General features: G+C 58.7%; 44 protein-coding genes, 5 tRNA genes and 1 pseudogene (1 of these 50 cut by a window edge). 18 read left to right on the top strand and 32 right to left on the bottom strand.

Annotated features, from left to right (window positions below):
- Nucleotides 1–217 precede the first annotated feature (217 nt).
- Both murA and ramA read right to left on the bottom strand, forming a co-directional pair.
- Nucleotides 218–1,486, bottom strand: a complete 1,269-nt coding sequence (gene murA / locus MHK05_RS06410; protein ID WP_023019848.1) for a UDP-N-acetylglucosamine 1-carboxyvinyltransferase — start codon at nt 1,484–1,486, stop codon at nt 218–220.
- A 21-nt stretch (nt 1,487–1,507) separates the two neighbouring features.
- Nucleotides 1,508–2,347: an acetate metabolism transcriptional regulator RamA gene (gene ramA / locus MHK05_RS06405; RefSeq protein WP_005325834.1), complete on the bottom strand. Its 840-nt coding sequence runs from the start codon at nt 2,345–2,347 to the stop codon at nt 1,508–1,510.
- A gap of 265 nt (nt 2,348–2,612) precedes the next feature.
- Between ramA and cysK the strand changes: the two genes are divergently transcribed.
- Complete coding sequence (gene cysK / locus MHK05_RS06400; protein ID WP_023019849.1) at nt 2,613–3,548, top strand: cysteine synthase A; 936 nt, start codon at nt 2,613–2,615, stop codon at nt 3,546–3,548.
- Between the two features lie 70 nt (nt 3,549–3,618).
- A complete protein-coding gene (epsC, locus tag MHK05_RS06395) occupies nt 3,619–4,182 on the top strand; it encodes a serine O-acetyltransferase EpsC (RefSeq protein WP_034655513.1) in 564 nt (187 codons plus the stop codon).
- A gap of 40 nt (nt 4,183–4,222) precedes the next feature.
- Here epsC and MHK05_RS06390 read toward each other — a convergent pair whose 3' ends face one another.
- The 6 genes from MHK05_RS06390 to MHK05_RS06365 form a co-directional block, all read right to left on the bottom strand.
- Nucleotides 4,223–4,513 carry a GNAT family N-acetyltransferase gene (locus MHK05_RS06390; protein WP_023019851.1) on the bottom strand — a complete coding sequence of 97 codons (291 nt, stop codon included), beginning with the start codon at nt 4,511–4,513 and terminating at the stop codon, nt 4,223–4,225.
- Between the two features lie 49 nt (nt 4,514–4,562).
- A tRNA-Phe gene (locus tag MHK05_RS06385) sits at nt 4,563–4,635 on the bottom strand.
- A gap of 19 nt (nt 4,636–4,654) precedes the next feature.
- A tRNA-Asp gene (locus MHK05_RS06380) sits at nt 4,655–4,728 on the bottom strand.
- An 83-nt stretch (nt 4,729–4,811) separates the two neighbouring features.
- Nucleotides 4,812–5,126 carry a DUF4288 domain-containing protein gene (locus MHK05_RS06375; RefSeq protein ID WP_023019852.1) on the bottom strand — a complete coding sequence of 105 codons (315 nt, stop codon included), beginning with the start codon at nt 5,124–5,126 and terminating at the stop codon, nt 4,812–4,814.
- 84 nt (nt 5,127–5,210) lie between these two features.
- Nucleotides 5,211–5,284 (bottom strand) — tRNA-Asp (locus MHK05_RS06370).
- 35 nt (nt 5,285–5,319) lie between these two features.
- Nucleotides 5,320–5,395 (bottom strand) — tRNA-Glu (locus MHK05_RS06365).
- A gap of 82 nt (nt 5,396–5,477) precedes the next feature.
- On the opposite strand from MHK05_RS06365, the gene MHK05_RS06360 reads away from it, so the two are divergent.
- Together MHK05_RS06360 and MHK05_RS06355 are read left to right on the top strand one after the other, a co-directional pair.
- Entirely contained in the window at nt 5,478–5,810 is a 333-nt protein-coding gene (locus MHK05_RS06360; protein ID WP_023019853.1) for a metal-sensitive transcriptional regulator, read from the top strand.
- 377 nt (nt 5,811–6,187) lie between these two features.
- Complete coding sequence (locus MHK05_RS06355; RefSeq protein ID WP_239205563.1) at nt 6,188–7,324, top strand: RNA helicase domain-containing protein; 1,137 nt, start codon at nt 6,188–6,190, stop codon at nt 7,322–7,324.
- A gap of 46 nt (nt 7,325–7,370) precedes the next feature.
- Here MHK05_RS06355 and MHK05_RS06350 read toward each other — a convergent pair whose 3' ends face one another.
- Complete coding sequence (locus MHK05_RS06350; protein ID WP_239205561.1) at nt 7,371–7,745, bottom strand: hypothetical protein; 375 nt, start codon at nt 7,743–7,745, stop codon at nt 7,371–7,373.
- Nucleotides 7,746–7,895: 150 nt separating this feature from the next.
- Between MHK05_RS06350 and MHK05_RS06345 the strand changes: the two genes are divergently transcribed.
- The 5 genes from MHK05_RS06345 to MHK05_RS06330 all read left to right on the top strand — a co-directional run bounded on the left by MHK05_RS06345 (nt 7,896) and on the right by MHK05_RS06330 (nt 11,068).
- Nucleotides 7,896–8,336, top strand: coding sequence for a hypothetical protein (locus tag MHK05_RS06345; RefSeq protein WP_239205559.1), 441 nt, complete (start codon nt 7,896–7,898; stop codon nt 8,334–8,336).
- On the top strand, nt 8,333–8,953 hold the full coding sequence (locus MHK05_RS06340) for a hypothetical protein (protein ID WP_239205557.1): 621 nt from the start codon (nt 8,333–8,335) through the stop codon (nt 8,951–8,953). The genes MHK05_RS06345 and MHK05_RS06340 overlap by 4 nt, the downstream gene beginning before the upstream one ends.
- Nucleotides 8,954–9,016: 63 nt before the next feature.
- The gene (locus MHK05_RS06335; RefSeq protein ID WP_239205555.1) at nt 9,017–9,859 is read left to right on the top strand and encodes an FtsK/SpoIIIE domain-containing protein; all 843 of its coding nucleotides are present in this window, start codon (nt 9,017–9,019) and stop codon (nt 9,857–9,859) included.
- Nucleotides 9,859–10,044 carry a helix-turn-helix transcriptional regulator gene (locus MHK05_RS11905; RefSeq protein WP_367403375.1) on the top strand — a complete coding sequence of 62 codons (186 nt, stop codon included), beginning with the start codon at nt 9,859–9,861 and terminating at the stop codon, nt 10,042–10,044. The genes MHK05_RS06335 and MHK05_RS11905 overlap by 1 nt, the downstream gene beginning before the upstream one ends.
- A gap of 115 nt (nt 10,045–10,159) precedes the next feature.
- Nucleotides 10,160–11,068 (top strand): tyrosine-type recombinase/integrase, encoded by a 909-nt coding sequence (locus MHK05_RS06330; RefSeq protein ID WP_239205553.1) that lies wholly within the window; start codon nt 10,160–10,162, stop codon nt 11,066–11,068.
- 41 nt (nt 11,069–11,109) lie between these two features.
- On the opposite strand, the gene MHK05_RS06325 is transcribed toward MHK05_RS06330, so the two are convergent.
- Both MHK05_RS06325 and scpC read right to left on the bottom strand, forming a co-directional pair.
- Nucleotides 11,110–11,182 (bottom strand) — tRNA-Lys (locus MHK05_RS06325).
- A gap of 108 nt (nt 11,183–11,290) precedes the next feature.
- Nucleotides 11,291–12,793 (bottom strand): succinyl-CoA:acetate CoA-transferase ScpC, encoded by a 1,503-nt coding sequence (gene scpC, locus MHK05_RS06320; protein WP_239205551.1) that lies wholly within the window; start codon nt 12,791–12,793, stop codon nt 11,291–11,293.
- A 191-nt stretch (nt 12,794–12,984) separates the two neighbouring features.
- Between scpC and dusB the strand changes: the two genes are divergently transcribed.
- The gene (gene dusB, locus MHK05_RS06315) at nt 12,985–14,130 is read left to right on the top strand and encodes a tRNA dihydrouridine synthase DusB (RefSeq protein ID WP_239205549.1); all 1,146 of its coding nucleotides are present in this window, start codon (nt 12,985–12,987) and stop codon (nt 14,128–14,130) included.
- 101 nt (nt 14,131–14,231) lie between these two features.
- Nucleotides 14,232–14,960 carry a phosphate signaling complex protein PhoU gene (gene phoU / locus MHK05_RS06310; protein WP_023019856.1) on the top strand — a complete coding sequence of 243 codons (729 nt, stop codon included), beginning with the start codon at nt 14,232–14,234 and terminating at the stop codon, nt 14,958–14,960.
- A gap of 69 nt (nt 14,961–15,029) precedes the next feature.
- Here the strand turns inward: phoU and pstB are convergent, their stop codons facing one another.
- The 5 genes from pstB to mshD form a co-directional block, all read right to left on the bottom strand.
- On the bottom strand, nt 15,030–15,803 hold the full coding sequence (gene pstB / locus MHK05_RS06305; RefSeq protein WP_023019857.1) for a phosphate ABC transporter ATP-binding protein PstB: 774 nt from the start codon (nt 15,801–15,803) through the stop codon (nt 15,030–15,032).
- A 52-nt stretch (nt 15,804–15,855) separates the two neighbouring features.
- Nucleotides 15,856–16,770 carry a phosphate ABC transporter permease PstA gene (pstA, locus tag MHK05_RS06300; RefSeq protein ID WP_005325819.1) on the bottom strand — a complete coding sequence of 305 codons (915 nt, stop codon included), beginning with the start codon at nt 16,768–16,770 and terminating at the stop codon, nt 15,856–15,858.
- Between the two features lie 14 nt (nt 16,771–16,784).
- Nucleotides 16,785–17,831: a phosphate ABC transporter permease subunit PstC gene (gene pstC, locus MHK05_RS06295; protein ID WP_023019858.1), complete on the bottom strand. Its 1,047-nt coding sequence runs from the start codon at nt 17,829–17,831 to the stop codon at nt 16,785–16,787.
- Between the two features lie 121 nt (nt 17,832–17,952).
- On the bottom strand, nt 17,953–19,056 hold the full coding sequence (pstS, locus tag MHK05_RS06290) for a phosphate ABC transporter substrate-binding protein PstS (RefSeq protein ID WP_179386949.1): 1,104 nt from the start codon (nt 19,054–19,056) through the stop codon (nt 17,953–17,955).
- A gap of 214 nt (nt 19,057–19,270) precedes the next feature.
- Nucleotides 19,271–20,188, bottom strand: coding sequence for a mycothiol synthase (gene mshD, locus MHK05_RS06285; RefSeq protein ID WP_239205547.1), 918 nt, complete (start codon nt 20,186–20,188; stop codon nt 19,271–19,273).
- Nucleotides 20,189–20,221: 33 nt separating this feature from the next.
- On the opposite strand from mshD, the gene MHK05_RS06280 reads away from it, so the two are divergent.
- Complete coding sequence (locus MHK05_RS06280) at nt 20,222–21,049, top strand: LmeA family phospholipid-binding protein (RefSeq protein WP_200288673.1); 828 nt, start codon at nt 20,222–20,224, stop codon at nt 21,047–21,049.
- Here the strand turns inward: MHK05_RS06280 and MHK05_RS06275 are convergent.
- A complete protein-coding gene (locus tag MHK05_RS06275; RefSeq protein ID WP_234288162.1) occupies nt 21,033–22,070 on the bottom strand; it encodes a diacylglycerol/lipid kinase family protein in 1,038 nt (345 codons plus the stop codon). The two genes, MHK05_RS06280 and MHK05_RS06275, sit on opposite strands and share 17 nt — an antisense overlap.
- Before the next feature lie 53 nt (nt 22,071–22,123).
- Here MHK05_RS06275 and MHK05_RS06270 point away from each other — a divergent pair, with 53 nt between their 5' ends.
- Complete coding sequence (locus MHK05_RS06270; protein ID WP_023019863.1) at nt 22,124–22,819, top strand: heme-binding beta-barrel domain-containing protein; 696 nt, start codon at nt 22,124–22,126, stop codon at nt 22,817–22,819.
- Here the strand turns inward: MHK05_RS06270 and MHK05_RS06265 are convergent.
- Nucleotides 22,816–23,679, bottom strand: a complete 864-nt coding sequence (locus MHK05_RS06265; protein ID WP_239205545.1) for an aminodeoxychorismate lyase — start codon at nt 23,677–23,679, stop codon at nt 22,816–22,818. The two genes, MHK05_RS06270 and MHK05_RS06265, sit on opposite strands and share 4 nt — an antisense overlap.
- Nucleotides 23,680–23,709: 30 nt before the next feature.
- On the opposite strand from MHK05_RS06265, the gene ygfZ reads away from it, so the two are divergent.
- Together ygfZ and MHK05_RS06255 are read left to right on the top strand one after the other, a co-directional pair.
- Nucleotides 23,710–24,774 (top strand): CAF17-like 4Fe-4S cluster assembly/insertion protein YgfZ, encoded by a 1,065-nt coding sequence (gene ygfZ / locus MHK05_RS06260; protein WP_239205543.1) that lies wholly within the window; start codon nt 23,710–23,712, stop codon nt 24,772–24,774.
- 140 nt (nt 24,775–24,914) lie between these two features.
- Complete coding sequence (locus MHK05_RS06255) at nt 24,915–25,109, top strand: DUF3073 domain-containing protein (protein WP_023019866.1); 195 nt, start codon at nt 24,915–24,917, stop codon at nt 25,107–25,109.
- An 86-nt stretch (nt 25,110–25,195) separates the two neighbouring features.
- Here MHK05_RS06255 and purM read toward each other — a convergent pair whose 3' ends face one another.
- The 3 genes from purM to MHK05_RS06240 are packed head-to-tail and all read right to left on the bottom strand — an operon-like array spanning nt 25,196 to nt 28,178.
- Nucleotides 25,196–26,248 carry a phosphoribosylformylglycinamidine cyclo-ligase gene (purM, locus tag MHK05_RS06250; RefSeq protein WP_023019867.1) on the bottom strand — a complete coding sequence of 351 codons (1,053 nt, stop codon included), beginning with the start codon at nt 26,246–26,248 and terminating at the stop codon, nt 25,196–25,198.
- Nucleotides 26,249–26,266: 18 nt separating this feature from the next.
- Nucleotides 26,267–27,763 (bottom strand): amidophosphoribosyltransferase, encoded by a 1,497-nt coding sequence (gene purF / locus MHK05_RS06245; protein WP_239205541.1) that lies wholly within the window; start codon nt 27,761–27,763, stop codon nt 26,267–26,269.
- Nucleotides 27,764–27,773: 10 nt separating this feature from the next.
- Entirely contained in the window at nt 27,774–28,178 is a 405-nt protein-coding gene (locus MHK05_RS06240; protein WP_239205539.1) for a sterol carrier family protein, read from the bottom strand.
- Between the two features lie 33 nt (nt 28,179–28,211).
- On the opposite strand from MHK05_RS06240, the gene MHK05_RS06235 reads away from it, so the two are divergent.
- Together MHK05_RS06235 and MHK05_RS06230 are read left to right on the top strand one after the other, a co-directional pair.
- A complete protein-coding gene (locus tag MHK05_RS06235) occupies nt 28,212–29,222 on the top strand; it encodes an acyl-CoA thioesterase (RefSeq protein ID WP_239205537.1) in 1,011 nt (336 codons plus the stop codon).
- A gap of 134 nt (nt 29,223–29,356) precedes the next feature.
- Nucleotides 29,357–30,517: an asparaginase gene (locus MHK05_RS06230; protein WP_239205535.1), complete on the top strand. Its 1,161-nt coding sequence runs from the start codon at nt 29,357–29,359 to the stop codon at nt 30,515–30,517.
- Here MHK05_RS06230 and trhA read toward each other — a convergent pair.
- The 7 genes and pseudogenes from trhA to purS form a co-directional block, all read right to left on the bottom strand.
- Nucleotides 30,514–31,227 (bottom strand): PAQR family membrane homeostasis protein TrhA, encoded by a 714-nt coding sequence (gene trhA, locus MHK05_RS06225; RefSeq protein ID WP_200289011.1) that lies wholly within the window; start codon nt 31,225–31,227, stop codon nt 30,514–30,516. The two genes, MHK05_RS06230 and trhA, sit on opposite strands and share 4 nt — an antisense overlap.
- Before the next feature lie 118 nt (nt 31,228–31,345).
- Nucleotides 31,346–34,971, bottom strand: a pseudogene (locus MHK05_RS06220) (type ISP restriction/modification enzyme).
- A 119-nt stretch (nt 34,972–35,090) separates the two neighbouring features.
- Nucleotides 35,091–36,299 carry an alpha/beta hydrolase gene (locus MHK05_RS06215; RefSeq protein WP_200288664.1) on the bottom strand — a complete coding sequence of 403 codons (1,209 nt, stop codon included), beginning with the start codon at nt 36,297–36,299 and terminating at the stop codon, nt 35,091–35,093.
- Between the two features lie 247 nt (nt 36,300–36,546).
- Nucleotides 36,547–38,181, bottom strand: coding sequence for a histidine phosphatase family protein (locus MHK05_RS06210; protein WP_239205533.1), 1,635 nt, complete (start codon nt 38,179–38,181; stop codon nt 36,547–36,549).
- Nucleotides 38,182–38,412: 231 nt separating this feature from the next.
- The gene (gene purL, locus MHK05_RS06205) at nt 38,413–40,722 is read right to left on the bottom strand and encodes a phosphoribosylformylglycinamidine synthase subunit PurL (protein ID WP_239205531.1); all 2,310 of its coding nucleotides are present in this window, start codon (nt 40,720–40,722) and stop codon (nt 38,413–38,415) included.
- A gap of 13 nt (nt 40,723–40,735) precedes the next feature.
- Nucleotides 40,736–41,419 (bottom strand): phosphoribosylformylglycinamidine synthase subunit PurQ, encoded by a 684-nt coding sequence (gene purQ, locus MHK05_RS06200; RefSeq protein ID WP_005325791.1) that lies wholly within the window; start codon nt 41,417–41,419, stop codon nt 40,736–40,738.
- Nucleotides 41,420–41,662, bottom strand: coding sequence for a phosphoribosylformylglycinamidine synthase subunit PurS (gene purS / locus MHK05_RS06195; protein WP_150850979.1), 243 nt, complete (start codon nt 41,660–41,662; stop codon nt 41,420–41,422).
- A gap of 232 nt (nt 41,663–41,894) precedes the next feature.
- On the opposite strand from purS, the gene MHK05_RS06190 reads away from it, so the two are divergent.
- The gene (locus MHK05_RS06190) at nt 41,895–44,672 is read left to right on the top strand and encodes an ExeM/NucH family extracellular endonuclease (RefSeq protein ID WP_239205529.1); all 2,778 of its coding nucleotides are present in this window, start codon (nt 41,895–41,897) and stop codon (nt 44,670–44,672) included.
- A 213-nt stretch (nt 44,673–44,885) separates the two neighbouring features.
- Here MHK05_RS06190 and MHK05_RS06185 read toward each other — a convergent pair whose 3' ends face one another.
- The 4 genes from MHK05_RS06185 to purB all read right to left on the bottom strand — a co-directional run.
- On the bottom strand, nt 44,886–45,569 hold the full coding sequence (locus MHK05_RS06185; protein ID WP_023019880.1) for a DUF2334 domain-containing protein: 684 nt from the start codon (nt 45,567–45,569) through the stop codon (nt 44,886–44,888).
- Between the two features lie 56 nt (nt 45,570–45,625).
- Complete coding sequence (locus MHK05_RS06180; RefSeq protein WP_239205527.1) at nt 45,626–47,749, bottom strand: S9 family peptidase; 2,124 nt, start codon at nt 47,747–47,749, stop codon at nt 45,626–45,628.
- A 52-nt stretch (nt 47,750–47,801) separates the two neighbouring features.
- On the bottom strand, nt 47,802–48,695 hold the full coding sequence (locus MHK05_RS06175; RefSeq protein ID WP_239205525.1) for a phosphoribosylaminoimidazolesuccinocarboxamide synthase: 894 nt from the start codon (nt 48,693–48,695) through the stop codon (nt 47,802–47,804).
- Nucleotides 48,696–48,811: 116 nt separating this feature from the next.
- Nucleotides 48,812–49,740: the 3' portion of an adenylosuccinate lyase gene (gene purB, locus MHK05_RS06170; protein ID WP_023019883.1), read on the bottom strand. It continues 502 nt past the right edge of the window; only the last 929 of its 1,431 coding nucleotides appear in the window; the start codon falls outside the window, past its right edge — the gene reads right to left on this strand; it ends in the stop codon at nt 48,812–48,814.

Genomic DNA, 49,740 nt, shown 5'->3' with positions numbered 1-49,740 from the left:
AACAGAAAATTAACTTCCCGTTAACCTCTCATCGGCAGCCCGTACAAACTTACTCAACTCAAAGAACAAAGTCAAATCATCGAACCAAGTCCGTACAAAATGTCACCATCAAGTAACCTCCAGGCTACCTCCCAGCGACTTGAATTAATCTAGCCCACCACAACCAAACAACACAAATCCCCAGCACACAACGGAAAACTGTGTACTGGGGACGTCGTTAAAAGAGCTCTTCTTCCTGAGTTCTTTCGATCGTGGCGCCGAGACGCTGCAGGTTTTCTACAAAATTCGGATAACCGCGGTCGATGTGGAAAACATCGTGAACCGTAGTGGTCTCATCCGCACACAACGCAGAAAGCACCAAGCCCGCACCTGCGCGGATATCGGAGCTCCATACGTGAGTAGAAGACAGCCGCTCTTTGCCGCGGACTACTACATGGTGTCCATCAACCTGGGCATCGGCACCCAGGCGCAGCATTTCATCTACAAAGCGGAAGCGGGATTCAAAGACATTCTCTGTAATGACCGTCGTTCCGTCCGCAATGGCGGAGATGCCAATGGCCATAGGCTGCAAATCAGTAGGGAACCCCGGAAATGGCAGGGTCTGATAGTCCACCGACTGCGGGCGCTGATCCATGCGTACGCGGAAGCCGTTCTCATAGGTTTCCAGTTCGGCACCGGCGGACTTCAGCTTTTCCAGTGGCAGGTGCAGGTGGCGCGGCGAGATACCGCCCACCGTGATGTCCCCCTGAGTCATGGCGGCGGCATATGCCCATGTACCTGCCACGATGCGGTCACCGATAACCTCGTGCTGGGTGGGCTGCAGCTTATCGACGCCCCGGATAGTCACCACCGAGCTTCCTTCACCTTCGATATCGGCACCCATGGATTTGAGCATGGTGCACAGATCGACGATTTCGGGCTCACGAGCCGCATTATGCAGAACGGTTTCCCCCTCAGCGAGAACCGCGGCGGTGAGGATGTTTTCGGTTGCACCCACTGACGGGAAATCAAGGCGAATATTCGCGCCACGTAGGTGGGTGGCTTCTGCCACGACGGCACCGTGCTCAATACGAGTGGTAGCGCCCAGCTTTTCCAGGCCCGTCTGGTGCATGTCTAGCGGGCGGGAACCAATCGCGTCGCCGCCGGGCAGCGCTACCTTGGCATGACCACAGCGGGAGGTCAGGGGTCCGAGCACACAAACTGAGGCGCGGAACTGGCGGACTGCATCAAAGTCCGCATTAGATTGTGGCTGCGCAGGAGTAGTAATCCGGACTTCAGAGCCCTCGATAACTACCTCGCAACCGAGCCCCTCGAGGACCTTCTTCATCAGGGGGACGTCCAGAATTTCTGGGCAGTTGGTCAGCGTCGTAGTGCCCTCCGCCAGCAAGGATGCGGCCATGAGCTTTAAGACGCTATTTTTTGCGCCATCTACTTTGACGGTGCCCTCTAAGCGGGCACCGCCGGAAACAATAAACTGATCTTTCACAACTGCCTACGCTACCGGTTCTTAAGGCAACGCGCCGATGCGACGGGCGGCATTGACCGCCTCGTAGCGGGTGTGCGCACCGAGTTTACGCATTACCGAGCGCAGATAAGACTTCACAGTTTCTGCGCCGATTCCCATTTCCTCAGCCGCTTCCACGTTGGTGTGGCCCAGGGCCACACAAGAGAGAACGTCGAGCTCGCGGGCGGAGAGCTTGGTGGATTGCTTCACGCGCACCGGAGAAACCATCTGGTCACATAGCGTCTCCAGTTCCTTGCGCAGCTCCTCGTCTTCCACGCGGTTAGCCAGCATGCGCAGCTTGGAGTGGGTGGAGCGTACCTGTTCCCACTCAGCACCGTTCATAACGTGGCCGCGGGCGGCTCCGCCTTTAGACCCATCGGCGCGGCGCATCGCGGAATTTACAGCTAGGTCCTGCTCAAGAGTGCGCGCGGTCATCGTCACTTCTTCAATGACCTTGTCGCCCAGGCGAACTGGTGAATGCACTCCCACGTAGAGGACGCCGCGGATTTCGCGCTGGACCGTAACGGGCACAGCCACGATGGAGTGCAGGCCCTCGTCTTGGATTACGCGATCATTCTCGTGCGAAATGGTAGTAGCACGGGTGTAATCGGAGACGCCTACCGCGCGGCGAGTGCTCACCACTCGCCCACCCACACCAACGCCTGAGTCAATGATCAGATTCTGCAGCGCTGGGGTACGTAGGCCCACCCACTGCGTAATCTGCAAGCGATTGTCTGGCAGCAGCGTGGCATACATCGTCACCGGAATACCTGTAGCGGTTTTCAGGGACGATAACGCCGCGCGTACGGATTCTTCATCATCTTTGAGGCGATGCGACTCCATGAGACTCTTTCCTCGTCGGGGGTAACCAAGCAGGTGTACCCGTCTTCCCCCCGGGAATTTGGGGGCCAGCGGGCAACTGAGTGGAAGTATAGACAGCATGTGGGGGTAATTCGAAATCGCCCCTGGCTTATCCGGTGTTGTAATCCCACATGGAATGCCCGAATGCCCGGTCTAGAATTTATATACTGACCGGTCTACTTGTGTAGTGTACCCTTGCGTTGTACACGATTTGAATCCAAATCCGATTCCCAAAGGAGTCAATACAATGGCTGTCTACAACAACATTATGGAAACCATCGGCGGCACCCCGCTGGTCCGCCTAAACCGTCTTACCGAGGGCAAGGGTGCAACCGTGCTTGCCAAGGTTGAATCTTTTAACCCCGCTAACTCCGTGAAAGACCGCATCGGCAAGGCCATCGTTGAGGCCGCTGAGAAGTCTGGTCAGCTCAAGCCGGGCGGCACCATCGTGGAAGCCACGTCCGGCAATACCGGCATTGCCCTAGCTCTGGCCGGCGCCACTTTGGGCTACAAGGTCATCTTGACCATGCCGGAGACCATGTCCAACGAGCGCAAGGTGCTGCTGCGCGCCTATGGCGCAGAGATTGTACTGACCCCAGGCGCGGCGGGCATGCAGGGCGCCGTCGACAAGGCGAATGAAATCGTCGCCGAGAACGACAACGCAATCCTGGCTGCACAGTTCGCCAACGAAGCAAACCCGAAGATGCACGAGGAGACCACCGGCCCGGAGATCTGGGAGGACGCCGAGGGCAAGGTTGATGCCTTCGTTGCTGGTGTAGGCACCGGCGGCACCGTTACCGGTGTAGGTCGCTTCCTGAAGTCCAAGAACCCGGACCTGCACTTGGCCGCCGTCGAGCCGTCCGACTCCCCTGTCCTGTCTGAAGGCCACGCTGGCCCGCACAAGATCCAGGGCATCGGCGCCAACTTCGTTCCTGAGGTACTTGACCGCGAGCTTCTCGACGAAGTCTTTACCGCCACCACCGAGGAGTCCATTAAGGCCTCCCGCGACCTGGCCACCCAGGAAGGCCTGCTGGTGGGCATTTCCGCCGGCGCTAACGTCTCTGCAGCTTTGAAGCTGGCAGAGCGCCCAGAGTTCGAGGGCAAGACCATCGTGGTTGTCCTGCCGGACTTCGGTGAGCGCTACGTCTCCACCATCCTCTTCGAGGACATCCGCGAGGCTTAAATCACTTCGGATGAATAAAAGCACCCGCCAACCTTGGCGGGTGCCTTTTTTATGCCAGTACTATGTGAGCATGAACATTATGAGCTACATCCGTGAAGACTTAGCGAATGCAAGAGATCACGATCCAGCCGCTCGCGGCGACGTCGAAAATGCAATAGTGTACTCCGGCCTCCACGCGGTGTGGTCTCATCGCATTTCGCACTGGATGTGGAAGCGCGGCCTACGCGGGCCCGCGCGCATATTAGCGCAAATTAACCGCTTCTTTACCGGCGTGGAAATCCACCCGGGCGCCACTATCGGTCGCCGCTTCTTTATTGACCACGGCATGGGCATCGTCATCGGTGAAACCGCCGAGATTGGCGATGGCGTCATGCTTTACCACGGTGTCACCCTCGGTGGCCAGGTACTCACTCAGACTAAGCGCCACCCCACCATCGAGGACAATGTAGTCATCGGCGCAGGCGCTAAGGTACTCGGCCCCATTACGATCGGTGAGGGATCGGCCATTGGCGCCAATGCCGTAGTGACGAAGGACGTGCCCGCCGAACATATCGCGGTGGGCATCCCAGCCAAGAACCGCCCACGCAATCCAAATGAGCGCATTAAACTGGTCGACCCCGATTACTACATCTAAGTTCTCTCCCAGCGGCCCACAGGCAACTGTGGGCCGCTTTTTATATGCCTTCTGGGCGCAGCAGGTCGCGGTATTCGGGGTTCTTTTCTATAAAGTGTGCCACGGCGGAGCAGGAAGCGATGACTTGCTTGCCGACGCCCCGGGCATCATCAAGCGCAGCCTTAATCAACGGCGCAGACAGTCCTTGGCCGCGAAAAGCGTCCTTGATGACCGTGTGGTTGAACTCGCGGGTATCGCCCGCGTCTACGTAGTAGCAAGCACCCGCCTCAGTACCGTCCACGGTGAGGACGTAACGGGATTTATCGGTCTGGTGTGCAATAGCGTGTTCCATGCACCCATACTAAAGCAAAAATGGCCCCTCTTAAGAGGAGCCATTATTGTGGCCAGAGCCAGGATCGAACTGGCGACCCCACACTTTTCAGGCGTGTGCTCTACCGACTGAGCTATCTGGCCAGAAACCCGAAGGTTTCCGCGACCTTGACGGGACTTGAACCCGCGACCTCCGCCGTGACAGGGCGGCGCGCTAACCAACTGCGCCACAAGGCCATTTTAAATTATGCGTGCTCTCTGGCACGGATAGTTACTTTACAGAAGACTCCCAACACTCACCAAATCAGCACGTCATAACACTATTCGGGAGCCTGAAGAGGATCGCTTCCTCCTAATTTCATCTCAAAGCGCTCATAGTCTTCCAGTGCGGCAAAGTGTCGCGAGTAAAGGTCGCAATCTCGGTCCACATAGCCATACAGGGCCGGAGCAACATCTACAATGTGGCGCAACTTCAGCTCTTCATACTCTTGCTCGTGAGCTCGGTTAGCAACTTTGTGGTGCGCCTCCTCCTCAGAATCTGCGTAGACGAGGAAGAAGTCTTCCCGGTAGAAATTCCTAAGCTCCGAATCCTGCGACACGAGCTCAAAGACGACAATCCCTACGTATGGTTCCACAGTGCTGACTCTCCTAATTCCTTAGTTGGCGCCAGCGTACCAAAACAAAAAGCAGCAATCGTAGAAACGATTGCTGCTTTTCTGCGACCTTGACGGGACTTGAACCCGCGACCTCCGCCGTGACAGGGCGGCGCGCTAACCAACTGCGCCACAAGGCCAATCGAATATTTAATTCGTACCAACACTTTCATGTTGGTACCCCCAACGGGATTCGAACCCGTGCCGCTGCCGTGAAAGGGCAGTGTCCTAGGCCGCTAGACGATGGGGGCCCGTCGCGCTATGGCGACCTCTAGAAATATACTGGAGACCTCACCTAGTTACAAAATCGCTCCCCCAGAAAGATTAGGAACCATGTCTGACCAGCATCAAACGTGCTCCTGTCACGAGCCACACGTGCACGGATATAACGCAGATTCACAAAGTAAAGATCGCTACCTCGCACGGCTCAAACGTATTGAGGGCCAAACACGCGGCATCCATCGCATGATCGAGGAAGACCAGTATTGCATTGACATTATTACCCAGATTTCGGCCGTGAAGTCAGCGCTAGAAAATGTCTCACTCGCGCTCCTAGAAGACCATATCGAGCACTGCGTGGCCGGTGCTGCCGCCGAGGACGGCGAAGTGGCCACGGAGAAGCTAGAAGAGGCGATGCGCGCCATCAAGAAGATGGTGAAAAACTAAAAGGAGCCACCCTACCGGGTGGCTCCAGTTGTGGGCCCTGTGGGGATCGAACCCACGACCTGCGGATTAAAAGAAAAGACGTCGCTCTTTCCCTTCACACACCCCCAGGCGGCACGACGGTGCCAAGCGGGAGGGGCGCGCGAGAACTGCGCCAAGGGCGCAGCACGCGCAGCGCGCCGCAGGGAACCCCGGGAGCGAAGTGCACAGGAGTGCCCCGGGAGCGAAGCGAGCGGGGCACAAAATCCAGCGCGAAGCGCAGCGAGCGCTAGTATTACGGTTTTGTGTACCAACTGTGCCATTGCCTGGTCACAGGGTAAAAACATGACACACTTTCCCACCTGCCGGTGTCAAAAATTTGTGCCGATGGGGGTGGCAGCATGAACCACGAAGAACTCATCTCCCTCCTCGGGAAGAACTTGGTGGAACAACTCCAAGGCGCAGAAGACAAGCAACCCGAGAAACCCACTGAAGAAACCCCCTCGATAGGTACTAAGGTCACGGTGCCGTCTGGGGTGCGCAGACTAGGTCGGTCTCGAAGCTGGATGCTCACAATCCCAGCGAAGGTAGACGATCCCGCAATCCCCGCAGAGGTACGCGAGGGAGCAAAGCCAATGAAGGAAGGGGCGCGGTATTTCTCTCGCGAGGACCTCATGCGCAACTTGCAGGGAGAGTATTCCGTAGGCCGGTTCCAGCTGGAAAAAGGTAGCGAGAATGGTTATCTGCACTGGCAGGGCTACATCTACCATGATGCAGCGGTACATGGTTCGGCGGTGTGGAAGCGTGTCCCTGGCTCTCATCTTGATAAAACGCGCAACGTGGATGCAGCAAGGGAGTACGCGCGAAAGACTGAGACCGCCGTGGCGGGTGTGGAGCCTGTGGAGTGGGGTGATGATTCTAAGTTGGCCCAGAGGGCTAAAAGTGCTGTTCGTCGTCGTGATGTGGATGTGCTCCATGAAGCGATTTGGGAGAAAGGGCTTAGCGAAAGGGAAATTATTGAGCGATACCCCGAAGCTTTGAAAGCTATCGCAAACATTCGTACAGAGATTCGTTACCGGGATGCGAAAAAGGCTCAAGTGTTGCGTGATATCGAGGTGATATGGCTGTGGGGTGAGAGCCGTTCCGGGAAGTCGAGTTTTGCTTATGAGGGATGGCCCCGGGAGGAGGTGTATTGGGTTGGATCGTATCGTAATCCTTGGGATGATTACGCTTCTCAGCCGGTGATTGTGTTGGATGATTTTTCCGGGAGGATCGACTGGGAAGACTTCCTCCACCTGGCCGATAGTTATCCTATGCGACTTCCTGCCCGGTACTCCGATACGTGGGCTTTGCATACGACGCTGGTGGTAATTTCCAATGATCCACCGTGGTTGTTTTATCGAGGTCAATCACTTGATACCAGGCTGTCACTGGTACGACGGATCACATCGTGCCTCCAGTTTTCCCGGTCCACTATCCCGCAAGCGTGGGATCAGGAGGACCTAGAGAAGATGCTTGCAAAAACCACAGCCCGATAAAAGTATAATCCCCGGAAGGATGAGTTCAGCCACCCTTCCGGGTGGCCTACTCCTCCGGCTCGAATATCAACCTTTCCCACCGTCGCGGTGTATGTGGCGCAAGCGCCAGCGATTTAGCAACAAGGCGTCCACTAAATCTGAGGTCATGAATAGCGACTACAGCTAGTGCTTTAACCAGCTCGGCTAGCTGAGAAGACAGTTTTCCAGTCATCTCCAGAATTTCAAGCCAAGCGCTTTCATTCATGGCTTCGGGACCATTGCGGATTTTATGCGCGCGCGCTGTGAGACGTTTCAGATTTTGTTCGAGGACATGTCCGTCAGCATCGATGCGCGCCAAGGCATAGTCAATCCTTTCGAGGCGATCCATAGGGTCATCCGCCTCGGGATTGAAGAGTCGTTTATGCAGTTCAAAGGCAACCATGGGTGGATCATACCATCCAATCTAAATCGATAACCGAAAGCTTCCACATTTTACCGTGGACCATTTTATCCACCTTGGATTAAATGTGCTATTATGGCAACCATGGGAGGCGCCCGGCCTCCCGTGAAGATTTAAGAAAGGAGCTTAAGTATGAGCCTGAACACATTGACTCTGTCGGCTTCCGATTTGGACATCAGGGCGGTGGTGATGGCGGACTCCACACCGTCGCCTGTTTATGAGTACGAGGGCGGCAAGCGCACCGACGCGCAGCGAGTTCACTCCCAAGGATGGGCTGTCTTTGCCCTTCGGGACGTGGCCGCGTCGATCGCGGGAGAGGCTGCAACGATCCGGCTGGAGACGGGCAGCGATAAGAAAATACCGGCCGGGGCGATCCTTGCGCCCGCTGGGCCTGTCGAACTAACCGTGCGGGCGCAGGCGGCCTCCAGCTCCTACGCGACGCTGGCCATCACGGTGTCCTGCGAGCACTGGGAGGTGCAGGGAAATGCCCTGGCTGCCCTAGGTGTGGCCACCGAGCAGCCATCCTCCCACAAGTCCAAGATCATCTCTAACACAGATAGGAGCAAGCAATGAGATATGACAATACTTCTACGGGGAACAACCCCGCGCTTGATTTAACTACCATCACCGAGCGGTTGAACCTGCTCAACGACCTGCTGCAGAACTACCTAGTTCACACTGTGCTGCCCTGGGCGGTAGCCATTCTCGTCGTGGCGCTCATCATCGCCTTTGGCTGGAGGCCCCTGCTCATGCTGTACTACCGCCGCGTTGCTCAGCGCCGGGGCTACCAGCGTGAGGAAGCCCGCCTCTGGGCGTACCTTCGCGGCTTTGGGATAGTGGCGCGCCGTCATAAAATCGGCTGCCCTGACCCTCACCACACCCCGGATCCCAGCCTCACCGGCGAGGACGCCCGCCGCGATCAGCCCGCCTTTAAATTCGCGCGGCGAGCAGGTGCCCCTGCGCGCCATCCCCGAGGCATCTCTCTTGCCATCACGCCCGCCTATGGCCAGTCAGTCCACGATCTGGCTACCCAGATCGAGGTCCTAGCAGCCCCCGAGATCCGGCAAAAATTCAGCTCACTCCTCCAGGGTGAGGAAGTAATCATCGAGGAAAAACCGGGGCGAGTGGTACTCATCGTGCAGACACAGATCCCCGGCCAGCAGCAGCCCGCCATCTCGCTACTCGACTGATACTGCCCAACTCAGTGCCGGAAGGCACTGGGGCGGGAGCCTTTCATGGAAGGGAAGTAAGCAATGATCCGAAAAAACAAACATGCCCGTAGGCATACAACTCCCCCATCAACACCTCGTCCCCAACCTCGCCGGTTGCATAGTGAGGCACCGGTGGTGGCCCAGATATGGGACGGTGGAAAGTTCCACTGGGATACCCCTGGTGCGCACACAGTTATTTCTGGGGCAACACGCTCTGGAAAGTCCGTGTTCACCTACTGCGTGCTCAGCCAACTCGCCGGAATGAAAACCGTGTGTATCTGTGGCGTCGATGTCTCTGGGATCACCTTGCAGCCGTTTTCTCAGGCTAATAAGGATTACGTGGCCTGTGGGTCTAGCCAGACTGATCTCGATGCGGCACTTGAGGTCTTGCACCGACTGGAAGCACTCATGGATCACCGGATCGAGCAGCTACGTCACCACAAGCTCGACAAGGTCACCCTCAGCGCGCAGTGCCCGGCCTATGTGGTGGTGCTCGAGGAATACGCAGGCGCACTCGCCGCGATGGAAGGCCGGAACAAAAAGGACAAGGCCGAAGTCATTCGCATTGTAGGCCGTCTACTGCGAGAAGGCGCGAAAGCCGGGGTGGTGGTTTACACGGTCATTCAGCGCCCCGAGGCCAACGTGCTTCATGATCGCGCCCAGTACGCCCGCCGAGTTACCCACCGTCTAGATAATCACGACTCAGTGAAGATGGTCGCCGGGGAAGTAGACGAAGACACAGAAACCCAAGTATTAAAACTGGCCCCTGGGCGGTGCTTAGTACTCGATGCCGGTCGCGATCCGGTGTTCGTGACCACCCCACACCTGTCGTATCAGGAGTTCATCACTCGAGTGGAACAGAAGCTGAAAGGAGCACAAAAGTGATGCAGGACTTCGAAAGCCCGTATCTTACCCCAAGGGAAGCAGCTGATTACCTCAAGGTGGGGCGTACCACCTTAGATCGGTGGGCAGAGACGGGGTGTGGGCCACGCCGGTATGGCCGTGGTCGAATCATCCGGTATCGCCGCGACGAGCTAGATCAGTGGCTCGTTAATGAGGTGAAGCCATGAGAGACAGATTCCGGTATGAAAAAAGCCGCGATTTCCCTGAACATTGTTGCTTGGTCGGCGCAGATGGCAGGGAAACCGTGGCGGGGCTGCCTAAACGGATGAAAGGAGCCAGGCTATGACGTTACCTGTCGCGCCTACAGTTGCGAAATACGCTGAGTTATACACCACCACACGCATGATCTCTCCTCGCACGGCGCAGGACTACCGTATCTTGCTTGACTCGGTGATTCTTCCTGATTGGGGTGAGGTCGAAGTTACCGACGTGAAACCCTCTGATTTGCGTGTGTGGCTTACTGACCTGTGGAAGCGGGCACCGCATCAAGCACGCCGATCACGGGTCATCCTGCGCGGCATTTTTGAACTCGCCGAGGACGATGGAGTTATTGACCGCTCCCCTGCCGCACGCCTTCGGCTGCGTACCGCACCACGAGCGAAACCCTATGCCCTTACCTCCCAAGAGGTTCATCGCCTCATCCAGGCAATGCCACAGCGGCGTGATCGTTTACTGACCTCGGTGATGGCTTATGGAGGGCTGCGCATCGGTGAGGCCATCGCCCTCACTCCGGGTGATGTGTCGCCCACAGGCTTGTATATCCATCGCAGTGTGCAACCTCGGCATGGTGGTGGCTGGCTGTGGGGCGATACCAAATCGCATCAAAAACGCATGGTGGTGCTCCCGCCAGGGTTATTGTCCGGGCTGGAAATCTGGGCGCATCATCGCCGGGGTAAGGAATTGTTGTTTGCCTCTGCCGCTGAAACCCCGATTCATCGGGGTAATTGGCATCGTCGGGTGCTGTTGCCTGCCTGTGATCGCGCGGCAGTCCCTCGTATTTCCCCTCATGATCTTCGGGCCACGTGTGCGAGCCTGCTTGCGGCCTCTCACGTGCCGTTAGCAGCCGCGAGCGCGCATCTGGGGCACTCGGATACCACCGTGACTTTACGGCACTATCTGGCGGCTGATTCGGCGGCTTCTCAGGTTGTTCAAACCGCCTTGGCATCAGCCTGGGATCAGGAAGGGGCGTGATCGCATGAATGTGGTCGGCTTATACCACAAAATTGGTGTAGTGGGCCCTCCGGGGCTCGAACCCGGGACCTGCGGATTAAAAGTCCGTAGCTCTACCAACTGAGCTAAAGGCCCAACGTCGTTACATCTTAGCTTGCGACATTTGCAAAGTCCTAATTAGGGGGCGTCGGCAAGCGAAAGGCGCCCAGCTCACCGCTGAGCGCCCGCCAGGACACAGTTAGATTAGCCGCGCATATCGCCCTTTTCCATGAAGTTCACCTGGAAGTCGAAGGCGGTCTTCAAATCGTGCGGGGTGTGCTGGAACTTGTTTTCCTTGGCACGCTTGAAGTAGTCCTCCAGCAGCGGACGGTAGTCCGGGTGAGCGACAGAGATAACCTTCTCCACGCGCTCCTTCGGAGCCAGTCCGCGCAGGTCAGCTACTCCATACTCGGTAATGATGACCATGGTGTCGTGCTCGGTGTGGTCTGTGTGAGACACGAAAGGAACCAGCGCGGAAATGGCGCCATCCTTGGCCACGGACGGCGAGACGAAGGTGGAGATATAGGCGTTGCGGGTGAAGTCACCCGAGCCACCGGTGCCGTTCATGATTCGGGAGCCGGAGACGTTGGTGGAGTTGATATTGCCGTAAATATCGGCCTCAATCATGCCATTGGAAGAAATCAGGCCAACGCGGCGAATGACCTCTGGGTGATTGGAGACCTGCTGTGGGCGAAGAATGATGTGCTTGCGGTAGCGCTCTGCCTCCGCGTTCATCTTCTCGGCATACTCCGGGGAAAGGGCAAAGGAGGTAGCAGAGGCCATGGTCATCTTGCCGGTGTCAATTAGATCAAGCATGCCATCCTGGATAACCTCGGTGTAGGCCTGGATATTTTCAAACTTGGAATCCAGGAGGCCAGCCATCACGGCATTTGGCACGTTGCCCACGCCGGACTGCATGATGAACTTGTCATACTCAAGGCGGCCGGCAGCCACCTCACCCTCAAGGAACTCGATGAAGTTTGCAGCGATCTTTTCCGAGATCTCGTCCGGCTCCTTAAACGGCGCGTTGCGGTCGGGGGCATCGGTCTTGACCACTGCGACCACCTTCTCCTCCGGCACCTCCATGTAGGTGGTACCGATGCGGTCACCCGGCTTGGTGATAGGGATCGGCTGACGGTTCGGCAGCTTTTCGATGCGGTAGATATCGTGCATGCCCTCGAGGTTGATGGACTGCCACTCATTAATCTCGATGATGATCTTATCCGCAGCCTCAATATATTCGAGGTTATTGCCCACGGCGGAGGACGGGACGACGTGGCCTTCCTCGGTGATGCGCACAGCCTCGATGATGGCTACCTGGAAATCACCGTAGAAGCCCTCCTCTACTTGCTGGCCAGAGTGAGACAGGTGAATGTCCTGGTAGAGCGCGGTTCCGTCATTGAACTGCTTACGCAAGGTGGGATCGGAGTTATAAGGAGAGCGGAAGCGAATCGCCTCAGCTTCCGCGAGGACGCCATCGCAATCCGGAGCAGTAGAGGCACCAGAGAAGACATCGATCTTAAATTCCTCGCCCTTTTCGTGCAGGGCCTTGGCCTTTTCTGCGATGGCGGTAGGCAGGCCCTTAGGGTAGCCAGCGCCGGTAAAGCCGGAAATGCCTACGCGATCACCGTGGTTTACGTGCTGAGCAGCCTCTTCTGCCGAAACTACGAGCTTCTGAAACGGGGCATACGCGATTCTTTCGGACAAGGGTAATCCTCCTTCATCGAGAGACTAGCCAAAATAACGGCCGTCCTAATTAGTTACACAGACCACATTAGCGAATCTTTGCAAGATTTCCACCACATTTGTGTGACCCCCACCCCATAAAACGGAAATAAGGAACGCCACCACTGTGGCCCTAGTTGCTATTTTGGCCCGTCAACTAGCACAATTGGGGCGTGAATTTGCGCATTGGACACTACGATCTCTCCTCCCCCGTCATCCTCGCCCCGATGGCGGGGGTAACCAACGTTGCTTTCCGCACGTTGTGCCGCGAGCAGGAATTGGCGCGCACTGGCACGGTTTCCGGCCTCTACGTCTGTGAGATGGTCACCGCCCGCGCGCTAGTAGAGCGCAATGAAAAGACGCTGCACATGACAACCTTTGCTCCGCAGGAGGATCCCCGATCACTGCAGATTTATGCGGTGGATCCGGAATATACTTACAAGGCAGCAAAGATGATCGTGGACGAGAACTTGGCGGACCACATTGATATGAACTTTGGCTGCCCGGTTCCCAAGGTGACCCGTCGCGGCGGTGGATCCGCTTTGCCTTATAAGCGACGCCTCTTTGGCAATATTGTCTCCGCCGCCGTCAAAGCTGCTGAGGGCACCGACATCCCAGTAACGGTAAAGATGCGCGTAGGCATTGACGATGAACACCATACGCATCTTGATGCGGGGCGCATCGCCGTCGAATCCGGCGCCGCCGCCGTTACCTTGCATGGCCGTACCGCCGCCCAGCGCTATTCCGGTGAAGCACGGTGGGACGAGATCGCCCGACTAAAAGAGCACCTAGCAGACACTGGAGTCCCGGTTTTGGGCAACGGCGATATCTTCCGCGCCGAGGATGCGCGCCGCATGATGGAACAGACCGGTTGCGACGGCGTGCAGGTCGGGCGCGGCTGCCTCGGCCGCCCGTGGCTCTTTGCGGAGCTCGGCGCTGCCCTTCGCGGCGAGTCCATCCCAGCTGAGCCCACCCTGGGTGAGGTTACCCAGGTTATTCTCCGCCACGCAGAGCTACTCGCAGAGCACGATGGCGAGGATAATGCTTCCCGCGACATTCGCAAACACATTGGCTGGTACCTGCGCGGCTTCCCAGTCGGCGGCCAAGTACGCGCGGGCTTGGCCAAGGTGGATTCCCTCGACGCACTGCGAGAGCTCCTAGCCCCATGGGCAGATTCCGACGCCTTGGCTGCCGACGCCGACGGTGCCCGAGGCCGCCAAGGTTCGCCTTCCAAGGTGGCATTGCCAGATGGCTGGCTCGACGATCCGGAGGATGAATGCGTTCCCGTCGCCGCAGATATTATGAATTCCGGCGGTTAACCTTATTAGGGCATCAGAGCACCCTGGGGTATATAGGTATCGTGCATTTATCTTCCACTTAAGTTGCGCGGGAATGGAAAGTTTTCGCTATTATTTCTGGCATGCGTGCTGCCTACAGGGAACACTTAGACAACTTCTCCCATGACCTCATCGTCATGTGCGATACCGTGCGCACCATCATGGATAAGGCCTCACAGGCGCTAATCCAGGGCGTTTTGGAATCTGCCGAAGAAGCTCTCACTATGACTGAGGAGCTCGATGAGATCCGCACTCGATGCTCGGAGCGCGCCGTAAAACTTTTAGCACTAGAAAACCCCATGGCGCAGGATCTCCGCCAAGTTGTCTCTTCCATCTATATCGTGGAAGACCTCTACCGAATGGGAAAGCTTGCCCAACACATCGCGGATTCCGCACGCCGCCGCCACCCCGATCCCGTGGTGCCTGCGAACTACATGGGCTACTTTGAGGAGCTGTACCGTCTCACTGAAGAGATGGGTTCTGTGCTGCACAATATTCTCGTTACTCCCGACGCGGATCTATCCGTGAACCTTCGCGCCGATGACGACGCCGTGGACGATATCAACTCTCATCTTTTGCGCCTCCTGACCCAGCGCGAGTGGGAAGGATCCGTCCGAGAGGCAGTGGAGACCTCGCAGATTACGCGCTATTACGAGCGCTATGCCGACCACTGCGTTTCGGTTGCCGGCCACATTATCTATTTGATCACTGGGCTGCTGCCCCACGACTATGCCAAGAAGCTAGAAGAGAGCAAGAAGGACGCGGAGTTCGAGGCCCGTATGGCCGAGCTGGAGCGTCAGTTCCGCCGCTAAGGAATAAAAACTAAGAAACGGGCCGGTTCGAATGAACCGGCCCGTTTTCTCGGACAATCTCTCTACTCTTTAGCCAAAGCGGCCAGAGATATAATCCTCGGTCTCCTTCTGGGAAGGATTCTCGAAGATCTTGGTGGTGTCATCGAACTCCACCAGGTGACCCGGCTTGCCGGTTGCTTCCAGGGAGAAGAAGCCGGTCTTATCGGACACACGGGCTGCCTGCTGCATATTGTGGGTCACGATGACGATGGTGAAGTTCTCCTTCAGCTCGTGGATAAGGTCCTCCACGGCGAGGGTGGAAATCGGGTCTAGGGCGGAACAAGGCTCGTCCATGAGCAGCACCTCTGGCTCCACGGCGATGGCGCGGGCGATGCACAGACGCTGCTGCTGACCACCGGAAAGGCCGCCGCCCGGCTTGTCCAGGCGGTCCTTGACCTCGTCCCACAGGTTGGCGCCGCGCAGGGACTTCTCCGCGACTTCCTTGAGCTTCTTCTTGTTCTTCTCACCGGAAAGCTTGAGGCCAGCCACGACATTGTCCTCAATGGACATCGTGGGGAACGGGTTAGCCTTCTGGAAGACCATGCCGATGGTGTTGCGTACGGATACTGGGTCAACCTTTGGTCCGTAGATATTGGTGCCATCGAGCAGGATTTCACCCTTTACCGAGGCGCCGGGAATGACCTCGTGCATACGGTTGATGGTGCGCAGCACGGTGGACTTACCGCAGCCGGAAGGGCCGATGAATGCGGTCACGGCCTGGGCCGGGATCTGCATATTCACGTTCTGCACGGCGTGGAAGTCGCCGTAGAAAATGTTCACGTCATTGAGCGCGAGCTTAGACATTTGGGAGTTTCTCCTCTAGCAAGTGTATGGCGGAATCGAGTGTTACGGCGTTTTACTTCTTAACCGAGAACTTTGCGGACACGATGCGGGCCGCAATATTGAGGACGGCGATGAGGATAACCAGCGTCAAAGCTGCACCCCAAAGCTTGTCCAGCACGGCTGGCTGAGCGCCGGCCTTGTACATATCCAGCATCATCAACGGGAGCGAGGACTGAGATCCCTTGAAAGCGTCCCAATTGATGACGGAGGAGGAACCAACCAAGACCAGCACCGGCGAGGACTCACCCATCACGCGGGCAATCGCCAGCATGATGCCGGTGACAATGCCGGACAGGGCGGTAGGCAGAACGATACGGGCGATGGTCTTCCACTTTGGTACACCGAGCGCGTAGGACGCCTCACGCAAGTCCATTGGGACCACGCGCAGCATCTCTTCGGTATTGCGCACCACAATCGGAATCATCAGCAGTACCAGGGACAGCGCCACGGCGAAGCCAGAGCGACCGAAACCGAAGAGGGTAATCCACATGGCGAAGATGAACAGGGCTGCGACGATGGAAGGCACACCGGACAGGATGTCCACCATGAAGGTAGTGATGCGGCCAAGCCATCCACCCTTGGAGTACTCCACCAGGTAAATAGCGGTGAAGATGCCGATGGGAATGGAGATGACGGAAGCCAAAATGGTTTGCACGAAAGTACCCACGATTGCGTGGGCAGCACCGCCGCCAGCCGAGCTATTCATGATGCCGCGCTGGGAGGCGGTCCACCACTCAGGGTTGAGGATTACGCCACTACCGCGGGCGATGAGTTCCCACAGAACCCACACCAGCGGGACCATAGCCAAAATCATTGCGCCCCAGACCACTGCAGTGGCGATGTTATTGGTCATCTTGCGGGAGCCGGAGATGTCCAGGAATGTCGCGCCGCCTTGGGAGGCAGGCTTGGCATTAGTTGTCGTAGTCATTGATCCTCCCCTCCTTACTTCTTCTTCACGATGGCGCGGGCAATTGCGTTGACCACGAAGGTCAGCAAGAACAGCATGAGGCCGGCGGCGATGTAGGCACCAGCGCGCATCTCGTTACCGAACTCGGCGGATGCCAGGGCGATGGCCGTGGCGAAGGTCGTGCCGCCATCGAAAAGCGAGAAGCGGAAGTCAATCAGCGGGGAGACGACCATGTACAGCGCCATGGTCTCACCCAGCGCACGGCCCAGGCCGAGCATGGAGCCTGCGATATAGCCGGACATGCCGAATGGCAGCACGGTCATGCGGATAACTTCCCAACGGGTAGCGCCCAGCGCCAGGGCGGATTCCACCTGGCCTGGAGGGGTCTGCACGAAGACCTCGCGGGCGGTGGCCGCGATGATCGGCAGAATCATCACGGCGAGCACGATGCCACCGGTAAACAAGTTGCGGCCGGTAGCAAAAGAGGGCGAGTTATCGAAGACATGGAAGAGGAAGAAGCCGCCGGCCCAAGACTCCATCCAGGAGTAGAAGCCGGATAGCGCCGGGCCGAGAACCTGCCAGCCCCACAGACCATAAACAATGGAAGGAACCGCAGCGAGCATGTCCACCAGGAAGCCGAGAGGTTTGACCAAGCGGGCAGGCGCGTAGTTGGACAGGAAGATGGCAATGGCCAGGGCCACCGGCATAGCCAGCAGGAGGGCGAAGACGGAGATAAGGACGGTGGTACCGAACATGGTCGGGATACCGAACTTCATCGCAGAAGTATCGGTGGTCTCCCAACGGCCACCATAGGTAAAGAAACCCAAGATGCCGCCGTCGTTGACTCCCAGGGCGGGAACTGCACGCCACAGCAGGAAGGCGGCAATAGCCGCAATCATGACGGTAATAAGTGTTGCCGAAGCAGTGGACAGGAACTCAAAGACACGATCGCCTGGGCGCTTTACGCCGCTATTGGAGCTGGTGGTAGCTACTTCTTCGTGTCCGCTGGTGGAGACTCGCTCGGCAGCGGTGATATTCGCGTCCGCCTGCTCTGGAGCCGTGGTGAGATTATTGTCTGCCATGAGACTGTTAATCCTTTTCAGCGTTGAAAATGGAAAATATCGTTACATACCTGCGCCCCCAAAGCGCGAATCGTGTGCGGCAGTGGGGGCGGGAGGTATTAAGCTTTTACAGCTTTAGCGCTTACTGCAAAGCGTCAACAGCAGCCTTCAGCTTGTCCAGGTGAGCACCCTCAACCGGGATGAAGCCTTGCTCAGCCAGCTGGTCGTCCTGGTGATCCAGGACGGTGGTGAAGAAGGACTTGACCAGCTTGGAGGTCTCCTCATCGTAGCCCTTGGAGCAGACGATGTTGTAGGTGGTCAGGATGAGCGGGTATGCACCCTCGTTATCAGAGGAGAACAGTGCCTCAGAGTCAACAACCATGTTGTGCTCGGAGTCGGTCTTCTTGAACTCCAGGTTTTCCAAAGCCTTGTTGACGGACTCGGTGGAGAGCTCAACTGGGCCGTGGCCGAAGTCAATCTTGGCCTTCTTAACGCCTTCGCCTTCCTTCTGGTCTGCAAAGCCAGCCTCGACGTAGGTGATAGCACCGTCGATGCTTGCAACCTGGTCAGCAACGCCGGAGGAACCGTTAGCGCCCTCACCAACAGAATCCGGGAACTGCTTGCCCTCGGAGTCCCAGTCGCCCGTAGCGGCCTTCAGGAACTTCTGGAAGTTTGCGGAGGTACCGGACTCGTCGGAACGGAAGATGACGGTGATGTCCTTGTCCGGCAGGTCGGTGCCCTCGTTGTCAGCGGCGATAGCCTTGTCGTTCCACTTCTTGATTTCGCCCTTGAAGATCTTGCCCAGGGTCTTGGTGGAAAGGTTGATCTCGGTGTCACCCAGGTTGTAGGCGATTGCAACCGGGCCGATGGTGGTTGGCAGGTGCCATGCCTCGTTGCCGTCGCAACGCTTAGCGGCAGCCTCGACCTCGCCCTCGTCTTCCTTCAGGGCGGAGTCAGAACCAGCGAAGTCAGCCTGGCCGTTGGTGAAGGCCTCAACGCCGGCGCCGGAACCGGAAGCATTGTAGGACAGGGAAGCGTCTGGGTGATCCTCGGAGAACGCGGTTTGGAAGTAAGACATTGCGTTCTGCTGGGAGGATGCACCGTCGCCGACGAGCTCGCCGGAGACGTCCTCGCCGCCAGCGGAATCGGAGGAGGAGCCAGACTCCTCAGAGCAAGCTACGAGAGCGGTAGAGGTTGCGGCTACGATGCCGAAGATTGCGGCGGTGCGCTTGAAGTTGCGAATCACGGGAAAACCCTTTCCGGTGCAGATCAGAGATTGATTGTCCGAGGAAACCGCATCTCCTAGAGAGATATTTCCCGCATCCCGCTTCGCCTTCTGGGGCGAGATGCAGGTGCGCAGGTGCGGTTAACTCACAAGGTGTAAAGCTATCCGCAGGATCTGACCAAAAGGGTGCCAATAGGTGAACACTGAGTGAACAAACACGGGTCACTCCATGACTTTAATCACATACACCCCATACGACGTGTTCTTCATCAACTTTAAAGCCCAGGCGCTCATATGCTTTCAGCGCCGGATCATTGTCCGCTTCCACATAAAGAATTACCCGCTGAGCACCCTTTTCCACCATGCGACGCAGACCAATCTGCAGCAGCGGTCCACCCAATTTCTTGCCGCGATAGTCCGCAGCCAAGCCCACCACGTAGACCTCACCGAATCCCGGGGCTTCCTCCGCATGCCATTTGGTCCAGTGGAAGCCGGCTAGGACCGGATCTCCTGCCGTATCCCACAAGAAGAGCAGGTCAGCAGGATCAAACCAATCCGCCTCCATGCCGCGGTGCAGGCGTTCTATATCCCAGCCACCTTGCTCAGGGTGCCAGGAAAAAGCCTCATTATTTGCCTTGAGCCACTGCTCCTCCACAAACTCCTGCCCCCATTTTGCTACCGACTCGGAGTAATTGAGCGCCGTCAAAGGCACGTCCTCGGGACGGGCGACAGCAGCGAGCTCTTCTCCCCCAATACCCATAACCACTAGCTTACGGGTGACCTGCAGACCTCGGGAGTGTGCCAGGGCCTGTGCGGCCGGCAGGTTCCCGTGGGCCCAGGCCTGGAGATTGGGGGTTTCCGCGGCGGCGTCGTAAAGCAAAGCCCCATAGCCCTGTCCGCGGAAATCTGGGGCGATAAATAGCTCGGCGGTGGAACCATCCAGCCCAGCCACGCCGCACGGCTTCTTATCTACCCACGCCACCAAGTGGCGATGCTGCAGGCGGGAATCAGTGAGGCCATTAAGGAACTGCTCTGAAAGGGGCGCCATTCCATCCACACGTTCGGCCTGCTCAGCAAGCTCTTCTAGGCGGCTCGCCAGCTCCGGGGAGTCCGGCAGGTTTTCTTCCGTGATACTAAAGGCATTGCTAGTCATAGACCCCAGAATACGTAGGGTAAGAATGAAGGGGTGAGTGTTCTAAGAATTGACCGGCGCATCGTACACATCCTCCTCGTGGTGTGCGTATTCATTGCGGCCTGGGTGGCGGATGCCTGCGTGGCTATGCACACGGAACACAAGGTGGCACAGGCCGTAAAAGCCAATTCACGGCTGGAAAATACGCCAGATGTCTTTATCGGTGGCACCCCCTACGTGTGGGCTGCGGCCTCGAAGGAAATTCCCTATTTGGAGGTCAAGGCGCTCGACGTGGAGGTGCCCAAGCTGGGAATGGTCAATGCTTCGACCGTACTGCGCGATATTACAGTGACCCCAGAACAAGTAATGAACGGCGATATTGAGGGCGCGCCTGTTTCTACCTACTCGCGCGGCATTTCCTTAGACGGGGTGGCGTTGGGCCGCCTGCTGGGAATTACCGATCTATCCATTGCCAACCCAGACGATATCTCCCCTTCCGGTGGCACCTCCGCGGAAGCTGAGCTGACAGGCACCCTGCCTGGCGATACTCACAAGTCCACCGCCAAAGTCACCCTCCGCTTAGTCGGGCCGGAGTTTCGCATGCAGGTCTATGACACCGATGACGAGCGCCTGCAAAAGGCCTTTTCCCTCAACTTTGATACTCGCCAGCTTCCGCTTCCGGCCCAGGCTACCGCGGTAAAAATGCAGGGCGGCACCATCTCCTTCGAAATACAGCGCCGCAATATCAAGGTGCAGCTGGCCCAACTCTCTCCTCTGGAGATTGAAGGCTCGGAGCAAAAGGCCGTGGAAGAGGCAGAAAAGAAAGCCGCCGACACCAAGCACCGGGTGGGACCTGCGCCGCAGGCTAGCGCAGGCGGATAAAGTCCCGGAGCACTTCCTTCATCGTGCGCTTATGGACTTCTCTCCTATCCTGCGGGGCGAATACCTCGATGGCTTCCTTCACGGAGGCTAAGGTAACGGCATCGAAGCGCCCCTCAGATTCCCCGTCGGCCTGGAAGCGCTGCGGTTCGCGGCAGACCAGTTCGACGCGCATGGCATCGTCGAAGGCCACGGTCTTTTCTTTGGTGAGCTTATTGAGCCATCCACGTTTATCGGCACCAAAGAGGTGCAGCAGGCCGACGACGCCGCCAAGTCCGCTAAACTCCTCCAGGCCAAAAAGAGCAAGGCCCTCATCAAAAGAATTGCGCGGATTGGTCACAACCGGCAGAGGGCCTAGGAAGGTCCACGGGTTGGTATTGGAGGTAAACATGAGCGGCACATCGTCTTTGCGCAGCTGCTCGCCGGTGCTGGATTCGGCCTTAACCGCAATATGCGGTGGATTCTTCCGCGCGCGGCTCCACGCCCGAATGGCAACATTGAGATAGCGCAGTGGAGTGGCAGAAAATCCTTGCTCGCGCGCCCGGTCCACGCGCGCCAAAACATCCGCATCCAAGCCGAAGCCGGCATTGACGGCAAACCAGCGATCGTTCCACGTGCCCAGGTAAATGGTGCGACGGAGGTTGCGCTCCAGCATGCGCGCCAATACGTGAGTGGCTTCCACCGGAGTGTTGGGAAAACCTAGAGCGCGCACGAAAACATTGGCAGACCCGGTAGGAATTACGGCCAGCGCGGGGATGGAGTGGGGGTCGGGGCGCTGCCCATCGGCCGGGCCGAGGAGCCCGTTGACTACCTCGTTGACGGTCCCATCTCCGCCTACAGCGATAATGACGTCATAGTCATCCCTGGTCATTCCCTTGACCATCTCTTCGGCGTGACCGGGGTGGTGCGTAAATTGCACCTTCAGGCGCAGCCCCTCCACCGCTTGTAGGCAAGGAACGATTTGGCGGAAAAGGGCGTTGGTTTGTGAGGTCGAGTTGGGATTCGAGATCATCAATGCATGCACGAGGCCCAAGTCTAGTAGTTAAATAGGCGGGTTCACGACTAGGCTGGACGCCCATGAGCGAAAATAAAAATGAAACCACTCCCGAAAACATCGAAACCACCGCGGCTTCCCACCCGGAAAATGATCCGGGAAAGCTCAACGGCAACGATGCCGTGAACCAGGCCGCCGAGCAGTGGAAAGACGCCGCTAGCCGCAATATCCCCGCTCTCGAGCTGGGCGATACCCCGGTACCGGACGATACTGCCAACCTGCGCCAGGGCCCATCGCTGCACGACGGCCTGCTAGGACTGCTCCCCCTCGTGGGCGTCTGGCAAGGCGAGGGCCAGGCACACGATACGCAGGGCCAGGAATACACCTTTGGCCAGCAGCTGGTCATCGCCCACGATGGCGAGAATTACCTCACGTTTAGCTCCCGTACCTGGAAGATTGATACCGAGGGCAAGCCGGAAGGCCCCTCCGTGCGCGAGACCGGCTTCTGGCGCATTTCTGAAAAGGATGAAATCGAGGTCACTTACACCTCTTCAAACGGCATTGTGGAAATCTTCTACGGCGAGCCGTTCAATGACCGCGCATGGCAGCTGGAGTCCGCCTCCACCATGGTCACCGAAACCGGACCGAAAAACCTGGGGCCGGGCAAGCGCATGTACGGCCTGATGCCCAATAACAACCTGGGCTGGGTAGACGAGCGCATGGTTGATGGGGAAATGCGCCCCTACATGTCCGCGGAGCTCACCCGCATCGCTGGCTAGTCCCCCAGCGCTTTATCAATAAGGTCTCGAATGACGTCCACGTTATCCGGGGCCTTTAATTTTTTGCCATTAAGCCGGGTGACCCGGGCGGCAACGCGCACCGAGGACACCAGCCACACTGAGTCCGCCTTTTCCAGATACTCCACGGTGAGCGGCTTGGCTTTGCAGCGATAGCCCTCCTTAGTGGCGTGGGCGAAAAGGGCCGCCTGCGTGGTTCCGGGAAGGATGCCGCGGCCGGCGGCGGTGCGCAGTTTCTCTCCCTTGACGGCCACCACGGTCGAGGTTGCGCCCTCGAGGATTTCTCCGGTGTCCGGATCGGTGAGGATGAGATCCTCAAAGCCCTTCTCTCGCGCCATGCGCAGCATCGCCATCGTGGCCGCATAGTTGAGCGTCTTGGCGGGTAATTCCTCAGCTACGTGCCACAGGCGCGGGCTGGTCATTACGGCTACGCCGTGCGCGCGCTGTTCTAGGACCCTTTCCTCGATGGGCTGCACCACGACCCAAGCGCTCGGCCGCCCCGTGGAGGCGCGTCCGCGGGTATAGGTCCAGGGGCATTTAGCATCCCCTGTCTCTTCCCCGCAGAAATCCGCAATTGCAAGGCGCGTGGCTTCTTCCCACTTCTCCATGGGTGGTTCCGGCAGATTCATGGTGCGCGCCGAATCGCAGAAGCGTTGCGCGTGCCGCTGCAGGTTAGCGGCTTTTCCTCCGCGTACGAGCAAGGACTCAAAAATGCCGTCGCCGCGGGTGACCGCGGCATCATCCGCGTAGACGAGAGGCAGCGTAGACATATGCCTGCGTACCGACCCTCCAAAGGGCTCCACAACGTAGATGACCGGCTCTTTTCGCGGCGAGAACTTCATACCTTTGATTATGCCCTACCATCGGTAGTTGTGAGTTATTCTTCGCCTCTTCTGCAACGCACCGGTGCCGCGGAGCACCAGGACGCAACCGTACTCGATGCCCAAGGCGTGGCCTGGCACTATGGCAATCCGCTGGGTGAGCAACGAGCTGCCGATGGCGGCACCATAGTCATCGACCGTTCCCAACGCCGCGTCATCCGTGTCAGCGGCAAGGACGCCGCCGAGTTTCTTAATAGTTTGCTTTCGCAAAAGCTGGATACCGCCCCCGTGGGCTTTAGCGCCGGTGCCCTTGACCTAGACATCCAAGGACATATCCTCCACCACATGGATATCGTCCGCACCGAAGACGCCTTTCTTATCGACGTCCCTGCGGCCCAATTCGACTCCCTTTTCAAGTTCCTCACCATGATGGTCTTTTGGTCCGAGGTCACCGTAGAGGAAGCCGATATCGCCATCCTCACTCTCCTGGGTGAGACCGATATTGCGCCCCCACCCATGGTGGAGTTTTCCCGCCAGGTTCAGTGGACCGGAATCAATCGCGTTGACCTGGGAGTTCCGCGCGAATCCTTGGTTGAGGCAACGAAGCTCTTGGAGGAATCCGGCGCGCGACTGGCCGGGCTTATGGCGTTTACCGCCGAGCGTGTGCGGGCCCGTGAGCCGGAGCTGGCAGCGGATCTAGATAATAAATCCATCCCCCACGAGGTACCGCAGTGGATCAGCCGTAGCGCAGATAATCCGGCCCACGTCCACCTCAATAAGGGCTGTTACCGCGGTCAGGAAACGGTAGCGCGCGTGGAAAACCTCGGCCGCTCTCCTCGCCTATTGGTGCAGCTACACCTCGACGGCTCAGCCCCGCAACGGCCGAATGTGGGCGATGACATTACTTTCAATGGACGTAAGGTAGGCCGCATCGGCACGATCGTGGATGACTGCGATTTTGGCCCCATTGCCCTAGGCCTCGTGAAGCGCTCTGCGCTGGATGCCGGCACCCTAGAGGTGGGCGATACGGCGGCTTCAATTGATCCTTCTTCCATCCCCGAAGATGAGGGCCCCAAGGCCGGACGTGAGGCGGTAAACCGGCTGCGCGGACGTTAGATCTCCCACTAGCTAGGGGGCGGTGCGGAATTTTTTCGTCACACAGGCTATTGTGTCTTACAGGAAGATACTCAATAGACAAGTCGATGGGGCGCCCAAGAATCCCTGGCGCGCCCTACTAACCCAAGGGGGTCATGCACATGGGACGCGGACGCGCAAAGGCAAAGCAGACCAAAGTTGCACGCCAGCTCAAGTACAACTCACCCGAGATGGATATCGAGTCCCTACAACGGGAACTCGCCGCACAGCAAGAGGGTGACTCCCGCGATTATGAAGAGGATGACCCATACGCCGACTACGTCGATGAATGGGATGACGACCGCGACGAACGCTAATCTTCCGCTCGCCGCTGGATAGTTCAAGGGCCCTAGGATTTCCTAGGGCCCTTCCTCATGCCCTCCCCTAGCGGGGCAAGACACTATTAGAAATTTGGGTGCTCGCCGTGCATGAGCACGCGCGGCTCCTCGCCAGAGGCGGAGCGAACGGTGCCCAACTCCCACGCATCGATGTGGCGCGCGGTAAGCATTGCTAGGGCGCGGTCGCGGTCTTCAGGGTTGACCACGGCAATCATGCCCACGCCCATATTGAAGGTCTTCTCCATCTCAGCCAGCTCCACCTTGCCCACTGAGGAGATGAGCTTGAAGATCTGACCCGGGGTCCACGAAGCGCGGTTAATATCGGCGGCTAGGCCTTCCGGGATGACGCGCTCGAGGTTGCCGGCCAGCCCACCGCCGGTGACGTGGCAGAAGGTGGATACAGAGCACTCACTGGCCAAAGCCAGGCAGTCCTTGGCGTAGATGCGGGTAGGCTCCAGCAGTTCCTCTCCGAGGGGACGGCCGAGTTCCTCCACGTGGCCGTCGAGAGGCATGCCAGCCTGCTCCAAAAGGACGTGGCGGGCCAAAGAGTAGCCATTGGAGTGCAAGCCGGAAGACCCCATGGCGATGAGCACGTCGCCATCACGGACCTTATCGGGGCCGAGCACGCCATCAGCCTCAACGACGCCCACCGCGGTGGCGGAGACATCGTATTCATTTTCTTCCATCATGCCGGGGTGTTCGGCGGTCTCGCCGCCCAATAGCGCGGCACCGGCCTGCACACACCCCTCGGCGATGCCCTTGACTACCTCGGCCACCTTTTCCGGCACGACCTTGCCCACGGCAATATAGTCCTGCAAGAAAAGCGGCTCCGCGCCGCAGACGACGAGATCATCGACGCACATGGCGACCAAGTCGATGCCGATGGTGTCGTGCTTGTCCATGGCCTGGGCCACGGCCAGCTTGGTGCCAACGCCATCGGAACCCGCGGCCAAGATGGGCTCCTTATAATCGCCGAGCTTAAACAGGCCGGCAAAGCCGCCGAGGCCGCCAAGGACCTCGGGGCGGGTGGCGCGCTTGGCGTGCGGGGCGAAAAGCTCAACGGCGCGGTCGCCCTCTTCGATGCTGACGCCGGCTGCGGCGTAGGTATTGTCACTCATGGTTTCAAAAGTCCTTTGTTATTTGGTGCCGAGCAAGGTGCGCACGGCGTCTGCATTGGAGTTTCCGGCGGGCAGGCCGAGCGGGTACTCGCCCGTGAAGCAAGCGGTGCACAGCTCGGACCGGGGCTGCTCGGTGGCGGCCACCATCTCCTCAACGGAGACAAAGCCCAGGGAATCGGCGCCGATGGTGTCGCAGATAGTGGCGCAAACGGTTTCCGGATCGTCGGAGGGGCTGGCATTGGCAATCAGCTCGCCTGGGGAGGCGAAGTCAATGCCGTAGAAGCACGGCCACTTCACCGGCGGGGAGGCGATGCGCACGTGCACCTCGGCGGCACCGGCCTCGCGCAGCATGCGAATGAGCGCGCGCTGGGTATTTCCGCGCACGATGGAATCATCCACCACGACCAGCTTCTTGCCGTTGATGACCTCGCGCAGCGGGTTGAGCTTCAAGCGGATGCCCAGCTGGCGCAGGGTCTGGGTGGGCTGGATGAAGGTGCGGCCCACGTAGGCGTTTTTAACCAAACCGTGGGCGAAGGTGATTCCCGATTCGCGGGCATAGCCTACGGCGGCTGGATTACCGGATTCGGGTACTGGGATGACGAGGTCCGCGCCCTCCGCGGGGTATTCGCGGGCCAAGCGGCGGCCAATATCCACACGGGAGGCGTTGACGGAACGGCCCTTGATATCGCTATCCGGGCGGGCCAAGTAGACGTATTCGAAGACGCAACCGTGGCGCTTTGCCGGCGCGAAGTTCACGGATCGGATGCCAGCCTCATCGATGGCGACGAGTTCGCCGGGCTCAATTTCGCGGATGAACTGGGCGCCACAGATATCGAGCGCGCAGGTCTCGGAAGCTACTACCCAGCCCTTGGCCAGGCGGCCAAGGACAAGCGGGCGCACGCCGTGTGGGTCGCGGGCGGCGTACATGGTGTGCCCATCAGTAAAGGTCAAGCAGAACGCGCCCTTAACTCGCGGCAGCAGGTCGCGGGCGGAGTCAAAGACGGAGGTGTCTTCATCCACGCCGTCGGCAAGCAGCATGGACAAGCACATGGAGTCAGAAACGGATTCCTCGTGCGGCTTGATGAGGCCGCGTTGCACGGCTTCCTCGCGCAGCTCCAGGTAGTTGACCAGATTGCCGTTGTGCCCAAGGGCAATGTCTACCCCGGTGGAAGAGGTAGAAAACATGGGCTGCACGTTGGACCATTCCTTGCCGCCGGCGGTGGAATAGCGCGTGTGGCCCACCGCTACGTTTCCTTGCAGGGCGGACAGGGTGGATTCATCAAAGATATTGGCCACCAAGCCCATGTCTTTGAAGACGACGATACGGTCATCATCGCCCACTGCAATGCCAGCGGCCTCCTGGCCACGGTGTTGCAGGGCGAAGAGCCCAAAGTAGGTCAGCTTGGAGACTTCCTCCCCAGGAGCCCAAACGCCATAGACGCCGCATTCTTCGCGGGGCTCCTGCTCATTTTGATCGTCAAGATTGGTGATACTAGGAGTATGTACTTCTACCACGGCGTTTATATTAGCCTGTCGCGCCGCTGGAAACTAACGGAATGAGCGGCAACCACTGCGCGATTTCGCCCGCGCGGGAGCCGGAAGCATCCACGCGACCAGTGCCTACGGACTCTTCCCAGTCCGCCAATCCGGTGGCAAGACGCAGCCATGTCTCCGGGTCGGTCTCCACCACATTGGGTGGGGTGCCGCGGGTATGGCGGGGCCCTTCAATGCATTGCACCGCAACAAATGGGGGTACGCGCAGCTCCACGGAATGTCCCGGCGCGTCGGCCTCGAGGGTGCGGGCGGTGCGCCGGACGGCGTCGGCAAGCTGGGCCCTACCTGGCTTATCATGCTCCGCCGGGGCAGCAATCCAGTCTTTAATGGCCAAGACGGCCGCGCGGGTAGCGGCGGGATCGACGGGCTTTTTCATAACTACATCATAACTACTGTTATCTTGTTGTTTATGTCACCTACGCCTTCCGTTGCGGAAAATCAGAAATCGCCGGCGCTGACGCTGCGCTTTATGGCATCGCCAACCGACGTCACCATGGCCGGCGCCCCCGGCATCAGCGGCGGACGCGTCCTGGAATGGATTGATAAGGCCGCCTATGCCTGCGCCGTGCAGTGGTCCGGCCAGTACTGCGTGACCGCATACGTGGGCCATATTCACTTCACCCGCCCCATCCCTTCCGGGCACATCGTGGAGGTGCGCTCGCGCATCGCCATGACCGGCCGGTCTTCCATGCACATCGTCAATGAGGTGCTTTCGGCTGACCCGCGCGAAGGCATCTTCACTCGCGCCTGCGATTGCCTGGTCATCTTCGTAGCCAAGGACCCTGCCACTGGCAAGTCCACCCCGGTGCCGCCCTTCGTGCCGGAAACCGATGAACAGTGCCGCGTAGAAGAAGCAGCCAAGTCCCGCATTGAGCTGCGCAAGGCCATCGAGGCGGAGATGGAAGAGCAAACCTATGACGGGCCTTCCGATGCCCCGCGCATGGTCAACCGCTTCCTAGCCAAGCCCACCGACGTCAACTGGGGCGGCAAGGTCCACGGCGGCACCGCCATGCAATGGATCGATGAGGCCGGTGCGGCCTGCACCATGGAGTGGTCCGCCGAGCGCACCGTAGCTGTCTATGCCGGTGGCATCCGCTTCTACCGCCCGATTTCCATCGGCGACCTCATCGAGGTCGACGCCCGCATGATGCGTACCGATACCCGCTCGATGCAGATGTCCATCCACGTCCGCTCCGGCAACCCCCGCGGCGGCCGTGAGCACTTGCAAACCGCCATCCATGCCACCGTGGCCTATATCGCCCTCGATCATGATGGTCAGCCACAGGTGGCCCGCCCCTTCCATCCGCATACCGAGGAAGATAAGCGCTTGGCCGAGCACGCCACCGTGCTGCGCGAGCTACGCGCCAAGTACTCGCCAAAACCTTTGGTGGTGGCGCCGACAAATCAGCACATCGATTAACTGCTCTCCCCTCGTTTCGGTGTTAATAAGTCCATAGTGGGCGGCGAACACGCCTTCTTTCTGCTTTAGATGGACTTATACGCAGACGACGTTTCCTGCCGTCTGCTCTTATATCCACACAGAAACGAGGGAATATGCACACCCCAACTTTGCGCCGGTCGGTACGCACCGGCCTTGCCCTGATAGCTTCGGCCTGCCTCTTGGCGTCCTGCCAGAATCCGGATAACCGCCCAGCGGACGAAACTTCGGCCACCACACCCGAGTCTTCCGCCTCGCACAGCCCCACCAGTTCTGAGCCCGCGACCACAGAAGCAACCGAAACCTCCGCCACGGAAAGCGAGGGCCCACGCGCCACCGCCGAGGGACACGTGGTGGTCCTTTCTACCGGCGGCACTATCGCCAGCACACACGATAAGACTGGCGCGGTGGTGCCTACCGTTACTGGCTCCAAGTTGGTGGAACCGCTTTCTGGCACCTTTGATAACAACAAACTCACGTTAGAGGTCAAAGACATTGCTAAGCTGGATTCTTCCGCGATGACCTTGGACGATACCGATAGCATTATCACGGCCGTACACAAGGAGCTGCAGCGCAAGGACGTCGATGGTGTTGTGGTAACCCATGGCACCGATTCCATGGAAGAGACCGCCATCGCTGTCGATACCTTCCAAGACAGTGAGAAGCCGGTGGCCTTAACCGGTGCAATGCGCCCCTTTGATGATCCGAATCCAGATGGCCCGGATAACTTGGCGCTCGCGGTGAAGACCGTCACCGATCCCGCCAATAGGGGCCGCGGCACGTTTATCGCCTTTGCGGATCAGGTCATTCCTGCCCGCGGCGCTTTCAAGTCCGATACGTCCAAAGCCGATGGCTTTGCCAATAACAATGGCGAGAAGCAGCCTCAGCGCCCGAAGGCTCTGAAGTTTAAGCCACTGGGCAATACCCGCGTCGATATTATCGCCGCCTACCCCGGCGCGCCGGCTGATCTCATCCAGCGTTCCTTGGACAGCGGCGCCGAAGGCATCGTCATTGAGGGCATGGGCGCCGGCAATATCGGCGACGAGCTAGCCCAGGCTGCTCAGGCCGCGGCCAAGAAGGTTCCGGTGGTGCTCACCACCCGCGTGGATCACGGCCCAGTGGAGGGAATCTACGGCGGGGCCGGTGGCGGTGCCACGCTTGCCGACGCCGGCGTTATCTCCTCTGGCACCCTGCGCGCTCCCCAAGCACGTATGCTGCTTGCCGCCGCGATTACGACCGATACCGATCCCGCGGAGCTTTTCCCTGACGCTGACTAAGCAGCGCCTTGGACTACGACCATCCACACCGCCACGAGGTGCACCACCGCGGCCGCGATGGTCGCGGTGTGGAAGTGCTCATGGTAGCCGTAGTAGCGCGCGTTGCGCCCTGGCCATTTAAAGCCATAGACCAGCGCGCCTAGCGAGTACACCACCCCGCCGGCAAAGAGCAGCCACACCACAGCTGCCCCTGCCTGCGTCCACAGTGTGGGCAGAAGCGGCAGCACCAACCATCCCAGCGCTAGGTAGACCACCACGTCTAGCCAACGAGGATGGTTGATCCATACCAAGTTCAATACCACGCCAAGAATCGCTCCTGCCCAGGCAACGCCTAGCATCCATGCCGCCTGCACCGGTGATAACACGATGAGGCACAGCGGCGTATATGTCGCGGCAATAAACACCGAAATGGTCGCGTGGTCCGCGCGCCGCCACCACTGCACCGCACGCGCGCTCGCCCACGGATAGCGGTGATAAAGCGCTGAGACGCCAAAAAGCCCCACCAGCCCCACGCCGTAGACAGTCACGCCAAGCCCTTGCCACCAGTGCAGCGTCATCCATGCATAGGTGATAAGCACGGCGGAGGCAATCACCGACAATAGCGCCGCTATTGCATGCCCCCAGCCACGGCTAAGCGGCCTAGGCCCGCGGTCCGCCATCCAATAGGTTCGCTGGACAAGACCCGGCCCCGGCGCGCTATCTGCATGCATCTGTGCCACGAGGTACTTCCCTTCTGCTAGCCGCAACCAACCCCAACAAGAAACTTACGATACCGTAAGTCTACGGGCGTGGCCGGAGGGCTTCAAGGAAAATCGCTTCGAAATGCTGCTAACTTTCCGCAGCCGAGCCTTCCTCTACCAGCCCATCAACAATGCGCACCGTCTCCATCGCCACGCGAGTAACCTTGCCAATTAGGTCCACGATGTAGCGCGGATTGTCCACCTCATCGGCCCAATCATTCGGGTCATTGACAATGCCGGAGGCCTTATCTTTTTTGACCTGGTAGCGGTCAATCAACCACGCTACCGCTGAGCGCGAGCCCAGCATGTACTCATCCGCCTCTTCCGGAATACCGGATATGGTCACGCGTTTGTTGTAGATCAGCTTGGTCACATCATTGACGTTCTTGCCCGTTTCCGGGTCCTTGCGCTTGGCCCACTTCATCTTGAGCACGCGCCACGTCTCACGGTCGGACTCATCACCCTTGACCTGAATGTCCAGCGGCCACGGCTCCACGGATTCGTAGTTCACGTGCAAGTCCATTAGTTCCTGGCCCGCAGCAGCAAACTTGTCGAACTCCACACGCGACGACGGCGTCTCAATATGTGGCAGCATCTTCTTCAAATCCGCCGCATACTTCGTGCGATAACCAGGATCATGCAGCTTGCCGTAGACAAAGTGGAAGATGTCATCGCCCGTAACGTCAGCGCCCAACGCCTCCCGATACGAGGTCTTAATCTCATCAGTGATGTTGTCCACGCGCACGTACCCATCAACAACCTCACCGACCTTGCCATAGATGCTGGATTCGCTCTGCTTGACGACGCCCCCTCACTAAACAGTCCTCCGTCGTCGGCCTCGACGGCGGACCAGGTGAAGCGGGGAAAGAATTGGCCTGAGCCAGATCCGCTTAAACACAAATCAGGAAGCAAATCTGTAGCTAATGAATTGAATTGTCTAGCGGCACTACTAACTGCGGGAATATAAAATCCGATATTTGATTGCTGTGGAGTCGGAAACATTGATGGGAGTTGATAGCGTCGATGATTCAATTGGCTATCAAAATAGACAATCTGCCGGTGAAAAGGTCGATAGAGACTTGAAACGGTAAAACCAGTCTGCCTCAGCTCTAACCGTCTATCCAACTGTTTCTCTAAACTAGAGGACCATTTACTGCGCGTAGAATCGATAAACCACGGCTCTTGCTTGAGGAAGTCCTTCGCCTTCTGATCTGGCTTGATTGCTTCGAGCGCCTGAGAATACGTATCTCTCAACGTAGCAACTTGTTTCTCAAGAGCTGAGGTAGAAGAAGAATAAACCCAGGAATCACGGTTAGTTTGAAGCCCCGCAGAAAACACATTGAAAATTGTCCTACTTGTTCCCTTCTTCTCGCCGATAACAGGCCAAGTTTCGAATTCTTCCGATCGCTGATTCAGCCAGTCACCTTCCTTGTTGGGTGTAACGGCTTGCCAGTCAATGGTTTCAATTGAGGAAGAGTCGACGATGCCAAGCTTCTCCTCTGCGGTGAGATAGTCGCCGATGTCACGGTAGTGCAGTTCGAAGCCTGACTTTGTTGGATCTTTAACACCGATTGTTATAGCTACAGTACTGCGGGAACCAGATCCAAAGACTTTGCCGCCTTCTTTTCGTGATTGCTCACCTGCTGTACGTTGGTTCCCTCGAAGGTTAAACACATAAAGGTCGGTGAAGTCCTCGGCCATCGATAAGCGCACGCCGTCGCCAGTGTTGCCGTCTATCCATCCGCCATTGGACACGAAGGCTACTATGCCTTAGTCGCCGATGCGGTCGGTGGCCCACCTAAAAGCGCGCAGGTACGAGTCGTACAAGGAGTTTTTATTAGTGGCTGTGGATTTCTCCGCGTAGGTTTCTGCAATGCGCTTGTCCAGGCTCGGATATTTCTGGTTGGCGTTCAAATCGTTGGCGGACTTTTGGCCGGCAGAATATGGCGGGTTGCCAATAACTACGTTGATGGGCGCATTCTTTTGGCGAAAGAATACGACCGCATCCAACGCCGGCACATCCACGCCCTCGGACAGACGGCGTGCATTGGTAAGCATGCGGCTTTCGTTTTCATCCGCCGGCGATTCGATCCGAGAAAGCTTGGTGCCACGCTCCATGGCGTTCATGCCGCCATCAACGTGCTGTGCAGCAACGCGCAGATCAACGTTGGTCAAGGAGACATCGTTCAGCACTGCCTTATCCTTGAGCAGCTCCTGGTGGGTGGCAATGAGCGAAGGATAGGTATCAGCGATGAGCTGTGAGGACTTAATGTCTTTGGCAAAGGCCACAGCGCGTTGCATAGGCTGGGCGTTTTCCTCAAAGCCGCCTTTCTTGCCCTGCAATTCACCAGAGCGCTTGGCCAAACCATTCCAAGCACCGATCATCGCCGAAGCCGTGGTGAGGTTTATCTGGTTGTCGTCGCTGCGGGCCATCGCTTCCGCGGCCACGGACTCATCGACCGTCATGACAAGAACCTTGTAATCAGTCAATAAGCCCTTATCCACCGCCTCCCCAAAGCCAAGGCGGTAGAATTCGGGCCCATAGATGCCCTCATCATCCATGGAGGTCAACTCGGCGGAGTGCTCGGCGGCCTTGCCCTTTACCGCGTCGTCATAAAGCCTTGGCGTGGCGGTCATATAAAGACGCTTTGCCGCCCTGATATAGCCAGCATCATGGATGCGTACAAAGTTGCTGGCATCCTCACCAGCCAAGGTAATACCAGTGGTGCGGTGGGCCTCATCGCAGATGACCAAATCAAAATCATCTAGACCCTGCTGCTGTGCCTCGTGGACCGCCGGCAGGGACTGGTACGTAGAAAAGACGATATTGAGGCCCTTAGCGCGCTTGCCAGAAGCAAAGCGCTGCGTAATCTCCTCACCGTCGGTAGATACAGGAACCTCAAGGTCATAGACCGCAATGTCTTCCGCCTTCTTCGAAACCTTCGAATCCGAGCACACCGCGAAGGCACGCATGTCTAGGCGGCCTTGAGCGGTCCACTCCTTTAGTGTTTGCGACAACAAGGAAATGGAAGGAACGAGGAACAGAATACGGGCTTTGCCACCATTCTCTTCTGCGACGCGCTCCGCTAGGCGCAGCGCGGTGAAGGTCTTGCCGGTACCGCAGGCCATGATGAGCTTGCCGCGATCATGGGTCTTAAATCCTTCAATGGCCTTATCAATGGCCGTTTGCTGGTGCGGGCGCGGTTCGAAAGTTTCGCGCTGCGAAAGGTTAATTTGGATATTTTTATCCCGGACCTCAGAGCCTGGGAACGCCACATCCCAGTTGATTGGGGACTCCGCAATGGTCGAAATTCCGATGCGGCTGGTGGGAATCATCTGGTTGGCCAACGCCGCTTCCGCATGTGAAGACCAATGATCAGTGGTGGAGATAATCATGCGGCTGCCAAAGTATTCGGTGCCGTTTTCGGTCTCGAAAGAATGCCCTGAGGCCTCAAAGAAGGAATCGAGATGAGATTTCTGGATACGCGCATTTGATGCGTAGAACTTGCACTGGATGGCCATCCACGTGCCGTCATCTACGCGGTGGGCGACTAGGTCGATGCCGGTATCAGCGGTGCCACCGTTGTAGCGCCAATCAACCCAGCGGGTGACCTCATCAAATTGGGTTCTCAAAGTCGGATCGGTACGGAAAAAATTCACCATGAGCTTTTCAAAGGCGATGCCGTACTTCGCCTTTGGTTGGTTTTCGCGCAGTTAATCCAATACCTCGGAGAATTTTGACATACCAGCATTATGCCTGACCTGCCAGCCATCCACTGGCTTACGTCGCCTAACTTTGGTCAATTTAGCACCGAGCGTTTAGGATCCTTCCCTTATAGGTCATCTTCTAAGTCATTGGCTTGAAAGAATTCAGTCATAGCCTGCAACAGGTGCTGGTTCCATACGCCGTGTGCGCTCAAGGCGGAAGCATGATCGGCATGCGGGCGCACGTACTCTTCAAGCTCTACGCCTTTGTCCTTCGCCCGCTGGCGAAAGTCATCGTAACTAGCCGGTGGAACTAACCGGTCGTGGTCACTGCGCACGATCATGATAGGCGGCATATCCGAGGTCAGATGCGTAGCTGAAGTCACGAAGTCCGCGCGGTCTGGATATTCCTTAGGCGTTCCACCCAGGTATTTCTCCACGGTATCGCGGGAGCCCTGCCCGGCATAGGGGTCGTCAGAATCATAAATGTGGCGCACATCCAAGGCCGGTGAATCCGCATAGACGGCGCTGGGAACAGCCGGCGTACCGGAACAGTCGGTGAAAGGCAGCTGGCTGGGGTGTGCGGCGACATCGGCAGTCGCGTTCAGGACCAACTGCCCCCCGGCGGATTCACCATAGGTAAAGAAGCGCTCCGAGTCGCCGCCATAATCTGCGGCATGGGCGTTGACCCAGTTCATCGCGCAGCCCACCTGCCCCGCCGCCACCTTCCACGTAGGCTGTTCCCAGCTAGACAATGTGTAGTCAATGGATAATACGAGGTAACCACGCTGGGCCATCTGCCGCATATTGAAAGCCTGGGAGCGCTTAGTCATCTGGTCCCAACCGCCGCCGTGGACATACATCATCACCGGGTGCTTGCGCGGATGGCTGCTGCCGGAGCGAATACTGTGTGTCTCCGGAGAGTAGATATCCATGGTGAGGTCATCGCCGTTGAAGGAGTCATATGTCACCGTATGATCCGGGCCTTCATCGGCCTTCTCAACGCCGGTCCAAGTAAAGGCCGCCGGGATATCGACGTCGGTTCCCTGCTCTTTTGCGGCATGAATCTGTGTTCCCAATAAACCCACGCTCGCTACCAAGGCAATGCCAGCTAACACACTTGGCACGTAGCAGCTGCGCGAGGCCAACGCGCCCAGCGCCGCCAAGATCACCAATACCAGCGCAATCAGCAACAGCGGCCCTATGTACTGCGGCCCGATGAGCGATCCAGCGCCCCAATATGAAATGTGCGGGGTAAAGGGCGAGACCGCTAGCCACAGCACCAGCATTGCTATAAGTGTCAACGGAATCGAGAGCAGCCGGGCGATAACCTTCATGCCCGCCAGGGTAGACCCTGGTGCTTAGAGTTCGTTGTGGCGGAGCCTACCTGGCCTTTGACAAAGACAAAGCAGGTTAGAAATACGGCTTAGCTGGCTGTGTAGCTCGCCTACAACGCCACTGGCACGCTATCCCGAACATAAGTCGGAATGAATGTGTATTGTTCCCGTCTCCCCACACCTATAACAGAGGCCAAGAGCGCCCAGCATCAACTCGGCAGTGGCCACTCAGTAAACCTTGCCGGTACTAAAAGGGAAGTTGGATGCCGAACTTATGTAGCAGACTTTCTATCTGCTGCCGGTTAATGTACACAGTTCCAACTGCAATAGTCAGTATGCTGACGAGGGCACCAACTACCGCCCACATCTTCGACTGTGAAGAGGCAACGCTACTTCCTGTTTGTGGCTTGTACCCGCTGTCCGCGGTGGAATCAATATGAGCTTGAGAGTGGTCAGAGACAGAACCAAGCGGCAGACAAGCGGACAGCTCATCGATGGTATAAAACGTCGAGCCCTCACTTATTGGCTCACACCCCGCCTTGAAGGGAATTTCCTTCTCGTTGTACAGCATGCGCACGAGGGTCTCGCCATTGTCATTCTGGAAGGCATCCCACTGGATATTTGCTCCCATTGGGGAGACCTTGTCACCACGCCAATCCGAGTTCTGCCAGGTGTAGAGCTCTCCTGCGGGAACTCCATTCTCTGAGCCAGGCGGTTTCAGCAATGCGGCGAGCGGAATGATGGTTTCCGCGTGACCAAACCTATATTCCGCAGCTATATCACCACCGGCCGCGCGATCCTGTACGCCCTCAATCATTTCCTCAAGCAGTGGCTCATAATTGTCGTAAGAAACAGTGCGACCCTCGATAGCCGGCCCCTTCTCATAGAAGTCTTCTACATCCAATAGGTATGCAAAGGTAGGCCCGCTCGCATCGTCCATGTACTGATCAAATATCCACCCCTCAGCAGGGGTTTTCTCCTCATGAGCAAGTGCTGGAGCAATGATGTACAGATTGTAGAACTGCAGCGCGGCGTCCACTATTCCTTCTACTGTCTTGCCATCCTTTTCACGGGCGCTAAATGAAATGGACCCATCTTTTAACTCATCGATAAAATCCGAGGTGAAAATCTTGGACAGCAACTCCTGCGATGCTTCTTGGGAGGCCGGCTTGGAATAAGCTTCCTGGATCTTTTCCTGTAGCTGCGGTGAGTCTTTCCACGCCGAATATTTTTCGTACGACGGTGACTTCTTATCTTTATGCGCATACATCAGGTCAGTGCGTGGCTCGATGGTGACATGACCATCGTTGGTTCCGTCCACGAGGTTGTCAGCAAGAGTGGGAGCTTCCTTCAGCCACGCCGCACCGAAATTCCAACCAGAGTCATTAGCGCGGTCCTCACCCGAAGAGATGAATTTCACCTTGGAGTCGTCCCTGTCGATGCTGTGCATAAGCTCAGCATTGCGTTGCGCATTGCGCTGACCAATCCCCCGCAGTTCTTCCCGCCCAACTGCGGTGAGGTTTCCGTATCCGGCGTCTTGTCCGGCGCCACCGGCCAATTCCTCATTCACGGAAATCATCGCTTCTACCTGCGGAATGAGCTTTTCTCCTAAATCCGTGAGCTCACCACGCTCCTGAGCATACTCCAGCATCTGCTGCGCGAGGTCGTCATACTTAAAGCTAGACAGACCACGCGAGCCATGCCGGTCCACCGTGGAGGTATAGATCTGTCGGAATCCTGCGGGAGCTTCGGAGTACTCCCGCCCCTGCGGTTCATAGTGCTGTTTGGTGGAGTAATAGGAACCATTCTCGGCGGCGGTGGCGGGCACTGTTACACCAGCACACGCAACGGCAGCAATAAGAGCGAGAGTACGAATGCGCATTAGACGTTGGCTTCCATGAGTAGTGGATATTTTGAAGAGGGACACACCCACGGTAGGCCGCTGACGTTACGGAAAGGTTGCCTGAAAGGAAAATGATTGAAAAGAACTCGTCCCGACGCTGTTCTTTATAAGGCCGAGCCTTTGTCCCTGCTCCTAACGAGCATAAAAGCCCGGCCGGAGCCGGGCTTTTCGCATTCTCGCTTCGTTGCGTGTATGCAACGCCGGGAGTTTTTACTCCACCACGGAGTTAGCACCCACGGCGTGGTCGAAGAGGTCCGGCAAGGTGGCGGACCAGGCGGAAACCAGCTGGGAGATGGCGACGGACTCGCCGCCGAGGGTGAGTGCACCGGTTTCGGTGGTCTCACCCACGATGGCGGCTGGGATGCCCAGCTCGCCGGCGCGGGCAAGCACCTCATCGGCGCGGTCGGCGGTGGTGGCCACGAGCACGCGGGAGGCGGACTCGGAGAAAGCAGCGACAAACTCGTCCTCGTGGACCGCGGTGAGGTCCAGGTTGAGGCCGAGGCCGGCGCCGTCGGCAGTAGCACCGGCGCGCTTTGCCATCTCAAAGGCGGTGACGGCAAGGCCGCCCTCGGAGATATCGTGCGCGGCGGTGAGCAAATCATTGCCGTGGAAGAACTCGGCCAGGCGCTTCTCGTTGGCCATGTCCACCTGCGGCGGCAGGCCATTGAGGGAGGAAGCCTCGGAGGTATCGGCGCTGACCTGCTGCCAGATGGAGCCGCCGAACTCGTCCTTGGTCTCACCTAGGGCGATGAGAACTTCCTTTTCACCTACGGTGCCGAGCTCATTGCCAATGGCCTTGTGCACGTCATCGATAACGCCCAGCACGCCCACCACCGGGGTAGGCAGGATCGGCTCCTCGCCGGTCTGGTTGTAGAAGGAGACGTTGCCGCCGGAGACGGGGATGGAAAGCTCCACGGCGGCGTCGGCAAGCCCATGCACTGACTCGCGGAACTGCCACATAACGTCGGGGTTCTCCGGGGAGCCGTAGTTTAGGCAGTTGGTAATCGCGACAGGCTTGGCGCCGGTGACGGCCACGTTGCGGTAGGCCTCCGCCAGCGCGAGGCGGGCGCCCATGTTCGGATCCAGCTTGGTGTAGCGGCCGGATGCATCGGCGGACACGGCCACGCCGCGGCCGGTCTCCTCATCGATGCGCAGCACGCCGGCATCCGCATGGTGGGACTGGACGGTATTGCCGCGCACGTAGCGGTCATACTGGTTCATGATGAAATCACGTGAGCACAGCGCCGGAGAAGACACGAGCTTCTGCAGGGACTCAACCAGGCCGCGCTTGTCGGTGCCCTGGTACTTCTGCAGCTCATCCTGCCACTCCGGGCGGGCATAGGGGCGCTCGTACACCGGGGCCTCATCCGCGATGGTGCCGGCCGGGGCATCCACGACGACCTCGCCCTGGTGGCGGATGACCAGGTGGTTACCCTCGGTGACCTCGCCAATCTCGGCGCAGGTTACATCCCAGTACGCGCAGATTTCGCGGAACTTCGCTACGTTCTCCGGAGCCACAACAGCGCACATGCGTTCCTGGGACTCGGAGGCGAGGATCTCGGCCGCGGTCATATTCTGCGCGCGCAGCGGCACGTTATCGAGGTTGACCTCCATGCCGCCATCGCCGGAGGCAGCCAGCTCGGAGGTAGCGCAGGCCAGACCCGCGCCGCCCAAGTCCTGAATGCCTACGACCACGCCGGCGTGGTAGAGGTCCAGGCAGCACTCGATAAGCACCTTCTCTGCGAAGGGGTCGCCTACCTGTACGGCCGGCAGCTTGCGCTCGGCGCCGTCCTCGAAGGTATCGGAGGCCAGCACGGATACGCCGCCGATGCCGTCCAAGCCGGTGCGGGAGCCGAAAAGCATGACCTTATTGCCCTTGCCGGACGCAAAGGCCAGCTTCAAATCCTCCACCTTGAGGGTGCCCACGCACAGCGCGTTGACCAGTGGGTTACCCGCGTAGGTCTCATCAAAGACGGTCTCGCCACCAATATTGGGCAGACCCAGGGAGTTGCCGTAGCCGCCAATGCCGGAGACCACGCCGGGAAGGACGCGCTTGGTATCGGGGGCGTCGGCAGGCCCAAAGCGCAGCTGGTCCATCACGGCAATCGGGCGAGCGCCCATGGCCATAATGTCGCGGACGATGCCGCCCACGCCGGTGGCCGCACCCTGGTAAGGCTCCACGTAGGAGGGGTGGTTGTGGGACTCCACGCGGAAGGTCACCGCGTTGCCGTCTCCGATATCCACCACGCCGGCGTTCTCACCGATGCCGGCGAGGATCTTCTCCCCCATCTCCTCGGTCATGGTCTCGCCAAAGTAACGCAGGTGCGTCTTGGAAGACTTATAGGAGCAGTGCTCCGACCACATGACGGAGTACATGGTCAGCTCCGCATCGGTGGGGCGACGGCCCAGAATATCGTGGATGCGCTGGTACTCGTCGTCCTTCAGGCCGAGTTCCGCGTAGGGCTGCTGCTCGTCCGGGGTGGACTGCGCCTTTTCTACGGTGTCATTATGAACGGTCATGAAAATGGCCTCCTTAAACCGCCGGCGCCTGGGCGACGGCCTTGATGGCGGATACGAAAAGTCCCAGTCCGTCGGTGGATGGGCCGGTTAGCGTGTCAATGGCGTGCTCTGGGTGTGGCATGAGGCCGACGATGCGGCCGGACTCATCGCTCACACCGGCAATGCCGTTGACGGAGCCGTTGTAATTGTCGGTATAGCGGAAGACCACGCGGCCCTCGCCTTCGATGCGGGCGATATCATCATCACCAGCCTGGAAGCGGCCCTCACCGTGCTTGGCGGGCACCAGGATCTTCTGGCCCTGCTCAAACTCGCTGGTCCATGCGGTGGTGGAATTGGCCACCTCGAGGTAGGTATCGGTGCAGTGGAAGTGCAGGCCCTTATTGCGGGTCAGCGCGCCCGGCAGCAGACCCGCCTCGGTAAGGATTTGGAAGCCATTGCAGATGCCAAGCACCGGCATGCCCTGCTTCGCACGATCGATAACGGACTGCATCACCGGCGCGAGCGCGGAAATCGCACCCGAGCGCAGGTAGTCACCATAAGAAAAACCGCCCGGCACTACGACCGCATCCACGCCGTGCAGATCCGTATCTGCGTGCCAGAGGCTTTTCACCTCTGCGCCGGCGGTGCGGGCAGCGCGAGCGGCATCCACATCATCCAGGGTTCCGGGGAAAGTGATTACTCCGATTGTGGCGGTCACTTACTTGACCTCCAGCCCAACAACCTCGTAGTCCTCGATGACGGTATTGGCCAGCAGCGTGGCGGCTACCTTCTCCAAGTCCTCTGCGGTGACGGAGTCATCGACCTCGAGCTCGAAGCGCTTTCCCTGACGCACATCGCTGACACCGGATACCCCGATGCGACCCAGCGCGCGGACGACGGCTTGGCCCTGCGGATCCAGAATCTCCGCCTTGGGCATGACATTGACAACTACACGAGCCATGAAATATTTGCCTTACTGTATGGGGCTTTGGTCTGCGCGGCTTAGTCTAGTTGGCACCCCCGCCTTTTACCTAGACTCACCCCCGCTGTGTGGGTTTCACCCCGGTTGGGCAAACTCTACGTGAACCCCAAACGACGCTCTAGCAAACTTCGGCGTGCGCTCCCGCCTGGCCTGGCGCGGTGCTCTACTAATAGACGACGCACACTGTCGCTCTCTTTTTAAGGTTGAATCTATGTCTTCTCGCCGCCTAGGTGCGCTGGCGCTCGCCACCGCCTTGTCTTCTGCCGCCCTTGCCGTTCCCACTGCCACGGCTGCCACCGACGGTTCCGCCGCTGTCATCTCCGAGGTCTACGGGGGAGGCGGCAATAAGGGCGCTGCCTTCACCCATGACTTTATCGAGCTCTATAACCCCACCGATGCTCCAATTGACCTGACCGGATACACCGTGGAGTACTTCTCCGCCTCCGGCAACACCGGCGGCAAGGTGGGGCTTTCCGGCACCATTGCCCCGTACGGCTACTTCCTGGTGCAGGGCGCGGCCGGCAATGGCGCGGGCGAGGCCCTGCCTGCCCCAGATGCCGAGGGCAGCCTCAATATGTCCGGCTCCAAGGGCTCCGTGCAGCTTGCCGACGCCACCGGTACCCCCATCGACGCCATCGGCTACGGCGCCGCTTCCCTCAAGGAAGGCACCGCCGCCGCTGGCCTGTCCAATGCCAAGTCCGCCTCCCGCGACGCCGCGGGCACCGATAGCGATGACAACGCCGCCGACTTCACCACCGGCACCCCTACCCCGACCAATTCCGGTAACGAGGCCCCTGCCCCGCAGCCTGAGAATCCGGCCGAGCCCGAGCAACCTGCTCCCGAGGGCGTCACCGCCATCGCGGATATCCAAGGCACCGGCGCTGAGTCCCCGCTCAAGGACCAGACCGTTGCCACCGAGGGCGTCGTCACCGGCGTGTGGTCCGAAGGCGGACTCAATGGCTTCACTATTCAGACCGGTGGTACTGGCACCGAGGCCACCGATGCCTCCCAGGCCCTCTTCGTGTACATGGGTGATAAGCCAGCCGACCAGTACCCGGACCTCGAGGATTCCGTTGCGGTCACCGGCAAGGTCTCCGAGTTCTATGGTTCCACCCAAATCACCGCCGCCGAGGTCACGCAGCTCGATGCCCCGCTAGAGAAGGTCACCCCACTGAAGGTCGACCAGCTTCCTGATGGCAACGAGGCCCGCGAGCCCTTCGAGCACATGCTCATCCAGCCCGGCGAGCACACCGTAACCAATAACTACGCTTTCAACCAGTACGGCGAGATTGGCCTTGCCCCTGGCAAGGAAGCCTTCCGCCAGCCTTCCGATATCTTCTCCCCTTCCACGGATCCCAATTCCGATATCCAGAAGCTGACCAAGGACAACGCCGATAAACTGGTCACCTTGGACGATGGCCGCACCCGCGACTACTTAAAGACCGACCAGAATACCCCGCTGCCGTATATCGCCCAGGATGATGCCCACACCATCAAGTCCCTGCGTACCACCGATACCGTCTCTTTCCAGCACCCGGTCATCGTAGGCTTTTCTCACGAGCAGTGGCGCTTCCAGCCCACCACCCCAGTCACCGGCAACACCGCGGGCGCAGACCTGCCCATCTCTTGGGAGAACTCCCGCGAGGCTGAGCTGCACGCCATCGATGACGTCAAGGGCGAATACACCATCGGCGCCTTCAACGTTTTGAATTACTTCACCTCCCTGGGCGAGGAACTCGGCGGCAGCGCCTACACCGACCGCGAGGGCAATAAGGTCACGGTCAACCGCGGTAAGACCCGCGGCGCCTATACCCAATCCGCACTCGCGGACCAGGAACGCAAGATTGTCGCGGCCATCAACGGCCTCAATGCCGATGTCATCGGCCTTTCCGAAATCGAAGATGGCTACGCTGTCACCGGTGACTTTGCCCAGCGCGATAAGGCACTCAAGCACCTGACGGAAAAGCTCAATGAGGCCGCCGGCTCCGATAAGTGGGCCTTCGTTCCTTCCCCGTCCAAGGACGCCGTACCAGACTCCCCGGATGTCATCCGCACCGCGTTTATCTACCACAAGGATGTGGTGAAGCCTGTCGGCGAGTCCCGCATCTTCCAGGACGATCGCTTCACCGGCACCGCCCGCGAGCCTCTTGCCCAGGAATTCCAACCGCTAAAGGAGGGCGAGGAGTCCTTCGTTGCCGTGGCCAACCATTTCAAGTCCAAGGGCTCGGTGGCCAAGGGCGATGCCGATTCCGGCGATGGCCAGGGCAATAACCCGAACGTGCGCAACGCGCAGGCACAGGCCGTCCTCGATGCCCTCCACAAGCAGGAAGACTGGAAGGATAAGCCGCTTTTCGCCCTAGGCGATTTCAATACCTATACTCACGAGACCGCGCTCGACGTCTTCCGCAACGATGGCTTTACCGTGCCCGCCGAAAAATATGGTGCCGATCCCTCCTACCAGTTCTCCGGCCTGCTTGGCACCTTGGACCACGTGCTGGCAAACAAGGTAGCCACCGGCACGCTTGACGACGCCCAAGTCTGGAACATCAATGCCGACGAACCCGTTGCCTTCGAGTATTCCCGCCGCAACTACAATATCGTCGACTTCTACGATGACTCCCCGTTCCGCGCCTCTGACCATGACCCAGTCAAGGTCGGTTTCACCCTCGGTGCGGACGACTCCGCCGGCCAGCCAGACGATCCTGCGGATGATCCTGCAGATGATCCGGCGGATAAGCCTTCCGATGAACCTTCCGATAAGCCAGAGGACAAGCCGTCAGAAAAGCCCGGTAAGCCTGGCTTCGGTTCCAACTCCAGCACTAGCTCTGTCGGCGCCGGTATCGCCGCTGCCATCGCGGCTATCGCCGGCCTCGTCGCCATCCCCGGCTTCCTCGCTGTGACCGGCAATCTCCAGAAGGCCATCCCGGCCCCGATCTGGGGCATGCTGCCGCAAGAAGTAAAGAACTTCATCACCAGCCTGCAGCGCTAATCGCCCACAGACGCAGACCCCGCTCGCTTCGGAGAAATCCTAAGCGTGCGGGGTCTTAATTTTTGCGATTTCAACGATTTCGTCCATCTAAAACACTACAACCGTTGACGGAAACAGGGTTTTAGATGGACGAAATCGTGCTACCGGACATAGACACCACCAACCATCCCCGCCACTTTTGTTCGCAGAACCTCTGACGAGGGAATGCGCTCCCTAATTTGGCAGGAAGGCGCCATAATCGGCAGGGGTCGCCCCAGCGTTAATAGCCCGGTCGGCAGCTTTGACGAAGTCATGGATCACCTTGCGGTCATCTAGGTTGCGGCCGGACACGGACAGGCGAACGGTATTGCCGCGCTGCGCGGACCGCTCTGCTGCACGAATGATGTTCTTGCGCCACCACTTAGCGGAGCCAAAGCCCTCGCCAAAGGACAAGTTACGGGCCTGGTGGAATTTGCCGGAATTGATCTGCAAAACACCGCGGGTAGAGGCTGCCACCTCAAACTTAAACTGTGGCAATACCTGCAGGGTGCCGGGAGACATGCGCCAGCGCGGCGGGGCGAAAATTGTGGGTTCGAAGCCGATCTTGGCCATCTGACGGGTCGCACCCGCGAGTCGCAGCTTTGCCTCGTGGGAGTCGAGATTCGCAAACTCTGCACGACGTCCCTGCACCGAGCGGTCGAAACCGTTGAGGATGAGTATGCGGCCGGCATCGGCTTGGTCTCGGAGCCAGCTTTTGGTGTCTTTATCTTTCGCAAGGTGCCAGTTGCCGTCGATATGCGGGGCAATAAGCAGGGAAACAGGAATCTCCTCTCGATCAAGGATCGAGAGGAGCCGGCTAGCCTGCTTCCGTGTGTCATCAAAGATGCTGGAGATCGATACCAGAAGGTGGCCATTCATAAGAAAAATTATCGCACAGGAATTTAGGATTCGCGCGCTGGCCCCCTATCCGGGTTTTACTTCTCCAGACCGGTGGCCTTATTGATCGTCCACGCATACTCGAAGGCGTTTTGGCGCCACTTTTCATAACGGCCGGACACTCCACCGTGGCCTGCAGCCATTTCAGTTTTGAGCAGGAACTCACCGCCGGTGGCCGTCGCCCGCAGCTGGGCAATCCACTTGGCCGGTTCAACGTAGAGCACGCGGGTATCGTTTAGCGAGGTAATAGCCAGGATGTCCGGGTAGTCCTTGACCTCGATATTCTCGTACGGCGAGTAGGACTTCATGTAGTCATAGACCTCAGGATCGTGGTACGGGTCGCCCCACTCCTCCCACTCAGGCACGGTAAGCGGCAGTTCCGGCATGAGGATCGAGGTCAGAGGATCCACGAACGGAACAACGGCTTGGATGGCGGTAAAGCGGTCTGGGGCCATATTGGCGATTGCACCCATAAGCATTCCGCCGGCCGAACCGCCCTCGGCCACCATTTGGTCTGCGGTGGTCACGCCTCGGGCGATGAGGTCATCGGCAACGGCGATGAAGTCAGTAAAGGTGTTTTTCTTTTTGAGCATTTTGCCATCGTCGTACCACGTGCGCCCCATCTCGCCGCCGCCGCGTACATGGGCAACCGCAAAAATCATGCCGCGGTCCATCAGGGACAGGCGGGTCACGGAGAAGGCCGGATCCACGCTGACCTCATAGGAGCCATAGCCGTAGAGCAGAGTCGGATTCGGCTGGGTGCGGTCAAGATCGGCGCGATGAACAATGGAGACGGGGATGTCGGTGCCGTCGGCAGCCGTGGTCCACAAGCGGTAGGCCACATAATCATCCGGATTATAACCACCGGGAACCTCTTGCTCCTTGAGCAGGGTGTACTCGCCGGTGTCCACGCGGTAATCGAAAAGCTGGGCGGGCTGGGTAAAGGACACATAGCTTACGCGAAGCACCGGCGCGTCCCACTCCGGGTTACCAGATACGGAAACGGTGAAAAGCTCTTCGTTGAAGTTGAGCTCTTCGAATTCGCCAAAGCCGTCGTTAATGCGCATGATGGCGGCACGGCCGATGCCGCCGCGGCGGTAACCCACCACAATTTGGTCGCGGTAGGTATCCACGCCCTCGATGCGGGTGGTTTCCTTATGAGGCAGCAGCGCGGGCAGATCCCGGAGAGCGGGCAGCTCGCCGTCGGCCTTGGTATAGCCCACCTCGAAGTTGGGGCCGGTGGCATTGTGGGTGACAATCCAGTAGTTCTCGCCCTTGACGACGGCGTGATCGACGTCGTAGTCCACGCCGGATTCACGCTCCCACAGCAGGCGGAAGTCGCCCTCGGGGTTGTCCTCTTCGAGCACCCATACCTCAGAGGTCACCTTGGAGCTTATGCCAAGGAAGAGGTACTTATCAGAGCGGGCGCTGCCGATGCCGACGTTGAAGTGCTCGTCATCTTCCTTAAACACCTGCACGTCCTCGGACTGCGCGGTGCCTACCTTGTGGCGCCAAATGGTATCGGGACGCCATGCATCGTCGACGGTGGTGTAGAAAATAAAGCCGTCTCCGGCCCAGGTAGCGCCGTAAAAGATGCCCTCTAGGTGGTCGTCGAGAAGCTCGCCGGTCTCCAGGTCCTTGATGTAGAGTTCAAAGCGCTCATCTCCGGCAAAATCCACCGAATAGGCTAGGTAGCGGCCAGAATCAGAGATGGAGGCGGCACCGAGCGCGAAGAAGTCCTTCCCCTCGGCCAACGCGTTGGCGTCGAGGATAATCTCTTCCCCGTCCGGGGTGCCTTCCTCCGGGATAATCGGGGCGGCCCAGGGATCAGAACCCTCCTCTACCGGAAGGCGGCAGGAATAACCGTAGCTCTTACCTTCCTCAGTGCGGCCGTAGTACCAGTAATCGCCGCGGCGGGAGGGCACGGACATATCAGTCTGTTTGATGCGGGACTTAATCTCCTGGAAGATATTCTCCGTCATCTCCCCCAAGTGCGCGGTCTTCGCCTTGGTGTAATCATTTTCGGCGTTGAGGTAATCCAGGGTTTCCTGGGATTCCTTATCGCGCAGCCACTCGTAGTTATCCACGAACTCCCGGCCGTGGAAGGAACGGGTCACGGGGTGGACGGCGGCTACGGGGGCGGAAAGATTCTCGTTGCTCATGCCGTCCCACTGTACGCGTGGCACCCCGTGGTGCGGGAGCTTCGGCGGGGAGTTAGTCCTCGGGCGAGAGGAAATCAGCGAAATGCTTGCCGGACAGCCGCTCGTAGGCCTCGATGTAGCGCAGGCGGGTGGCGGAAACGACGTCGGCAGGCAGCTGAGGCGGGGTGCCGTCGGCGGCTTGGTCCCATCCGGAGGCGTCGGAAGTCAGCCAATTGCGTACATATTGCTTGTCGAAGGAAGGCTGAACCTCGCCCTCGACATAAGAATCAGCCGGCCAGTAGCGGGAGGAATCTGGGGTGAGGACCTCATCGGCCAGCACGAGCGTGCCGTCCTGGTCGAGGCCGAACTCGAACTTGGTATCGGCGAGGATGATGCCCTTGTCCTCCGCGAGTGCGGCGGCCGTGGAATAGATGCGCAGGGTGGCCGCGCGTAGCTCCTCGGCGCGCTCGGCGCCTAGCTTGTCCACCACGTAGTCGAAGGACACGTTCTCATCGTGCTCGCCCTGCTCCGCCTTGGTGGCCGGGGTGAAGATGGGCTCGGGCAGGCGGGAAGCCTCCACGAGGCCATCTGGCAGCTCGATGCCACACACGGTGCCATTGGCCTTGTACTCCTTCAAACCGGAGCCGGTGAGAAAGCCGCGGGCCACACACTCGAAGGGCAGCATGTCCAATTTCTTGACTACCATCGCGCGGCCGAGGCACTCGGCAGGGATGCGCTCATCATCGAGCGGGCCGGCCAGGTGGTTGGGAAAATCGATGGAATCGAAGAAGAACTTCGAGGTCGCGGTCAGCACGCGACCTTTATCCGGGATGGCCGGCTCTAAGGCGTGGTCGTAGGCGGAGATGCGGTCCGAAACCACCATCAGCAGGGTGTTTTCGTCTACATCGTAGATATCGCGGACCTTGCCGGAGGCAAGATGGGTATATGAAGAAAGCTCAGGACGCATGGCTTTCATTCTAGCGCCCAGGGGTGGCGATTAGGTTTCGATCAAATAAGCCCCGGAATCCGGGCGGGATCCGGGGACTATTTGATCGAATTGCGAAGGGAGCCGGAAAATGCGGGCTAGAGGATTTCGCCCGGGGTATAGGCGGCGGCCTTGGGGTGCTCGCCTACCAAGGCGTTAATGCGGTTGAGCACCTGGTTGACCTGGGACTCGGCAGCGCCGATGAAGGCGTGCTTATCGGCCAGGGCGGCCTCGAGGTCGGACTCGTCCATGGGCAGGCGGTCATCGGCAGCAAGGCGCTGGACCAAGTCCTGCTCGCCGCCGTTTTCGCGCATATTAAGCGCAACGGCTACGGCGTTTTCCTTGATGACCTCGTGGGCAGTCTCGCGGCCCACGCCGGCACGCACGGCCGCCATGAGGATGCGGGTGGTAGCCAGGAAGGGCAGGTAGCGCTCCAATTCGCGGTCAATCATGGCGGGGAAGGCACCGAACTCGTCGAGGACGGTGAGGAAGGTTTCGAATTGGCCGTCGAGGGCAAAGAAGGCGTCGGGAAGCGCGACGCGGCGGACGACCGAGCAGAAGACATCGCCTTCGTTCCACTGCTGGCCGGCCAGGTCTGCGGCCATGGTGAGGTAGCCGCGGAGGATGACCTGCAGGCCGCCGACGCGCTCGCAGGAGCGGGCGTTCATCTTGTGCGGCATGGCAGAAGAGCCGACCTGGCCTTCCTTGAAGCCTTCGGTGACGGTCTCATTGCCTGCCATCAGGCGGATGGTAGTTGCCAACGAGGACGGGGCGGCGCCGAGCTCCACTAGGGCGGAGATTGCGTCAAAGTCGAGGGAGCGTGGGTAGACTTGGCCCACGGAGTTGAAGATGCGGTGGAAGCCCAGGTAATCCGCGATGGCGGTCTCCAGGGAGGCAAGTTTGTCTTCGGAGCCGCCCATGAGATCCAGCATGTCTTGGGAGGTGCCCATCGGCCCCTTGATGCCGCGCAGCGGGTAGCGCGCGAGAAGGTCTTCGACACGCTCGATGGCCAGCAGCATCTCATCGC

The sequence above is a fragment of the Corynebacterium nasorum genome (assembly GCF_022347325.1).
Taxonomy (GTDB): Bacteria; Actinomycetota; Actinomycetes; order Mycobacteriales; family Mycobacteriaceae; genus Corynebacterium; species Corynebacterium kefirresidentii.
The sequence above is the reverse complement of the archived record's forward strand: the minus strand, read 5'-3'. Positions and strand labels throughout refer to the sequence as shown.

Bases quoted from the DNA above. Each gene is read 5' to 3' on its own strand.
- ramA (WP_005325834.1), bottom strand. From the start codon at position 2,347: ATGGAGTCGCATCGCCTCAAAGATGATGAAGAATCCGTACGCGCGGCG.
- cysK (WP_023019849.1), top strand. From the start codon at position 2,613: ATGGCTGTCTACAACAACATTATGGAAACCATCGGCGGCACCCCGCTG.
- epsC (WP_034655513.1), top strand. From the start codon at position 3,619: ATGAACATTATGAGCTACATCCGTGAAGACTTAGCGAATGCAAGAGAT.
- MHK05_RS06390 (WP_023019851.1), bottom strand. From the start codon at position 4,513: ATGGAACACGCTATTGCACACCAGACCGATAAATCCCGTTACGTCCTC.
- MHK05_RS06360 (WP_023019853.1), top strand. From the start codon at position 5,478: ATGTCTGACCAGCATCAAACGTGCTCCTGTCACGAGCCACACGTGCAC.
- MHK05_RS06355 (WP_239205563.1), top strand. From the start codon at position 6,188: ATGAACCACGAAGAACTCATCTCCCTCCTCGGGAAGAACTTGGTGGAA.
- MHK05_RS06350 (WP_239205561.1), bottom strand. From the start codon at position 7,745: ATGGTTGCCTTTGAACTGCATAAACGACTCTTCAATCCCGAGGCGGAT.
- MHK05_RS06345 (WP_239205559.1), top strand. From the start codon at position 7,896: ATGAGCCTGAACACATTGACTCTGTCGGCTTCCGATTTGGACATCAGG.
- MHK05_RS06340 (WP_239205557.1), top strand. From the start codon at position 8,333: ATGAGATATGACAATACTTCTACGGGGAACAACCCCGCGCTTGATTTA.
- MHK05_RS06335 (WP_239205555.1), top strand. From the start codon at position 9,017: ATGATCCGAAAAAACAAACATGCCCGTAGGCATACAACTCCCCCATCA.
- MHK05_RS11905 (WP_367403375.1), top strand. From the start codon at position 9,859: ATGCAGGACTTCGAAAGCCCGTATCTTACCCCAAGGGAAGCAGCTGAT.
- MHK05_RS06330 (WP_239205553.1), top strand. From the start codon at position 10,160: ATGACGTTACCTGTCGCGCCTACAGTTGCGAAATACGCTGAGTTATAC.
- phoU (WP_023019856.1), top strand. From the start codon at position 14,232: ATGCGTGCTGCCTACAGGGAACACTTAGACAACTTCTCCCATGACCTC.
- pstB (WP_023019857.1), bottom strand. From the start codon at position 15,803: ATGTCTAAGCTCGCGCTCAATGACGTGAACATTTTCTACGGCGACTTC.
- pstA (WP_005325819.1), bottom strand. From the start codon at position 16,770: ATGACTACGACAACTAATGCCAAGCCTGCCTCCCAAGGCGGCGCGACA.
- pstC (WP_023019858.1), bottom strand. From the start codon at position 17,831: ATGGCAGACAATAATCTCACCACGGCTCCAGAGCAGGCGGACGCGAAT.
- mshD (WP_239205547.1), bottom strand. From the start codon at position 20,188: ATGACTAGCAATGCCTTTAGTATCACGGAAGAAAACCTGCCGGACTCC.
- MHK05_RS06270 (WP_023019863.1), top strand. From the start codon at position 22,124: ATGAGCGAAAATAAAAATGAAACCACTCCCGAAAACATCGAAACCACC.
- MHK05_RS06265 (WP_239205545.1), bottom strand. From the start codon at position 23,679: ATGAAGTTCTCGCCGCGAAAAGAGCCGGTCATCTACGTTGTGGAGCCC.
- MHK05_RS06255 (WP_023019866.1), top strand. From the start codon at position 24,915: ATGGGACGCGGACGCGCAAAGGCAAAGCAGACCAAAGTTGCACGCCAG.
- purM (WP_023019867.1), bottom strand. From the start codon at position 26,248: ATGAGTGACAATACCTACGCCGCAGCCGGCGTCAGCATCGAAGAGGGC.
- MHK05_RS06240 (WP_239205539.1), bottom strand. From the start codon at position 28,178: ATGAAAAAGCCCGTCGATCCCGCCGCTACCCGCGCGGCCGTCTTGGCC.
- MHK05_RS06235 (WP_239205537.1), top strand. From the start codon at position 28,212: ATGTCACCTACGCCTTCCGTTGCGGAAAATCAGAAATCGCCGGCGCTG.
- MHK05_RS06230 (WP_239205535.1), top strand. From the start codon at position 29,357: ATGCACACCCCAACTTTGCGCCGGTCGGTACGCACCGGCCTTGCCCTG.
- trhA (WP_200289011.1), bottom strand. From the start codon at position 31,227: ATGCATGCAGATAGCGCGCCGGGGCCGGGTCTTGTCCAGCGAACCTAT.
- MHK05_RS06215 (WP_200288664.1), bottom strand. From the start codon at position 36,299: ATGAAGGTTATCGCCCGGCTGCTCTCGATTCCGTTGACACTTATAGCA.
- MHK05_RS06210 (WP_239205533.1), bottom strand. From the start codon at position 38,181: ATGCGCATTCGTACTCTCGCTCTTATTGCTGCCGTTGCGTGTGCTGGT.
- purL (WP_239205531.1), bottom strand. From the start codon at position 40,722: ATGACCGTTCATAATGACACCGTAGAAAAGGCGCAGTCCACCCCGGAC.
- purS (WP_150850979.1), bottom strand. From the start codon at position 41,662: ATGGCTCGTGTAGTTGTCAATGTCATGCCCAAGGCGGAGATTCTGGAT.
- MHK05_RS06190 (WP_239205529.1), top strand. From the start codon at position 41,895: ATGTCTTCTCGCCGCCTAGGTGCGCTGGCGCTCGCCACCGCCTTGTCT.
- MHK05_RS06185 (WP_023019880.1), bottom strand. From the start codon at position 45,569: ATGAATGGCCACCTTCTGGTATCGATCTCCAGCATCTTTGATGACACA.
- MHK05_RS06180 (WP_239205527.1), bottom strand. From the start codon at position 47,749: ATGAGCAACGAGAATCTTTCCGCCCCCGTAGCCGCCGTCCACCCCGTG.
- MHK05_RS06175 (WP_239205525.1), bottom strand. From the start codon at position 48,695: ATGCGTCCTGAGCTTTCTTCATATACCCATCTTGCCTCCGGCAAGGTC.